Annotated in this window: 62 protein-coding genes (1 of these 62 only partly in view); 20 read left to right on the forward strand and 42 right to left on the reverse strand. The window is 59.0% G+C overall.

Going from position 1 to position 54,117, the window contains the following annotated elements:
- The 4 genes from ACXYMP_RS00005 to parC form a co-directional block, all read right to left on the reverse strand.
- Positions 1–122 (reverse strand): GTP-binding protein (locus ACXYMP_RS00005; RefSeq protein WP_246534559.1); only part of this gene is annotated, 122 nt, incomplete at its 3' end.
- A 192-nt stretch (positions 123–314) separates the two neighbouring features.
- Positions 315–1,481 carry a M48 family metallopeptidase gene (locus ACXYMP_RS00010; protein ID WP_458903547.1) on the reverse strand — a complete coding sequence of 389 codons (1,167 nt, stop codon included), beginning with the start codon at positions 1,479–1,481 and terminating at the stop codon, positions 315–317.
- On the reverse strand, positions 1,478–2,653 hold the full coding sequence (locus ACXYMP_RS00015; RefSeq protein ID WP_458903549.1) for a DUF898 family protein: 1,176 nt from the start codon (positions 2,651–2,653) through the stop codon (positions 1,478–1,480). The genes ACXYMP_RS00010 and ACXYMP_RS00015 overlap by 4 nt, the downstream gene beginning before the upstream one ends.
- Positions 2,654–2,656: 3 nt before the next feature.
- The gene (parC, locus tag ACXYMP_RS00020) at positions 2,657–4,990 is read right to left on the reverse strand and encodes a DNA topoisomerase IV subunit A (RefSeq protein WP_298570841.1); all 2,334 of its coding nucleotides are present in this window, start codon (positions 4,988–4,990) and stop codon (positions 2,657–2,659) included.
- Positions 4,991–5,110: 120 nt separating this feature from the next.
- Here parC and ACXYMP_RS00025 point away from each other — a divergent pair, with 120 nt between their 5' ends.
- From ACXYMP_RS00025 to ACXYMP_RS00040, 4 genes are all read left to right on the forward strand, one after another.
- Positions 5,111–5,698: an SH3 domain-containing protein gene (locus ACXYMP_RS00025; protein WP_298570839.1), complete on the forward strand. Its 588-nt coding sequence runs from the start codon at positions 5,111–5,113 to the stop codon at positions 5,696–5,698.
- Positions 5,699–5,833: 135 nt separating this feature from the next.
- Positions 5,834–6,670 carry an SDR family NAD(P)-dependent oxidoreductase gene (locus tag ACXYMP_RS00030; RefSeq protein WP_298570838.1) on the forward strand — a complete coding sequence of 279 codons (837 nt, stop codon included), beginning with the start codon at positions 5,834–5,836 and terminating at the stop codon, positions 6,668–6,670.
- A gap of 76 nt (positions 6,671–6,746) precedes the next feature.
- Positions 6,747–6,953, forward strand: a complete 207-nt coding sequence (locus ACXYMP_RS00035; protein WP_298570836.1) for a twin transmembrane helix small protein — start codon at positions 6,747–6,749, stop codon at positions 6,951–6,953.
- On the forward strand, positions 6,953–7,525 hold the full coding sequence (locus tag ACXYMP_RS00040) for a cob(I)yrinic acid a,c-diamide adenosyltransferase (RefSeq protein ID WP_458903553.1): 573 nt from the start codon (positions 6,953–6,955) through the stop codon (positions 7,523–7,525). The genes ACXYMP_RS00035 and ACXYMP_RS00040 overlap by 1 nt, the downstream gene beginning before the upstream one ends.
- Positions 7,526–7,541: 16 nt before the next feature.
- Here the strand turns inward: ACXYMP_RS00040 and ACXYMP_RS00045 are convergent, their stop codons facing one another.
- On the reverse strand, positions 7,542–8,015 hold the full coding sequence (locus ACXYMP_RS00045) for a GyrI-like domain-containing protein (RefSeq protein WP_298570833.1): 474 nt from the start codon (positions 8,013–8,015) through the stop codon (positions 7,542–7,544).
- A 238-nt stretch (positions 8,016–8,253) separates the two neighbouring features.
- Between ACXYMP_RS00045 and ACXYMP_RS00050 the strand changes: the two genes are divergently transcribed.
- On the forward strand, positions 8,254–9,012 hold the full coding sequence (locus tag ACXYMP_RS00050) for an electron transfer flavoprotein subunit beta/FixA family protein (RefSeq protein ID WP_298570831.1): 759 nt from the start codon (positions 8,254–8,256) through the stop codon (positions 9,010–9,012).
- Complete coding sequence (locus ACXYMP_RS00055; protein ID WP_298570829.1) at positions 9,012–9,938, forward strand: electron transfer flavoprotein subunit alpha/FixB family protein; 927 nt, start codon at positions 9,012–9,014, stop codon at positions 9,936–9,938. The genes ACXYMP_RS00050 and ACXYMP_RS00055 overlap by 1 nt, the downstream gene beginning before the upstream one ends.
- A gap of 117 nt (positions 9,939–10,055) precedes the next feature.
- On the opposite strand, the gene ACXYMP_RS00060 is transcribed toward ACXYMP_RS00055, so the two are convergent.
- On the reverse strand, positions 10,056–10,883 hold the full coding sequence (locus tag ACXYMP_RS00060) for a DUF6473 family protein (protein WP_298570827.1): 828 nt from the start codon (positions 10,881–10,883) through the stop codon (positions 10,056–10,058).
- Positions 10,884–11,044: 161 nt separating this feature from the next.
- Here ACXYMP_RS00060 and ACXYMP_RS00065 point away from each other — a divergent pair, with 161 nt between their 5' ends.
- Entirely contained in the window at positions 11,045–11,920 is an 876-nt protein-coding gene (locus tag ACXYMP_RS00065) for a 3-hydroxybutyryl-CoA dehydrogenase (RefSeq protein ID WP_298570826.1), read from the forward strand.
- Between the two features lie 59 nt (positions 11,921–11,979).
- Here the strand turns inward: ACXYMP_RS00065 and ACXYMP_RS00070 are convergent, their stop codons facing one another.
- The 7 genes from ACXYMP_RS00070 to ACXYMP_RS00100 all read right to left on the reverse strand — a co-directional run bounded on the left by ACXYMP_RS00070 (position 11,980) and on the right by ACXYMP_RS00100 (position 17,449).
- Positions 11,980–12,858, reverse strand: a complete 879-nt coding sequence (locus ACXYMP_RS00070; RefSeq protein ID WP_298570824.1) for a lysophospholipid acyltransferase family protein — start codon at positions 12,856–12,858, stop codon at positions 11,980–11,982.
- A 39-nt stretch (positions 12,859–12,897) separates the two neighbouring features.
- The gene (locus ACXYMP_RS00075; protein ID WP_298570822.1) at positions 12,898–13,170 is read right to left on the reverse strand and encodes an HPr family phosphocarrier protein; all 273 of its coding nucleotides are present in this window, start codon (positions 13,168–13,170) and stop codon (positions 12,898–12,900) included.
- 4 nt (positions 13,171–13,174) lie between these two features.
- Complete coding sequence (locus ACXYMP_RS00080) at positions 13,175–13,570, reverse strand: PTS sugar transporter subunit IIA (RefSeq protein WP_298570869.1); 396 nt, start codon at positions 13,568–13,570, stop codon at positions 13,175–13,177.
- A gap of 5 nt (positions 13,571–13,575) precedes the next feature.
- On the reverse strand, positions 13,576–14,484 hold the full coding sequence (rapZ, locus tag ACXYMP_RS00085; RefSeq protein WP_298570820.1) for an RNase adapter RapZ: 909 nt from the start codon (positions 14,482–14,484) through the stop codon (positions 13,576–13,578).
- A 9-nt stretch (positions 14,485–14,493) separates the two neighbouring features.
- Positions 14,494–14,943, reverse strand: coding sequence for an HPr kinase/phosphorylase (locus ACXYMP_RS00090; RefSeq protein ID WP_458903557.1), 450 nt, complete (start codon positions 14,941–14,943; stop codon positions 14,494–14,496).
- The gene (locus ACXYMP_RS00095; RefSeq protein ID WP_458905263.1) at positions 14,940–16,640 is read right to left on the reverse strand and encodes a sensor histidine kinase; all 1,701 of its coding nucleotides are present in this window, start codon (positions 16,638–16,640) and stop codon (positions 14,940–14,942) included. Before ACXYMP_RS00095 ends, ACXYMP_RS00090 begins: the two co-directional genes overlap by 4 nt.
- 104 nt (positions 16,641–16,744) lie before the next feature.
- The gene (locus tag ACXYMP_RS00100) at positions 16,745–17,449 is read right to left on the reverse strand and encodes a response regulator transcription factor (protein ID WP_298570814.1); all 705 of its coding nucleotides are present in this window, start codon (positions 17,447–17,449) and stop codon (positions 16,745–16,747) included.
- A 365-nt stretch (positions 17,450–17,814) separates the two neighbouring features.
- On the opposite strand from ACXYMP_RS00100, the gene ACXYMP_RS00105 reads away from it, so the two are divergent.
- Positions 17,815–19,413 (forward strand): phosphoenolpyruvate carboxykinase, encoded by a 1,599-nt coding sequence (locus tag ACXYMP_RS00105; protein ID WP_298570812.1) that lies wholly within the window; start codon positions 17,815–17,817, stop codon positions 19,411–19,413.
- 180 nt (positions 19,414–19,593) lie between these two features.
- Here the strand turns inward: ACXYMP_RS00105 and ACXYMP_RS00110 are convergent, their stop codons facing one another.
- Positions 19,594–20,361, reverse strand: coding sequence for a sulfite exporter TauE/SafE family protein (locus ACXYMP_RS00110; RefSeq protein WP_298570810.1), 768 nt, complete (start codon positions 20,359–20,361; stop codon positions 19,594–19,596).
- Positions 20,362–20,561: 200 nt separating this feature from the next.
- Here ACXYMP_RS00110 and ACXYMP_RS00115 point away from each other — a divergent pair, with 200 nt between their 5' ends.
- From ACXYMP_RS00115 to ACXYMP_RS00125, 3 genes are all read left to right on the forward strand, one after another.
- Complete coding sequence (locus tag ACXYMP_RS00115; RefSeq protein ID WP_298570808.1) at positions 20,562–22,211, forward strand: acyl-CoA dehydrogenase family protein; 1,650 nt, start codon at positions 20,562–20,564, stop codon at positions 22,209–22,211.
- 148 nt (positions 22,212–22,359) lie between these two features.
- Entirely contained in the window at positions 22,360–22,920 is a 561-nt protein-coding gene (locus tag ACXYMP_RS00120) for a TetR/AcrR family transcriptional regulator (RefSeq protein WP_458903560.1), read from the forward strand.
- A gap of 37 nt (positions 22,921–22,957) precedes the next feature.
- Positions 22,958–23,356, forward strand: coding sequence for an META domain-containing protein (locus ACXYMP_RS00125; protein ID WP_298570804.1), 399 nt, complete (start codon positions 22,958–22,960; stop codon positions 23,354–23,356).
- A 3-nt stretch (positions 23,357–23,359) separates the two neighbouring features.
- On the opposite strand, the gene recO is transcribed toward ACXYMP_RS00125, so the two are convergent.
- From recO to folK, 11 genes are all read right to left on the reverse strand, one after another.
- A complete protein-coding gene (gene recO, locus ACXYMP_RS00130; protein ID WP_298570802.1) occupies positions 23,360–24,103 on the reverse strand; it encodes a DNA repair protein RecO in 744 nt (247 codons plus the stop codon).
- 54 nt (positions 24,104–24,157) lie between these two features.
- Entirely contained in the window at positions 24,158–24,490 is a 333-nt protein-coding gene (locus ACXYMP_RS00135; protein ID WP_298570800.1) for a DUF1491 family protein, read from the reverse strand.
- Entirely contained in the window at positions 24,487–25,404 is a 918-nt protein-coding gene (gene era, locus ACXYMP_RS00140; protein ID WP_298570798.1) for a GTPase Era, read from the reverse strand. The genes ACXYMP_RS00135 and era overlap by 4 nt, the downstream gene beginning before the upstream one ends.
- Positions 25,401–26,087 (reverse strand): ribonuclease III, encoded by a 687-nt coding sequence (gene rnc / locus ACXYMP_RS00145; protein ID WP_298570796.1) that lies wholly within the window; start codon positions 26,085–26,087, stop codon positions 25,401–25,403. Before rnc ends, era begins: the two co-directional genes overlap by 4 nt.
- Positions 26,084–26,863 (reverse strand): signal peptidase I, encoded by a 780-nt coding sequence (gene lepB / locus ACXYMP_RS00150; protein WP_298570794.1) that lies wholly within the window; start codon positions 26,861–26,863, stop codon positions 26,084–26,086. The genes rnc and lepB overlap by 4 nt, the downstream gene beginning before the upstream one ends.
- A 109-nt stretch (positions 26,864–26,972) precedes the next feature.
- Complete coding sequence (gene acpS, locus ACXYMP_RS00155) at positions 26,973–27,386, reverse strand: holo-ACP synthase (protein WP_298570793.1); 414 nt, start codon at positions 27,384–27,386, stop codon at positions 26,973–26,975.
- Positions 27,387–27,417: 31 nt separating this feature from the next.
- On the reverse strand, positions 27,418–28,170 hold the full coding sequence (locus tag ACXYMP_RS00160) for a pyridoxine 5'-phosphate synthase (protein WP_458903564.1): 753 nt from the start codon (positions 28,168–28,170) through the stop codon (positions 27,418–27,420).
- Between the two features lie 44 nt (positions 28,171–28,214).
- Positions 28,215–28,862, reverse strand: coding sequence for a DUF2062 domain-containing protein (locus ACXYMP_RS00165; RefSeq protein WP_458903566.1), 648 nt, complete (start codon positions 28,860–28,862; stop codon positions 28,215–28,217).
- Between the two features lie 30 nt (positions 28,863–28,892).
- Entirely contained in the window at positions 28,893–31,031 is a 2,139-nt protein-coding gene (locus ACXYMP_RS00170) for a RelA/SpoT family protein (protein WP_458903568.1), read from the reverse strand.
- A gap of 32 nt (positions 31,032–31,063) precedes the next feature.
- Entirely contained in the window at positions 31,064–31,420 is a 357-nt protein-coding gene (gene rpoZ / locus ACXYMP_RS00175; protein WP_298570787.1) for a DNA-directed RNA polymerase subunit omega, read from the reverse strand.
- Positions 31,421–31,504: 84 nt separating this feature from the next.
- Positions 31,505–32,101, reverse strand: a complete 597-nt coding sequence (gene folK / locus ACXYMP_RS00180; RefSeq protein ID WP_458903571.1) for a 2-amino-4-hydroxy-6-hydroxymethyldihydropteridine diphosphokinase — start codon at positions 32,099–32,101, stop codon at positions 31,505–31,507.
- 101 nt (positions 32,102–32,202) lie between these two features.
- Between folK and ACXYMP_RS00185 the strand changes: the two genes are divergently transcribed.
- From ACXYMP_RS00185 to rnhA, 4 genes are all read left to right on the forward strand, one after another.
- A complete protein-coding gene (locus ACXYMP_RS00185; protein WP_298570783.1) occupies positions 32,203–32,763 on the forward strand; it encodes a LabA-like NYN domain-containing protein in 561 nt (186 codons plus the stop codon).
- Positions 32,764–32,907: 144 nt separating this feature from the next.
- Complete coding sequence (gene ispH, locus ACXYMP_RS00190) at positions 32,908–33,858, forward strand: 4-hydroxy-3-methylbut-2-enyl diphosphate reductase (RefSeq protein ID WP_298570781.1); 951 nt, start codon at positions 32,908–32,910, stop codon at positions 33,856–33,858.
- Between the two features lie 27 nt (positions 33,859–33,885).
- Complete coding sequence (locus ACXYMP_RS00195) at positions 33,886–34,515, forward strand: glutathione S-transferase family protein (protein WP_298570779.1); 630 nt, start codon at positions 33,886–33,888, stop codon at positions 34,513–34,515.
- Positions 34,508–34,960: a ribonuclease HI gene (gene rnhA / locus ACXYMP_RS00200; protein ID WP_298570777.1), complete on the forward strand. Its 453-nt coding sequence runs from the start codon at positions 34,508–34,510 to the stop codon at positions 34,958–34,960. The genes ACXYMP_RS00195 and rnhA overlap by 8 nt, the downstream gene beginning before the upstream one ends.
- An 18-nt stretch (positions 34,961–34,978) precedes the next feature.
- On the opposite strand, the gene ACXYMP_RS00205 is transcribed toward rnhA, so the two are convergent.
- From ACXYMP_RS00205 to def (ACXYMP_RS00225), 5 genes are read right to left on the reverse strand one after another with little or no spacing between them, the layout of a single operon-like run.
- Complete coding sequence (locus ACXYMP_RS00205; RefSeq protein WP_458903574.1) at positions 34,979–35,641, reverse strand: hypothetical protein; 663 nt, start codon at positions 35,639–35,641, stop codon at positions 34,979–34,981.
- 57 nt (positions 35,642–35,698) lie between these two features.
- Positions 35,699–35,938, reverse strand: a complete 240-nt coding sequence (locus ACXYMP_RS00210; protein ID WP_298570773.1) for a GlsB/YeaQ/YmgE family stress response membrane protein — start codon at positions 35,936–35,938, stop codon at positions 35,699–35,701.
- 39 nt (positions 35,939–35,977) lie between these two features.
- Entirely contained in the window at positions 35,978–36,877 is a 900-nt protein-coding gene (gene fmt / locus ACXYMP_RS00215; RefSeq protein WP_458903576.1) for a methionyl-tRNA formyltransferase, read from the reverse strand.
- Positions 36,874–37,371, reverse strand: coding sequence for a peptide deformylase (gene def, locus ACXYMP_RS00220; protein WP_458903578.1), 498 nt, complete (start codon positions 37,369–37,371; stop codon positions 36,874–36,876). Before def (ACXYMP_RS00220) ends, fmt begins: the two co-directional genes overlap by 4 nt.
- On the reverse strand, positions 37,368–37,889 hold the full coding sequence (gene def / locus ACXYMP_RS00225; RefSeq protein WP_458903580.1) for a peptide deformylase: 522 nt from the start codon (positions 37,887–37,889) through the stop codon (positions 37,368–37,370). The genes def (ACXYMP_RS00220) and def (ACXYMP_RS00225) overlap by 4 nt, the downstream gene beginning before the upstream one ends.
- A gap of 138 nt (positions 37,890–38,027) precedes the next feature.
- Here def (ACXYMP_RS00225) and ACXYMP_RS00230 point away from each other — a divergent pair, with 138 nt between their 5' ends.
- Together ACXYMP_RS00230 and ACXYMP_RS00235 are read left to right on the forward strand one after the other, a co-directional pair.
- Positions 38,028–39,200, forward strand: a complete 1,173-nt coding sequence (locus tag ACXYMP_RS00230; protein ID WP_458903582.1) for a MalY/PatB family protein — start codon at positions 38,028–38,030, stop codon at positions 39,198–39,200.
- An 86-nt stretch (positions 39,201–39,286) separates the two neighbouring features.
- Positions 39,287–39,829, forward strand: coding sequence for a L,D-transpeptidase family protein (locus ACXYMP_RS00235; RefSeq protein ID WP_458903584.1), 543 nt, complete (start codon positions 39,287–39,289; stop codon positions 39,827–39,829).
- A gap of 27 nt (positions 39,830–39,856) precedes the next feature.
- Here the strand turns inward: ACXYMP_RS00235 and ACXYMP_RS00240 are convergent, their stop codons facing one another.
- From ACXYMP_RS00240 to ACXYMP_RS00285, 10 genes are all read right to left on the reverse strand, one after another.
- Positions 39,857–40,210, reverse strand: a complete 354-nt coding sequence (locus ACXYMP_RS00240; protein ID WP_298570761.1) for a hypothetical protein — start codon at positions 40,208–40,210, stop codon at positions 39,857–39,859.
- A gap of 75 nt (positions 40,211–40,285) precedes the next feature.
- A complete protein-coding gene (locus ACXYMP_RS00245; protein WP_458903586.1) occupies positions 40,286–41,755 on the reverse strand; it encodes a cryptochrome/photolyase family protein in 1,470 nt (489 codons plus the stop codon).
- Between the two features lie 64 nt (positions 41,756–41,819).
- Positions 41,820–42,611, reverse strand: a complete 792-nt coding sequence (gene cobM / locus ACXYMP_RS00250; RefSeq protein ID WP_458903588.1) for a precorrin-4 C(11)-methyltransferase — start codon at positions 42,609–42,611, stop codon at positions 41,820–41,822.
- Positions 42,608–44,407 carry a precorrin-3B C(17)-methyltransferase gene (cobJ, locus tag ACXYMP_RS00255; RefSeq protein ID WP_458903590.1) on the reverse strand — a complete coding sequence of 600 codons (1,800 nt, stop codon included), beginning with the start codon at positions 44,405–44,407 and terminating at the stop codon, positions 42,608–42,610. Before cobJ ends, cobM begins: the two co-directional genes overlap by 4 nt.
- On the reverse strand, positions 44,398–45,099 hold the full coding sequence (gene cobI / locus ACXYMP_RS00260; protein WP_298570755.1) for a precorrin-2 C(20)-methyltransferase: 702 nt from the start codon (positions 45,097–45,099) through the stop codon (positions 44,398–44,400). Before cobI ends, cobJ begins: the two co-directional genes overlap by 10 nt.
- Positions 45,096–46,295, reverse strand: a complete 1,200-nt coding sequence (cbiE, locus tag ACXYMP_RS00265) for a precorrin-6y C5,15-methyltransferase (decarboxylating) subunit CbiE (protein WP_247038513.1) — start codon at positions 46,293–46,295, stop codon at positions 45,096–45,098. The genes cobI and cbiE overlap by 4 nt, the downstream gene beginning before the upstream one ends.
- Positions 46,292–46,984 carry a precorrin-8X methylmutase gene (locus ACXYMP_RS00270; protein WP_458903593.1) on the reverse strand — a complete coding sequence of 231 codons (693 nt, stop codon included), beginning with the start codon at positions 46,982–46,984 and terminating at the stop codon, positions 46,292–46,294. The genes cbiE and ACXYMP_RS00270 overlap by 4 nt, the downstream gene beginning before the upstream one ends.
- Complete coding sequence (locus ACXYMP_RS00275) at positions 46,981–48,198, reverse strand: sirohydrochlorin chelatase (RefSeq protein ID WP_458903595.1); 1,218 nt, start codon at positions 48,196–48,198, stop codon at positions 46,981–46,983. The genes ACXYMP_RS00270 and ACXYMP_RS00275 overlap by 4 nt, the downstream gene beginning before the upstream one ends.
- Before the next feature lie 3 nt (positions 48,199–48,201).
- Positions 48,202–48,429, reverse strand: a complete 228-nt coding sequence (locus tag ACXYMP_RS00280) for a DUF6732 family protein (RefSeq protein WP_298570747.1) — start codon at positions 48,427–48,429, stop codon at positions 48,202–48,204.
- A 233-nt stretch (positions 48,430–48,662) separates the two neighbouring features.
- Positions 48,663–49,490, reverse strand: a complete 828-nt coding sequence (locus ACXYMP_RS00285) for a protein-disulfide reductase DsbD domain-containing protein (protein ID WP_458903597.1) — start codon at positions 49,488–49,490, stop codon at positions 48,663–48,665.
- Between the two features lie 115 nt (positions 49,491–49,605).
- On the opposite strand from ACXYMP_RS00285, the gene ACXYMP_RS00290 reads away from it, so the two are divergent.
- On the forward strand, positions 49,606–50,184 hold the full coding sequence (locus ACXYMP_RS00290; protein ID WP_298570744.1) for a YqgE/AlgH family protein: 579 nt from the start codon (positions 49,606–49,608) through the stop codon (positions 50,182–50,184).
- Positions 50,185–50,191: 7 nt separating this feature from the next.
- Here ACXYMP_RS00290 and ACXYMP_RS00295 read toward each other — a convergent pair whose 3' ends face one another.
- Entirely contained in the window at positions 50,192–51,148 is a 957-nt protein-coding gene (locus ACXYMP_RS00295) for an L-threonylcarbamoyladenylate synthase (RefSeq protein ID WP_458903599.1), read from the reverse strand.
- 104 nt (positions 51,149–51,252) lie between these two features.
- Between ACXYMP_RS00295 and ACXYMP_RS00300 the strand changes: the two genes are divergently transcribed.
- Positions 51,253–52,974 (forward strand): acyl-CoA dehydrogenase, encoded by a 1,722-nt coding sequence (locus tag ACXYMP_RS00300; protein ID WP_458903601.1) that lies wholly within the window; start codon positions 51,253–51,255, stop codon positions 52,972–52,974.
- Positions 52,971–54,014, forward strand: coding sequence for an MBL fold metallo-hydrolase (locus ACXYMP_RS00305; RefSeq protein ID WP_458903603.1), 1,044 nt, complete (start codon positions 52,971–52,973; stop codon positions 54,012–54,014). Before ACXYMP_RS00300 ends, ACXYMP_RS00305 begins: the two co-directional genes overlap by 4 nt.
- Here ACXYMP_RS00305 and ACXYMP_RS00310 read toward each other — a convergent pair.
- Positions 54,011–54,117 carry the final stretch of an NAD(P)-dependent oxidoreductase gene (locus ACXYMP_RS00310; protein WP_458905265.1) on the reverse strand. The gene runs 844 nt beyond the window's last position, so only the last 107 of its 951 coding nucleotides appear in the window; its start codon lies off the right edge, out of view — the gene reads right to left on this strand; the stop codon is at positions 54,011–54,013. The two genes, ACXYMP_RS00305 and ACXYMP_RS00310, sit on opposite strands and share 4 nt — an antisense overlap.

Raw genomic sequence — 54,117 nt, forward strand, 5'->3', positions numbered from 1 at the left:
GCCTGGAAGTCACCGAAATACTTGGTGATCGCAGCGGTCAGCGTCGTTTTGCCGTGGTCAACGTGGCCAATCGTGCCAATGTTGACGTGCGGTTTGGAGCGTTCAAACTTTTCCTTAGCCATGTGCCATAAGCCTTGTGTCTGGTGGGGTTCCGCCGAACCCGGATTCATATCGCGCGCTGACTACTCGGTCGCGCAGGGAAAATCAAGACTTCCCTCACCTTTGGCGACTGGAATGCGTATTGTTTTCGCATCAACTCCAAAAGCTGGGCAAAGTTTGGGGTGTCGCCTGCGCAATCAAGCTGCGAGCGGCTTCTACGGCCAGCTTTTCTTGATCGCGTCGTCAGGCTGCGTGGCTGCACCTGTTTCAGGGGTGCAAACGGCTTGCAACGCCGCCCATTCCAACCCCGACAGGATAGAGCCATAGTCGCGTGTCGTGCTAACAGCGGCCTGCGAAGCTGCGATCCGCGCACCCATCTGCGGGTGTGACATGAAATGCGCAATGATACCTTCTGCGTCGCCATATTCGGCCCGCAAACGTTCAAACATGGTGCCCAGTGACGAAGGCGAGATATCAGCTTTGTCCAGCAAAGCATGCGCATAGGCGTCGGCGGTAGCTTCCGCGGCTTGGCTGTAGGACGCATTCACCAGTTGGTTGGCCAGAAACAGGGTAATTGTGCCCCCGGCAAAGTCGCCAAACAGTAGCCCCAAAACGCCAAGCGACCCGGCGGACCTAAGCGCATCGCGGGTTGGATCTCGGTGCACGACATGTCCGATTTCATGAGCCAGAACCGCGGCAACTTCTTCGGCAGTTTCGGCTTGATCAATCAAACCACGAAAGAACACGATGCGTCCGCCCGGTAAGGCGAAGGCATTCACCATGTCATGATCAAGCACATGGATCTGCACGCCATACGGCAGGTCAGACGCTGGGTTTAGCCGCTGATACATCGCTTGCATCGCCGCATTGCCTGCAGGGTCGTCGCAAATCGGCGTGCCGGTAAAACCTGTTTCGTCCAGCGCCGTGCGAATCTGTTCGAACGTGGCGTCGCCCAAGGCTTTTTCGCCCTCCGGCGGCAGGATCTCTGCCAGTTGGGCCGCCATCAACGGCACAAGAACGAAAATGATCGTAACGACCGAGGCGACCGCCCCGCCGGCCCAGACCAGGAGCTTTGACAGCGGAACCATGTTGTCCCGCTTCTTGAGTTGCGACGCATGTGCCTGCACCTCGGCGATCAGGGCGGCATCGCGCAAATATAGGCGCGCGAGTTTGTTGTCAGATCGGCCAAGCACCAAGTTTGAAGGGTCCGCCTGGTCGGGAAGGCGTCGCACTTCAGCCCACGGCCAAAGCAGCGCGCTGCCATCCGGCATCTCGATCATCAAACCCGCAGATTGGGGCTGAAGATGCACCCGCGACACAAACGCGCGTTCGCCATGCACGAAATCTGCAAACCCAGTTTGTTGCGCCACCCGGTCGGTCATATCGCAGCCCCGACATCCAGCGCCTCGGCAAACCCTTCAGCCTCGGCGAACTCGTCCCGGTCGCGCTGTGCAATCAGATGCAAATCGGCGGCGTTCACGATGCGGGTTGCTTCGGCGAAATGGGCAGCAAGCGGTAGCGTGATCCACGCATGCGCCATCGCGCGATATCCCAAAAACAGACCGAAATAAGCGAGCACCAGAACGGGCACACTTGTCACAAGCATGTCTTCAAGTTGATCAAGGTCCGCGCCGTCGATCCCGAAATTACCGTGCAGCAAAAACAAACCGCCCAGCAGCACCAGAAAGAACCCGCTGATCACCAAATTCATCAAAAACCAGCCCAGCGCATAGATGCCAATGATGGTCCACGGCTTTGGAGACGACTGGAAACGGATCACGCCAAGCTCTTTCGCTTCGGTCATCCGCTTGAAGCTTTCCGCCCGCCAATAGGCAAGACCGTAGATCAGCCAGGGGGTGGTCAGGACAAACAGGGCAAACCAAGCAGGGTTCTCAGAAAACGCCGCCATTGCGCCACCGACACCGGACAAAAGCACGGGGTAGTAGACGTGCTTCATCGCCCCGAACAGCAAACCGCGTCGCCCCCCCTGCACGAACCGTTGATCCCCATAGTAGGTGCGCCCAGCTTTGTATTTCTCCAACCAAAGGGTCGTCAAAGGCCAAGTCAGCCCAAGCGTCACAAGTGCAAGCAGCCAATGCACGATGGACCGCCATGAAAACCCCCAGGCGCCAGGATCAAGCCCGAACCTGATCCCGCGCCAGCGCGTGCGCGCAAGGATGTAGCGTCGCCCGCGATACTGCGCGAAAAAGATGATCGGTGCGAGCCCAACGAAGCTGAGAAAGTAGGCCGCCACACTGCCCTGCAACAGCGCGAAGCTGAAATACATCAAAAGCAGGTTCACGATGCCGATATAGAACGCCATGAACACGACAGCGACCAAAAACCCCAACAGTTTCTCAAGCGGGTCGCCAACATATTCCAAGGGGATGCCGCCGGGACGGATGGCGCTCCAGTAATATCGGCGCAGTCGTGTTTTCGCCCAGAAGCGATAAAACCCCAACGTCAGAACCGTCAAAACCCCGGTTTTCAGCGCCAGCCAAAGCATCGGCCCCTTGCCCCCGGAATAGCTGATGGTCAGGACGGCAGGGGGCATTGATCACTCGAACTTGTTGTCACGCGGAAAGCCGTGCGGAGGGGCTTTGCCAACACCTGCCCGCTTGCCCAGCCACGGCGACATATCCGCCTCGGTCCGGGTGCGGTCGCCCGTGGCGGGCCAGGACAGGCCAACCTCCCAGTCAAAGGTCTTGAGGTCTGACAACCCACCGTCCAGTTCAAGCACACCCTGCTTGCCGCGTGCGCTGTGGTATTTCTGAAGCCGCACACCCTTGCCGCGTGTCATTTCGTTAATCTCAGTCACCGGGAAAACAAGCAGCTTGCGGTTCTCGGATACGATCGCGACATGATCCCCTTCGACCGGTTTGCATATCTTGGCGCGGGCGTCGCCCACATTCAGCACCTGCTTACCATTCTTGGTCTGCGCCAGAACATCATCTTCGTTGACGATAAACCCGTTCCCTTCGGTCGAGGCAACAAGCAGTCGTCGCCCCGGCTGGTGAATGAACAGATCGACGATCTCTGCCTCGTTCGGCAGATCAACCATCAGACGCAAAGGTTCGCCCATGCCCCGCCCGCCCGGCAGGTTTGCCGCCGACAGCGTGAAGAATTTGCCGTTCGAATCGAAGACCAGCAGCTTGTCGGTGGTTTCCGCATGGAACACGAAGCGGGGGGCATCACCGTCGCGGAACTTCAACTCGCGCGTCAGGTCGATATGCCCCGACATGGCACGAATCCAACCCATTTGCGAGCAGACAACGGTGATCGGTTCCTTCTCGATCATCGCCTCCAGCGGCACATCTTCGACTTCGCCCGCTTCGGCGAATTGCGTGCGTCGTGCACCGCCCTCGTAATCCTTGCCGAAAAGCTTTTTGGTTTCCTTCAACTGCTCTGCGATCCGGGCCCATTGCAGGTCGCCACTGTCCAGAAGATCCTCAAGACCTGCACGCTCTTCCATCAACTTGTCACGCTCGCGCACCAGCTCGATTTCCTCAAGGCGCCGCAAGCTGCGCAGGCGCATGTTCAGGATCGCGTCGGCCTGAAGCTCGGACAACTCACCTTCGCCCGGCGCGGGGCTGACATAATCCGTTTCGTTCATGGCGCGGACGTGATCGCGCGCCCAATCCTCGCGCATCAAGGCCGCTTTGGGGTCATCATCATAACGGATGATGTCGATCACGCGGTCGAGGTTCAGGAAGGCGACAATGAAGCCTTCCAACACCTCAAGCCGGTGGTCGATCTTTTCCATCCGGTGGGTCGAGCGGCGCAACAGCACGTCGCGGCGGTGATCAAGGAAGGCGCGCAGCACCTCCTTCATCGAGCAAACCTTCGGCGTCACACCGTCGATCAGCACGTTCATGTTCAGACTGAACCGTGTTTCAAGGTCCGAGTTGCGGAACATCAGGTTCATCAGAAGCTCGGCATCCACATTCTTGGATTTCGGTTCCAGCACGATCCGAACGTCATCGGCGCTTTCGTCACGAATGTCGCCAAGAATCGGAACCTTCTTGGTCTGGATCACCTCGGCAATCTTCTCGATCAGCTTGGATTTCTGAACCTGATACGGGATCTCGGTCACGACGATGTGCCATTGACCGCGCCCCAGATCCTCAATCTCCCACTTACAGCGTAGCCGGAACGATCCACGCCCGGTGCGATAGGCTTGCGCGATGTTTTCGCGCGGTTCGACGATAATGCCACCGGTGGGGAAATCCGGGCCCGGCACATAGTTCAAAAGGGTGTCGTCACGGGCGTCCGGCACCTTGATCAGATGCAGACAAGCGTCAATCAGCTCTGCGATATTGTGCGGCGGAATATTGGTGGCCATGCCAACCGCAATGCCCGACGAGCCGTTGGCCAACAGGTTTGGAAACTCGGCTGGCAAAACCACCGGTTCCGTCAGGCGACCATCATAATTGTCGCGATAGTCAACGGCGTTTTCGTCAAGACCGTTCAACATGGCCTCGGCGACGAAGGTCATCCGGGCCTCGGTGTATCGGCTGGCGGCGGGGTTGTCGCCGTCGATATTTCCGAAGTTACCTTGCCCGTCGACAAGCGGATAACGCACCGCGAAATCCTGCGCCAAACGCGCCATCGCATCATAGATTGCGGCATCGCCATGAGGGTGGAAATCCCCCATCGTGTCGCCAGAAATCTTGGCCGATTTCAGGAACTTGCCGCCTGATGCCAGTTTCAACCTCGACATCGCGTAAAGGATCCGCCGGTGCACTGGCTTCAACCCGTCACGCGCGTCAGGCAAGGCCCTGTGCATGATCGTTGACAATGCATAAGTCAGATAGCGGTCGCCAATGGCGCGGCGCAGCGGTTCGGCGATGTCCGATCCCTGCCTGTCGGGGTTTTCAGTTACATTATTCATGGAAGCTGTGTATCTTTGAGGGAGACTCGCGTAAAGCGGCTGCGGGGAAACTTATATTACATTCCCCGCGATAGATAAAAAAGTTCTTGTGTAGATGTTGTTTGAGTAGGGGGGAATATTATGGGTCTTATAAAGACAACACTGTTTGCAGCAGGTGCCTTGGGCGTTGCGATGCTGCACTTTGGCCGAGACAGCGGCCTGCCTGCAGACCGAATTGGGCGCGAACCGACCATCGCGCAGGAAACGATTCAGCCCGTTTCTGCCGCAGTTCAGGATGCTGGCATGCTTGCTTCGCCCGAAACTGCCAAGGGTGAGGTGATCGCGACAGCCAATGCGGCAATCGCGGACGCCCCGCAGGCCGCCTTTGCGGCAAGCCCTGTTGCGTTGGAAAACACCGCGCCAGCGCAAACACCAGCCGAACTGGCGGAAGAGGCAGCCCGGCTCATGGCAAGTTGGGTTGGAACGCCCCAACCTGCATCGCCCGCGATCGCACCAAGCCCGTCATCCTTGCAATCCGTTTTTGTGAGCGGCAGTTCGGTGAACATGCGGTCGGGACCATCCACTCAGCACGGCGTCGTTGCACGCCTGTCACGCGGCACCGAGGTCATTGATATGGGCCCTGCAGGAAGTGGTTGGAGCCAGATCAAGGTTGTTGCAACCGGCGACCGGGGCTTCATGGCATCGAAATTTCTGAAAACTCAACTCTGAACGAGCCATAGCAATACACGACATTCAACCGAGTGCACCTGAGCGGCGCGTCCTTTTTGCGGGGCGCGTCGCTTTTACATTGACCCCTTCTTTGACTGCCGCCTAAGTGCCTCTGCGCGACAAACAGGAACAAATATGCCCAAATCTCCTCAATCAATCCTGATCACCGGTTGTTCGTCCGGCATCGGTTATGATGCGGCCCATACATTGGCCAAACGCGGATGGCGCGTGTTTGCAACCTGCCGGCAAGAGGCGGATTGCGAACGTCTGCGGTCCGAAGGGCTGGAAAGCTTCCGACTGGATCACGCCGACGAGCAAAGCATGGACGCCGCCATGGCCGAAGTGCTGAACCGCACAGGCGGCACGCTCGACGCGCTGTTCAACAATGGCGCTTTCGCCATTCCAGGCGCCGTGGAAGATCTGCCGACAGACGCGCTGCGTCACATCTTCGAGACCAACCTGTTTGGCTATCACCACCTGACACGACTTGCGCTGCCTGTCATGCGCGCCCAAGGTCACGGCCGGATCATCAACAACTCGTCCGTGCTGGGCTTCGCAGCGCTTCCATGGCGCGGCGCCTATGTCGCCACAAAATTCGCGCTAGAGGGGCTAACGGATACATTGCGGCTTGAAATGCGGGGCATGGACATCAAGGTCATCCTGATCGAACCCGGCCCGATCACCACGCGCATCCGCGAGAACGCGATCCCACAGTTTGAACGCTGGATCGACTGGGAAAACAGCGCCCGCGCTGGGCTTTACCACAAACTGCGCGAACGCCTTTACGACGACAGCGGCACACCCGACACGTTCGAATTGCCGCCATCTGCCGTAACCGACAAGCTGGTCCACGCGCTGGAAAGCCGCAACCCAAAGCCACGTTATTATGTCACGACGGCCACCCGCATCGCCGGGATTGCGCGCCGCCTTTTGTCGACCCGTATCCTCGACCGGTTTACGCCCAACGGCTAGGCGCGACGGATTACCCCTCGCAATCTTGCGGTTTCGGGGCTATCTGAAACACGAGATACTGACCCAAGGAAACAGCATGTTCGACGATCCGCTATTTGCCCTAGTCGTAGTTGCGGTTGGCAGCGTTGCCATCATTCTATTGATGGGCATCGGCACGTTCGGCATCGGCGGAGAGACGTCGCGCAAGCACTCGAACCGGTTCATGCGGTATCGGATATATGCGCAAGCCGTCGCGATCGCGCTGATCCTGCTGTTCGTTTGGATACGAGGAGGAAACGGCTGATGGTTGTCCTGAACAAGATTTACACGCGCACCGGCGACAAGGGCGAAACAGCACTGGGCGATGGGTCGCGCGTTGCGAAGCATTCGGCCCGCGTTGATGCCTATGGCACCGTGGACGAAACCAATGCCACGATCGGGCTGGCCAGACTGCATGCCGAAGGTGACATCGACGCGGCCTTGGCCCGCATCCAGAACGACCTGTTCGATCTGGGCGCTGACCTGTGCCGCCCGCATAGGGACAAGGATGACGAGGCCGAATACCCGCCGCTTCGGGTGAATGACGCTCAGGTTGACCGGCTTGAGGCGGAAATCGACGCGATGAACAAAGCGTTGGAGCCCCTGCGCAGCTTCATCCTGCCCGGCGGGTCCGCGCTGGCCGCCTATCTGCATCTAACACGCACCGTAAGCCGCCGCGCCGAACGGCTGACGACCGAGCTTGCAACCGTCGAAGACGTGAACCCCGCCGCTATCAAATACCTGAACCGCCTGTCGGACTGGTGTTTCGTGGCCGCGCGTGTCGCAAATGACGACGGCAAATCGGACGTGCTTTGGGTGCCGGGGGCGAACCGCTAAGTCAGCTTGCAGGGCGTCACTTTACGGGAACCCAGATTTCATACGCCATCGCGTCCGCGCTGTTGCGTGGATCATCCGGGTAGCGTTCAAAACACGCGCCCTCACGTGGCTGTAGCCCTTTGGCCGGCAAATCCTTGGTGAAAACAAGGTCGAAGACTTGTGGCAATTCTTTCATAGGACCAAACGCCCGACGCACGGCATATCGCCCTTCTGACAAATCAACATAGCTTAAACCGGAAGCCAATGTTGCCGACCGGTCGGACACTTCGCGACCGACAGCATAACGAAATGCGCCGGTGGCATCGGCATCGAACGAAACACCAAACATCGCACCTTCGACACCGTGTTCGAACTGAGGGCCCGCATCGTAGAACGCTTGCCATTGGGCAGGAATGGTCGCGCGCGATTGCATGTCATAGGATTTCACTGTGCCCGCTATCGTCCGCGCCGGCGCGTCTAGGACCTCTAATGGTTCCGTTGTTGTCTGCATTTCGGACCCTCCTTGCCGATTCCCGTTCAATATGCACGCTGCTCCCACGCCGAAGCAAAAGGTCTTGATTGGCGCAGGGTGGAAACATTCTCGCAATGAATCCCCTGCAAAACCAAAAAACGCGGCGTCCTTAGCGCAGAACGTGACGATTTTACGCTGTTTTCAGCGCCCACGACCCGGTAAACGGGAGAAGAACTGAGACCGCCCCATCCGGGGCTTAATTGGGAGAGACACGCCAATGAAGGTGCTTGTGCCTGTGAAGCGCGTGATCGACTACAACGTGAAGGTTCGTGTGAAAGCGGACGGATCCGGTGTCGATCTTGCAAACGTAAAAATGTCGATGAACCCCTTTGACGAGATTGCCGTCGAAGAAGCCATCCGCCTGAAAGAAGCTGGTAAGGCCGACGAGATTGTCGTCGTGTCGATCGGCGTAAAGCAAAGCCAGGAAACGCTGCGCACCGCGCTTGCGATGGGCGCGGATCGCGCCATTCTGGTGGTTGCGGCTGATGATGTTCATAACGACATCGAACCGCTGGCCGTGGCCAAGATTTTGGCGAAAGTTGTGGAAGAAGAGCAGCCGGGCCTCGTGTTGGCCGGCAAGCAAGCCATCGACAACGACATGAACGCCACCGGCCAAATGCTGTCGGCCCTGCTGGGCTGGTCGCAAGGCACGTTTGCCTCTGAACTGGACATTGACGGCGACAAAGCCGTTGTGACCCGCGAAGTGGATGGCGGTCTTCAGACCATCAAGGTTTCGATGCCGACCATCGTCACCGTTGATCTTCGTTTGAACGAGCCGCGCTATGCGTCGCTGCCCAACATCATGAAGGCCAAGAAAAAGCCGCTGGACGAAAAAACTGCCGCCGATTACGGCGTCGACGTCACACCGCGCCTTGAGATCGTTTCGACCGCTGAACCCGCTTCGCGTGCCGCAGGCATCATCGTGGGTTCGGTCGACGAACTGGTAGAGAAACTTAAAGAAGCGGGGGCTGTATAATGGCTGTTCTTCTTCTCGCAGAAGTCAACAATGGCGAACTGGCGATGGACGCCACCGCCAAGGCTGTCACCGCCGCGAAAGCACTGGGTGACGTGACGGTTCTGGCCGCTGGCGCATCTGCCGCCGCTGCTGGCGACGCTGCCGCGAAAATCGACGGTGTGTCGAAGGTGCTGATCGCCGAAGATCCTTCGCTGGGTCATCGTCTGGCAGAATCAACCGCAGCGCTGATCGTGTCGCTGGCAGGTGATTACGAGCACATTGTTGCGCCCGCCACCACCGACGCCAAGAACGTGATGCCCCGTGTGGCAGCACTTCTGGACGTTATGGTGATCTCGGACGCATCGGGTGTGGTGGACGCCAACACGTTTGAACGCCCGATCTATGCCGGTAACGCCGTGCAGACCGTCAAATCGTCAGATGCCAAGAAGGTCATCACCTTCCGCACCTCGACCTTTGATGCGGCTGGCGAAGGCGGGTCGGCTTCGGTTGAGACCGTGTCTGCCGCTGATAACCCCGGTCTATCGGAATGGGTCGAAGACAAGGTTGCCGAAAGCGACCGGCCCGAGCTGACGTCGGCTGGCGTTGTCGTGTCCGGTGGTCGTGGCGTGGGATCCGAAGACGACTTCGCGTTGATCGAGAAGCTGGCAGACAAGCTGGGCGCCGCTGTTGGCGCTTCGCGCGCGGCGGTTGACTCGGGCTACGCCCCGAACGACTGGCAGGTGGGCCAGACCGGTAAGGTCGTCGCCCCTGACCTTTACATCGCCGTTGGTATCTCGGGCGCGATCCAGCACTTGGCTGGCATGAAAGACTCCAAGATCATCGTCGCGATCAACAAAGACGAAGAAGCACCGATCTTCCAGGTTGCCGACTTCGGTCTGGTGGCCGACCTGTTCGACGCAGTGCCTGCGCTGACCGACAAGCTCTGATCAGACGGAAATCGAAAAAGCAAAGGCCCGCCTGAGTGGCGGGCCTTTCTATTTGAAATGGCCCAACGTTGGGAAAGCTCGACCGCCCTTTTCCGGTCGCACCCGCCGCGGTCACCGTCAAATCACCGTCTGAAGCACCTCTTGCAATGCGCGGTTTGCCTTTCGATGTGCAACCGTGCCCAGCATTTGATGGGTCGCGGGTTCATCCATGTCCGAATAGACAAGATCTTCACGCCCGACCGAAATCTCGCTTTCTGCCACGACGACCTCGACCAGTTCGCGCACGAAGGGCTTTACCTCGTTGATCATGTCCTGATCCACGAACAACGGGTCTGTTCCGTGAATACCGTCCCGTCCACCGTCAGCAATCGCGTGGTCCGACATCCACAACAAAACCACGTTGCCGTTCAAACGCGAGATCAGCATTTTCATCCGCGCCACCCAAGCTTCTCGCAATTCCTGCTGGATCATCGCAAACCGGTCAGCCGAAATCTCCTCCAACGTGTTCAGCAAATGACGCGTGAAATTGAATTCCGTAAAATCCACCTCGCGATAGATTGCTTTCAACAGCTTCGAGGCGCGCAGGAACCTGTCATTTCGGCGCGGATGAACCGCATAGAACCGGTTCGACATGTTGTGTGCGCCCATGATCTGCACCACTGTCATCTCTGCCTTCTTGCAAGCATCAATTAGGGTGTCATCATAGACGAAGGCGTCGACACCTGCGTTCGGACAGCCCAGATTTACCGACGTAATCCCTGCATCACGCTCGACCAGCGCCGGATAGGGGCGTTCGACAAATTTTCCATAGGTTTCAGTCCCGCCCAGCATCGCCAGATAGGGTTGCGTCAATTTCTTTTTCGGTCCTCGAAACAAAATCTTCGACGCGCCATATCGACACGGCACGTAATCAAGGGACCCTTTCCCAAGTGTCTCGTAAGCCATACCACCCACTCCAAATATATTTCACCCGAGACAGAGATTCGCACCGACCCGTTGCCAAATCGCTAATGCTCAAATGCAGGTAATTCTCTTAGCGGTCGCTTAACCCTTGCGCCTGTGCCGCAGCGCCGCATAGTCTGAGGCCAGACAAGGAAAGGGATAAGATGACCATCGAGACCGTAGGGGTTGTGGGCGCCGGCCAAATGGGCAACGGCATTGCACACGTGTTGGCATTGGCCGGGTATGAAGTGCGCCTGAACGACATCAGCCAAGACAGTCTGGACGCCGCGATTGCACGCATCGCCAAGAACATGGATCGCCAGGTGTCCCGCGATGCCATTACCCAAACCGAACGTGACACAGCGATGGGTTTGATCTCGACCACGATGAAGCTGCCAGAGCTTGGCGCGACTGATTTGATCATCGAGGCCGCCTCTGAAAACGAAGCGCTGAAGAAACAGATTTTCGATGGGCTGCTGCCGCACCTGAAGCCTGACACCATCCTGACATCCAACACCTCGTCGATCTCGATCACGCGGCTGGCCAGCGGCACCGACCGCCCGGAACGCTTCATGGGGTTCCACTTCATGAACCCCGTGCCGTTGATGCAACTGGTCGAATTGATCCGCGGCATTGCAACAGACGAACCCACATTCAACGCCTGTCTTGGCGTCGTGGAGCGGTTGGGCAAAACTGCCGCCAGCGCTGAAGACTTCCCCGCTTTCATCGTCAATCGTATCCTGATGCCGATGATCAACGAGGCCGTCTATACGCTTTACGAAGGCGTTGGGTCGGTGAAGAGCATCGACACCTCGTTGAAGTTGGGGGCCAACCACCCGATGGGGCCGCTTGAGCTGGCTGACTTCATTGGTCTTGATACCTGTCTTGCCATCATGAACGTCTTGCATGACGGGTTGGCCGATACCAAATATCGCCCCTGCCCGCTTTTAACAAAATACGTCGAAGCCGGGTGGCTGGGCCGCAAGTCGAAACGAGGGTTTTATGATTATCGTGGCGATGAGCCGGTCCCGACGCGGTAATCCAGACCAACACGCAAGATCAGGGCCTGATCGGGGGCCTTTTCGCGACAGCCTGCAACTTAGCCTTTTCCAAGCGCCAGCGTGTGATCGCGCAGCCATGTCATAAACCCACGTGGGTCTGTGTGCAGACGTTCCATCTGCTCTTCATTCAGGGGTTCGCCGACAACCGGGCTTACCGGACGATTGCAACTGTTCACGATCTCATGCAGCAAAAGCGCCTGCCGCATCGTTGCTGAAAGTCGGTTTGCAATCTGATACCAACGCGAATTTGCACCCGGGAAATAGATCGGAACGACACGGGCGCCGGAACGGCGAATAAGCTGCGCGGTGAAGACATTCCATTCGCGTTCAATTGCCGGCCCCATCAATGTCTTTGACGACGCAACCACACCTGACGGAAACAAGGTTACAAGCCCGCCAGCTTTCAGATGTGCCATGGTTGCAGCGCGCATATCGACCATCTTTTGTTGCGCGTCTGGATCGTGCGGAAAAGGCACCGGGATCATATAGGATGACGCAACAGCATCCAGACCATCCAACACGGATCGCGTCAGGATGCGATAATCATCCCGGCGTCGCCCGATGAGTTCAGCCAGCACCATCCCATCCACCAACCCATGCGGGTGATTGGCCACCACAACCACCGGCCCCGCGTTGGGGATGTTGGCCAACTGGTCATCAGGCGTTTGAACCTGAATGCCCATGACATCCAGACAAGCGGTCCAAAAGGCATGGCCCATCGGCGCGCCACGTCGTTCAAGCTTGCGCACCATTCGCAAGATAGACAGCTTGCCAGTGCCCCATTCGACCGCGCGAATGACGACAGACTGCACCGGATTGTTGAACGAATTCGCGTAGGTCAGACTGCGTCGGTCGTAGTGATCAAAGGACAGGTTGTCCCGCGCCACTTCTCCGATTTCATTGTTCGCCTTCTGCACCACGTTCCATCCTATCGCATTCACGCAAAGAAAAGGTCATTACATGCCTTCGCCGAACTTGTCAGCAACCAAAGCCTCCAGCGCCTCTAGCAATTCGGGGGCTTGTGGGCCAGCGGTTTCAACATGGATCGAAGTGCCCTGCGACGCGGCAAGCATCAACAAGCCCATGATCGAATCCCCTTCCGCATCCAAACCATCCTTGGAAACGCGCGCCGTCGCATCATGACATTCCACTGTCTCGACGAATTTGGCCGAGGCCCGCGCGTGCAGGCCCTTTACGTTGACAATTTCCAGATCACGGCTGGTGCTCATGGCCCTATACCCCCTGTATACCGTCCATACAGTCGATATATTTTCGCCCTGCTGCAAGCGCCTTTTCCGTTGCCTTGCCTATCGGCAAATGTCTGGATTTCGCAAGCTTGACCAACATCGGCAAATTGGCCCCGTAAAGGATCATCCGATCTGGCTTGCTACAGGCAGGCAGCGAAAGATTGGCTGGCGATCCGCCGAACATGTCAACGACAACGATCACGCCGTCGCCCTGGTCGACACTGTCCGCCGCGGTCGAGATTTCGTCACTCTTACTGTCGCGATCGCATTCCGCATCTGTCGAAATAGCACGCATGCCAGATTGCTTGCCGACGACGTGTTCGACAGCGGCCAAGTATTCCCTGGCAAGCCCGCCATGCGCGACGATCACGATGCCGATCACGCTCATTACCCCAACTTGTTTGACGCCAGTCCCGCTTCGGCCCGGCGTTCCAATTCCCGGTGTCTAATTGACACCTGCCAGCCCTTCTGCGCAAGCGTCTTTGCCAACCTTTCCGTCAGGGCAACCGAACGGTGTTGCCCACCTGTGCAGCCAAAGCCGATGGCCAGATGCGATTTCCCCTCTTCCCCGTAGGCGGGGATGAGGAATTCGACCAGCTCGGACACTCGCGTAAAGAATTCGTCGAATCGTTCGTCTGCCGCCACATAGTCCGCGACCGCCGCCGATCGCCCGTCCAATACGCGCAAGTCGGCTTCCCAATGCGGGTTTCGCAGGAAACGAGCATCCAGCACCATATCAAGACCGCGCGGAACGCCGCGTTTATACGAAAACGAGTGGACCGATACGGCCAGATTCTCGGCGCCCGATTCCGACAGCCATCGCATGATTTCATCTTTGAGGTCATGCGGTGACAGCTCGGAGGTGTCGATCAGCACATCTGCGCGCCCGCGCACCGGGATCAACAACTCTATCTCGCGCGTGATCCCATGGTCAGGCGTTTCGGCTGGGGCCAGAGGGTGGCGCCGCCGGGTCTCGGAATATCGGCGGATCAACACATCGCGTGAGCAGTCCAGATACAGAACCTCAACCTCATGGGTGTGGTCCTCGCGCAGGTCCTCGATCACCTGCAGCATCATCTCGGTCGAAAAATCGCGGTTGCGCACATCAACGCCCAGCGCCAGAGGACGCCCCAGCGCAGGCCCCGACAGAACCCGGCTGATCAACGACAGCGGAAGGTTGTCGATCACCTCATAGCCGATGTCTTCCAGCACGCGAATGGCGGTCGTTCGTCCAGCCCCGGAAGGTCCGGTTACCAGAACAACCTTTTGTTCGATCTTGTCGCTGTCATCCGCCATTCTGATCGCCTAGTTAGTGTCGGAAAACCTGCCATTGTTCAGCAGGTGGTATAAGGCACTCGCGAAATAGGGGGCGTCAACCCGCAAGACCCGCTCGACTGCACATCCTACAACGGTTGTGACAAGTTGTGATCTGGGGAACCGCTCAAGCTGATTTTCCGACATATCGACGACCAGATGCAACCGGGCTTCAGCCCCCCAGGGAACGTGGATCAACCCGACACCGCGCGCTTCGATGACACCGTGAAGGTGATCGGGGGCAAGCACGACAGGCGCGCCGTCGATCAGCGCGACACGGCTGATATCATCCGAAATCAGCTTGGCCCCCATCCCGATCAGCTCAAGCGCCAGCGCAGACTTGCCCGACCCGGACGGGCCAACGATCATGGCTGCGGCAGTCCCGACCGCGACGGTGGTCGCGTGGTGGTTTTCAATCAGCGTTCCGTCGGTGTCGATCACACCGGCAAACCCACGACAAAGCGCGCACCCAATGGGTCCGAGGTCACATCCGCATCCGTCGGACGAATGTTTTCGGCCCAGATCACCCCACCATGGGCTTCGACGATCTGCTTCGAGATCGCCAGCCCCAAACCAGAGTTGTTGCCAAACTGGTTTTCTGGCCGTTCGGAATAGAACCGCTTGAAAATCTTGCTGAGCGCCTGTTCGGGAATGCCAGGGCCGGTGTCTTCGATCACGACCAGAACGCGGTTTTCACGCCGCCGCGCCCAGACGCGAATTGCATCGCCTTCTTCACAGAAGCTTAGCGCGTTGGTGATGAGATTGACGAAAACCTGCGCGAGCCGCGCCTCCAGCCCGTTGATGGTGATCGGGTCGGGCGGCAAATCTGTGATAAACTCGACGCCTTTGTCGCTGCCTTCGTTGCCAAGATACTCGGCCAAGTTTCGCAGCATCTTGAGCAGGTCGAAAGATTCCTCCTCCTCCTTCACAAGTTCGCTGTCCAGCCGCGAGGCGTTGGAAATGTCGCTGACCAATCGATCAAGCCGGCGCACGTCATGATCAATGACATCAAGCAGTTTGGTGCGATGTTCGTCTTTCTTGGCAAGACGCAACGTGCCGATTGCCGACCGAAGACTGGCCAGCGGGTTCTTGATTTCATGTGCCACGTCGGCTGCGAATTGTTCGTTCGCGTCGATCCGATCATAAAGCGCGGCCACCATCCCGCGCAACGCACCCGAAAGGCGCCCGATTTCATCAGGGCGCGCCGTCAGGTCAGGGATGCGGACGCGTCCGGGTTTGACGTTCTTGCCATGTCCGTCGCCCCCCAGCTCGGCTGCGGTCGCAAGGTCGGACAAAGGGTTCGCAATGGTCGAGGCAAGCACGAGGCTTAGCCCGATAGACACGAGAATTGCGATCACGAACATCTGCAAAAGCTGTTCACGCTCGGCCCGCACAAGTTCATCCAGTTCACCTGCGGCACTGGTGATTGCCACCACACCTGCCGGCACACCGCCCTGAAGGATCGGCGTCGCCACGGTGAAAACTGTGCCACCATTCTGGTCAACACCGTTAGACACTTGGGTCGTGCCGCTCATCGCGACAGGGTATAGCGTGCGTGCCATCACTTCGGCGTCAAGCGGGACCGAGAACTCGTCGCCCTTTGCAATAAGGCCCGAGACCCCTTCCCACAGAGAGTTCAGCATGTCGGTGATGATCGTCGATCCCACCTCGCGCTGCAGCACGTCTTTGGGCGAAACTTCGTCGCGTGGCTGTCCCACAGATGAAGCGATCAGCAATTCGTCGGCATCAAAGATGAAAACCTCGAGCCCAACGGGCAAGTGAAGATCTGCTAGGGTTTCCACGAAATTCGGTTCGGCAGGTGCTACGGCCACCAGTTCGGTCTCTGCCTCGCTTTCGGACAAGAAGACATCGGGGACGTCCTCTGGATCGACGATCTGCAATTCGCCGACCTGCTCCAATTGCGCCTCGAAAACATCCGCGATCAGTTCGGCTTCGACAACAAGTCCACGCTCACGCTGGAAAAGAAGGCTGTCACGGAACGGGTTCAGATACAGAACACCCGCGACCAGCACGACAAGACCCAACAGGTTGAAGGTAATGATCTTGCGCGCCAAAGGAGACCGATTGATGGAGATCAACCCGCGTTTGGCGCGTTTGTCGCGCAGTTCATAGTCCATCTCGCCAGTCGGCGAGACCCAATCTTCACCCAGAATAAGATCCGAGCCAGATGTGGCTTTGGTGTCTCTCACCTTCGTCACCGTCATTTCCAACGCGTTGGGCGTTATTCTTCGTTGTATCTATACCCGATACCATAAAGTGTTTCGATGGCCGAAAAGTCATCGTCAGCCGTGCGCATTTTCTTCCGAAGCCGCTTGATGTGACTGTCGATCGTGCGGTCATCTACATAAACCTGATCGTCATAGGCAACATCCATCAGCTGGTCGCGGCTTTTCACAAAGCCCGGACGTTGCGCCAAAGCCTGAAGCAACAGGAACTCAGTTACCGTCAGGGACACATCGTTGCCCTTCCAGGTCACCGCGTGCCGCAGCGGGTCCATTGTCAGTTCGCCACGCACCAGCGACTTGCTTTCCTCGACATCGCCAGCATCGTCCTTGGCGATCACCTCCTGCCGCCGCAAAAGCGCACGAATGCGCTCGACCAACAACCGCTGGCTGAAGGGCTTGGTGACATAGTCGTCTGCGCCCATGCGAAGCCCTAAAACCTCGTCAATCTCGTCGTCTTTTGAGGTCAGGAAAATCACCGGCATGGTCTTGGTTTTCTGCCGCAGGCGTTGCAGCAAATCCATCCCGTCCATGCGCGGCATCTTGATATCCAGCACCGCCAGATCAGGCAAACGCTGATTGAACGCGTCCAGCGCGCTTTGTCCGTCATTGAAAGTTTCAACTTCGAAGCCTTCGGCTTCAAGCGTTATCGCGACGGATGTCAGAATGTTCCTGTCATCGTCAACCAAAGCGATCCTCGACATGAGAGGTCTCCTCGCACTGCTCAATTTCTTTTATCGTTTTGAGCCATTGTTCAGTTTTCAGTCTTTCGAATCAACAGGGATCTGCGAATCGAAGGAGCGAAGAGTATCAATCTTTCACGGTTTGTGCGAAATGTTGGCGAATATGCCTCACAATCCTGCATTCGGTTGCGAAACATGGTTGCGCAAACACGCTCTTGGTTGCGCTAACTGCGCGCTTGCGACCTGTTCCATTTGAAACTCACCATGCTATAGCGCGATTATTGGCCCTCGTTCACATGAGGGTCAGCGCGCGGGGTTCGTGCCTTGCGCTTTTATGTGAAACCAGAACACGCCGGCCGCAGACATGCCGGCGACAGGAGCACAACATGACCACTGGACGGGTAAACCCAGAACGCCGCTTGGAAGATCAAGGCATCACGGGGCTTGGCAATGTCTACTACAACCTGATGGAGCCTGCGCTGATCGAAGCTGCCCTCGACCGCGGTGAAGGGAGCCTTGGCAATGGCGGTGCATTCCTGGTCACGACCGGAAAGCACACAGGCCGTTCACCGTTGGACAAGTTCGTCGTCAAAACACCGGGCGTCGAGCCGCATATCTGGTGGGAAAACAACCCGCCGATGGACCCGGCCAAGTTCGATGTTCTTTATGACGACATGCTGAAGCACATGAAGGGCAAGGATTACTACGTGCAGGACCTGTTTGGCGGCGCTGACCCAGCTTATCGGCTGGACGTTCGCCTGGTGACTGAGCTTGCCTGGCATGGCCTGTTCATTCGTCACATGCTACGCCGCCCAGACCGTGACGAGCTGGACGAGTTCGACCCCGAATTCACCGTCATCAACTGCCCGACCTTCAAGGCAGATGCAAAACGGCATGGTTGCCGGTCTGAAACCGTCATTGCGCTGAATTTCGAACGTAAAATCATCCTGATCGGTGGCACGGAATATGCCGGCGAGAACAAGAAGTCGGTCTTTACCCTTCTGAACTACATTCTGCCGGAAAAAGGCGTGATGCCGATGCACTGCTCAGCCAACCACGCCAAAAGCAACCCGGTCGATACCGCAATTTTCTTCGGCCTGTCCGGCACCGGCAAGACGACACTTTCGGCGGATCCAGAGCGCACGCTGATTGGTGATGACGAACACGGCTGGTCGGATACCGGCACCTTCAACTTCGAAGGTGGCTGCTATGCCAAGACAATCAACCTGTCCCCCGAAGCCGAGCCCGAGATCTATGCCACGACGCAAAAGTTCGCGACCGTGATCGAAAACATGGTCTACGACGAAGAGACCAAAGAACTTGATTTCGAAGATGACAGCCTGACGGCGAATATGCGCTGCGCCTATCCGCTGCATTATATCGCCAACGCGTCGAAGTCAGCCATCGGTGGCCACCCGAAGAACATCATCATGCTAACCTGCGATGCATTTGGTGTGCTGCCTCCGATCGCGCGGCTCAGTCCCGCACAAGCGATGTATCACTTCCTTTCTGGCTTCACTTCAAAGGTCGCCGGCACTGAAAAAGGTGTGACCGAGCCCGAGCCCACATTCTCGACCTGCTTCGGTGCGCCTTTCATGCCGCGCCGCCCGGCTGAATATGGTGCGCTGCTGCGCGACAAGATCGCCAAACACGGTGCGACATGCTGGCTGGTCAACACCGGCTGGACTGGTGGTGCATACGGCACCGGGTCACGGATGCCCATCCGCGCCACCCGCGCCCTTCTGACTGCAGCCCTTGATGGATCGTTGGCCGATGTCAAATTCCGCAAGGATGAGAATTTCGGCTTCGAAGTGCCCGTCACCGTTGAGGGCGTTCCTGACCTTCTGCTGAACCCGCGCCGCACATGGCAGGATGCAGCGGCCTATGACGCGCAGGCTCAAAAGCTGGTTAAGATGTTCTCGGAGAACTTCACCCAATACGAAACCGATATCGACGACGACGTTAAATCCGTCGCAATTGGCTAAGACCTCTTGCCCAGATCGACAGAACAAACGCCCCGGTCCTGCGCCGGGGCGTTTTTTTTGCAAGCTAACGCTTCGTCACGGCGAACCTTCACATTAACGACCGGTTGACGGCGCGTTGGGGCAAGTCGGCCGAACGAGTTTTTGCTATCACACTGCCGCGCTTCGGAAACGGATCGCAGGCTAACCCATCAACCCCTTGCGGATCAGATTCAGCCCAGCCACCGTCAGAACCATCAAGGTTGCCCGTTTGAATGTTTTCTGCGGCATTCGGTCATGAAACCAGTTTCCAACCACCATACCGGCCAGTGCCGGCACCAGCATCAACGCAGAAAGCGGCGCGGTCTGCGCATTGAACACACCGGATTTCATATGCGCCATGACCAGCGCGATGGCACCCGCCCCATAGATCACGCCCTGCACGCGCATTTGTTCGGTTTTCGGCGTTTCGATTGCTGTCAGATAGGCGACCGTTGGCGGCCCCCAAACACCGGACAAACCGCCCACGAACCCCGCAAAGGCCCCGATCAGCCCCTCATCACGCAGTCTATGCTCGGGCTTCAGCACGGGCTTCCAGCCGCTCAACTGCATCAGGCAAAACGCCACGATCGGACCGCCGATCACGATGAACAGCGTGCTTTGCGGCAATTGGGTGACAAGCTGAGCGCTGAGGGCAAGGAAGATGATCATCGCGACCAGGAACACCCGAAACTTTGACACCGCAGCCAAGGCCGCCGCTGGCCCCTGACGAAGCGCTTGTTGAACATTCGTCAACACGGTTGGCAAGATCAAAGCCGCCAACGCCATTTCTGCAGGCATAACCGTCGCCAGACCGGAGATCATGATCAACGGCATGGCAAATCCGACAGCGCCTTTGACGAATCCCGCGAACAAAGTGATCGCGAAAGCCAGAAGCAACGTAACCATCGAAAGCTCGGCCAAAATACCCATCGTTTCTTCCCGTGAAGACTACCTTTTCAGCTTCTATCCGAGGCATCAAAGAAATGCAGTATGCAATTTGTCGCGTCATAAATTTACGTTTTCGGGTCGATTGTTGTATTTTAATTGCGCTGCACCTGCAAAAGGATTATTTCTCTGCAGACGCGAGATATCCAGCCGAATCCCGGCTCAGACTGTGACAGGAGACAGTGATGACAAGCCCCCTGATCGACAACCTTTTGAACCTGACGGGCGCGGCCCTGGCCCCGGTTGAAACCGTTTTCAAGGCCGCCAAATCATCCGTCCACACAATGGTTGTCGATGGCGACCGCATTTCAGGGGCCAAGCTGGAAGAACACCAAGCCGCTGCGCACGCCTTGTCGTGGCTCGCAACCTATGTCGAAAGCCTGCGTCAGATGCACGCTTGGGCGACACGGCTAAGCGAAAACGCCCGCTTGGGCGAAATGGAAAAGCTGATCCTGCAAATCGCCTTCGGGGAATATCTGTCCCAGATGAAGGGCGGTATCATGATGAGCCAGAACGAGTTCGCCCGCCTTTCGGATATGGGGATCGATGGCACCGCGCTGGACACCGATGCGATTGAGACGCTGATCGCTGCGGGCAACAGCCAAGCCGCTCGTTCGCGCCTTGTTGAATTGATGCGCGACAACGCGGGACACGCCACATTCGGCGCCTCTGGCCTGGATGAAGAGCTTGAGATGATCCGCGAAACCTTCCGCCGCTATGCCGATGACCGGGTCGTTCCCAACGCGCATGAATGGCACCTGAAGGATGACTACATCCCGATGGAAATCCTCGAGGAACTGGCCGAGATGGGTGTCTTCGGCCTGACCATTCCCGAAGAATACGGCGGCATGGGGCTGTCGAAAGCGTCGATGGTCGTCGTGTCCGAAGAACTGAGCCGCGGCTATATCGGTGTCGGCTCGCTGGGCACCCGGTCCGAGATCGCTGCCGAGTTGATCTTGGCTGGCGGCACAGACGCGCAGAAGGAACACTGGCTGCCGAAAATCTCGTCGGCCGAGATCCTGCCCACCGCCGTTTTCACCGAGCCCAACACCGGTTCCGACCTGGGGTCGCTGCGCACTCGCGCGGTCAAGACCGCAGACGGTGATTACGAAGTGACGGGCAACAAGACCTGGATCACCCACGCCGCTCGCACACACATCATGACGCTTTTGGCGCGCACCGATCCGAATTCGACCGATCATCGTGGTCTGTCGATGTTTCTGGCCGAAAAGCAACCCGGCGATGACGAAAACCCCTTCCCCACCGAGGGCATGACCGGCGGCGAGATCGAGGTGCTGGGCTATCGCGGCATGAAGGAGTTTGAGCTGGCCTTTGATGGCTTCAAGGTGAAGGGTGAAAACCTTCTGGGTGGCGAAGAAGGTCAGGGCTTCAAGCAGCTGATGAAAACCTTCGAGGCCGCCCGCATCCAAACCGCAGCCCGCGCGATCGGTGTCGCCCAGAACGCCCTGGAAATTGGCATGCAGTATGCCGAGGACCGCAAGCAGTTCGGCAAATCCCTGATCAATTTCCCACGTGTTGCCAACAAGCTGGCAATGATGGCGGTCGAGATCATGGTGGCGCGCCAGCTGACCTATTATTCCGCTTGGGAAAAAGACCATGACCAACGCTGCGACCTTGAAGCCGGTATGGCGAAGCTTCTGGGCGCGCGCGTCGCATGGGCCTGCGCTGACAACGCGCTTCAAATTCACGGCGGCAATGGTTTCGCGCTGGAATATCAGATCAGCCGTGTGCTGTGCGACGCGCGCATTTTGAATATCTTCGAAGGCGCTGCCGAGATCCAAGCCCAAGTGATCGCCCGGCGGTTGCTGGGATAGGTAACAGTCGATGCCGCCCTGCGGCATCGGCGGAACTTGGCCTCAAATGGGGGCATGCAGGCAGCTTTCAATATACACGCTTGCGCATGATTTTGGTCGCTGATAGGCCGCGCATACGTCTGCGTATGCAATGCATTGGAAAATCGTAATGACTGCGACCAAACCCCGCCTCAAATCAGAAGACTGGATAGTTGCGGGGTTTAAAGCCCTGTCAGAACATGGCCCAGAGGCGCTCAAGGCAGAACCGCTTGCACGCGTCCTAGGCACGACAAAGGGTTCTTTTTATTGGCATTTCAAGGATGTCCCTGAATATCACCTGCGGCTTCTTGCGCTGTGGGAACAGCAATTGTCGGATGCGATAGATCTTGCGCGATCCGAAGAGCAAGACCCTGTAAAACGACTGCATCGGCTTGGCGACACATTGCACCCACACAACGCGCTGCACGGACCCGCGACTGCCGAACCTGCTATTCGTGCGTGGGCTTACGGATTTTCGGACGCTGCGACCGCTGTGCAGCGTGTTGACCAAAAACGCCTGTCTTATTTGGACGAAACTTTGAAAGAACTGGGGCTCTCCAACCCAGACTTCAAACGCATCGTCTATGGAGCGTATATCGGGCTTGGGTCGCTTTCAGCCACCGACACCAGTGACGACAGAAACACCCTATCGACGCTTCTGGCCGCGATACTGGCCCTTCGTGACGCGTGAGCCTATATTGAAAGCCTGAAACCAGAGGATGAATCCCATGCAAAGAACCGCACTGACAGCCGTCGCAATTGCCGCTCTGACCGTGACGGCATGCAAAGACGAGACGATTTCAGGGTTTGCGGATCGCAAGGACAATTGGGTGCTGCAGGAACTGGATCGCGAGCCATTTGATGCAGTGGCGACGATATCCTTCCCTGAACCCGGGCGCATTTTTGGCCAAGCGCCGTGTAATCGGTATTCAAGCGAACAAAAAGCGCCCTATCCTTGGTTCGAAATCGGGCCCGTTGCCGCAACAAGAATGGCGTGCGACGCGCTGCCGCTTGAACAGGCTTTCTTTGATGCACTGGGTCAGATGCGGCAAATCGAAGTGCTGGATGACACATTGATCATGTCAAACGATGCAGGTCGGCAAATGGTGTTCCGCGTCCAGAACTAAGCACTAGCGGTTAAGCCCTTTCGCACCCAAATCACGCTTTAGTCGATCGACAAGCCGCGCGCGCGCTTCAGGAATTGGCTTGTCACCCAGCGAATGTGCAAGCCAACGGGTTAGAAAATACCCAGTGGTAACAAGCCCGTCGACCACGTTCTGCGCCGAACCATCGCCTGACCCCAAAAGCTCGGGCGGCAAGGGGAGCAGCCGTTCAGCCCAATCACCCGCAGCTTCGGCGGACACCGCGCGGCCCGTTCTGGGCGAGACATAGGCAAGGTCGTCGCACGCGCCGGACACGGCGCATGCGCTCAGGTCCAGCCCGAACCCCATATCCTCCAACAACGCGAGTTCCCATTTCAAGTAAGCCGTCGGCCACGCTTCGTTTGTGCCAAGCAGATCCAGCATGGCTTGCGTGCGGTGGTAAAGATCAGGGTGCGGTTCACGCTCTGCCAGCGCGAACCCCAAAAGCGACGTGATCGCGTTCAATCCTGCCAGGGCGGTTCGGTCAGACAAAACCATCGCCCGACTTTTCACAGGTTCGACATTGAAGCTGCCAATATGCTCTTCGAGCCGCGCGCGCCATGCAACATCAAGCTGCGCACCAGGTTGCAGGATTGGGGCTAACTTCCGGCTGATCCCACCGCGGACCACACCGGAATGACGCCCGTGCTTTTCCGTAAACACGTCGATAATGACTGAGGTTTCGCCATGCTTGCGCACAGACAAAAGCGCGCCCTGATCCCGCCAATCCATGCCTGTCACCCTCCTGCGATCAGCCTAGCCTTCGACGCGCTGTTGGCAATGGCGTTAGTCCGACAACCCAGGCTCATCCAGCAGATGGCGCCCATTGCGGTCTTCGACTTCGATCACCCAAAGGTCCGGGTCAAAGCTTTTCTGCCGGGACAGCGCCGCGTCAACATCGGCCTCGTCACCTTCTGACAGCACCACCCAGCAGCGGTCCCCGGTCATCAGATCAAAGCTGCGTTGATAGACAACGGCCTGCCCGTCCAGCGTGTTCATTTTCACCAAGACGGCCCCGGCGGTCGCGTCACCCTTTTGGGTAATAAATGCCGGGATGTCAGACAGGCGCAGCCGTGTCAGATAGGCGGCGACCCACAGATCAGCGGTCAGCCGCGTCAAGCGTTACCGTCCTTGAAATCAAGGCCCATTTCCGAATAACGCTCTTTTTCATCCAACCAGTTCGGGCGCACCTTCACCTGCAGGAACAGGTGGATTTTGCGACCCATGAACTCCTCCAACTCGGCGCGGGCGGATTGGCTGACGGCTTTGATCGTCTCGCCCTTCTTGCCCAGGATAATGCCCTTATGACCGTCGCGGGCGACATAGATGATCTGATCCACACGGGCAGAGCCGTCTTTGCGTTCTTCCCAGTTCTCGGTCTCAACGGTCAGTTGATAGGGCAATTCCTGATGCAGACGCAGGGTCAACTTTTCGCGGGTCATCTCAGCGGCGATCATGCGCATGGGCAGGTCGGCGATCTGGTCTTCCGGATACAGCCAAGGCCCTTCGGGCAAGCGTTCTGCCAACCACGTCCGCAGCGCGGCCACGCCATGGCCCTTTTCGGCTGAGATCATGAATGTCTCGGCAAAGTCATAACGCTCGTTCAAATCCTTCGCCAAGGCCAGCAACACCTCGGCCTTCACCTTGTCGATCTTGTTGATCGCCAGCGCGACGGTGCGGCCTTTGCCGATATCTTCCAGCCCCTCAAGGATGCGCTTCACGCCTTCGGTCACGCCGCGATGCGCTTCGACCAGCAAGACGGTAATGTCCGCATCCGCAGCCCCGCCCCACGCGGCGGCAACCATCGCGCGGTCCAGACGGCGACGCGGCTGGAACAGGCCTGGCGTGTCGACGAAAACAATTTGCGAACTGCCTTCGATGGCAACACCACGAATGCGCGCCCGCGTGGTTTGCACCTTATGCGTCACGATCGAGACCTTGGCCCCCACCATATAGTTCGTCAGCGTCGATTTCCCGGCATTGGGTTCACCGATCAGGGCGACGAAACCGGCGCGTTGCGGTTGATCTGTCATTTCTTGCTCTCCAGCTGCTTCAGCAGCGCGCGGGCGGCCGCTTGTTCGGCGGCGCGTTTTGAATTGGCCTTGGTTTCGGCCGACCGTCCATTGGACAGCTTGGCAGTGATTGTAAACATCGGCGCGTGGTCAGGGCCTTCGCGGCCGGTTTCGACATATTCCGGTGGCGGCATTTTGCGCGCCTGCGCCCATTCCTGCAACGCGGTCTTGGGGTCGCGCGCATCATCTTCAACCTTGTCGATGCGGTCACCCCAGAGCGACAGTATCATTCTTCGCGCCGCTTGCAGCCCGCCATCCAGATAGACCGCCGCAATGACGGCCTCCATCGCGTCGCCCAACAAGGCCAGCTTGCGCCGCCCGCCGGTCTTCATCTCGGATCGGCCCAGCTTTAGCACGTCGCCAAGATCGATCTGACGCGCGACATCGGCGCAGGCTTCTTTGCGCACCAGCGCGTTATAGCGCGGTGCAAGCGTGCCTTCGGGCGCCTCCCGATCATCGCGCAAAAGCTTTTCGGACATCACCAGCCCCAGCACCCGGTCGCCCAAAAACTCCAGCCGTTGGTTGTCAGGTCGGGTTGCAGACGAGAACGAGCCGTGGGTCAGCGCGCGGATCAGCAACTCGGGGTCTTTGAACTCATACCCGATACGGCCTTGAAAGGCTTGAAGATCGCTGGACAGCTTCACTCGATCGCCTTGAAGAACCGGTCCGAGCGCCACGTCCAGAAGAAGAACAGACGTTTGCCCGCCGCCGAAAACATGATGCGATCCGCGCGGCCCAAAAGGTATTCGGCAGGCACGAAGCCCACGCCGCCTGCATTGGGGCTGACCCGGCTGTCGGTCGAGTTATCGCGGTTGTCGCCCATGAAGAAGTATTCGCCAGCCGGAACGGTGAACACGTTGGTGTTGTCCAGTCGCGTGCTGCGCACGTTCAGCACCGAGTGGGTGACGCCGTTGGGCAGTGTTTCGATGGACTTCTCCTTCACGCAGGTTCCACCCTGTCCAACCGGACTGTTGGCACATTGGGGGAAGGTCGCGAACCGGCCCTGCGCCTGCTTGATCTCTTCAAACGTGCCGTTGGGAACCTGTGTAGCTTCGTCACCATTGATAAACAGGACGCCATTCTTGATCTGAATTTTGTCGCCGGGCAGACCAATCAGGCGCTTCACATAGTCAGTGCCAAGGCTTGGGTGGCGAAACACCACCACGTCGCCGCGTTCGGGTTCTGACCCAAACAGGCGCCCGGAAATCGGGCAGGACGAAAACGGGCAGGAATGGCGCGAATAGCCATAGGCCATTTTGTTCACGAACAGGAAGTCGCCAATCAAAAGCGTGTCTTTCATCGACCCGGTCGGGATCCAGAAGGGCTGGAAGAACAGCGTGCGGAACACACCTGCAATGATAAGCGCCCAAAAGATCGTCTTGACGGTCTCTAGAATGCCTTCTTGTTTCTTTTCAGCCATTGTTGGTTCTGCCTCTTTGGGTCGAGCCGATCCACGCCGGCCCTTTGGGGGTGTGGGCGATATGGGCGGATGCGCGCGCGGAGTCAAGTTGACCCCGCCGCCTTTGCCATCAATCCGAAGTGAATTCGACCGGTCGCGCTTCGATCACCACAAAAGCCTGCGCCCAAGGGTGGTCATCCGTCAGAGTGACGTGGATCGTCGCCGCGTGGCCGTCAGGCGTCATTTCAGCAAGCCGGTCTGCCGCCCAGCCCGTCACCGCCATGACCGGTTGACCCGTGCGCAGGTTGCTGACCGCCATGTCGCGCCAGCTGATCCCCATGGCAAGCCCGGTGCCCAACGCTTTCGAGCACGCCTCTTTCGCCGCCCAGCGTTTGGCCAAGGTGCCCGCCTCGTCTTTGCGACGCGCAGCTTTTGCCAGCTCGGTCTCGGTGAACACGCGGTGGCGGAAACGATCGCCGAACCGGTCCAACGTGCCCGCGATCCGGTCGATATTCGCAAGGTCCGTGCCGATGCCAAGGATCATTCAGGCCTCCGTTGAGGGCGATCGAGGCCCGTCATCCACGCGCCGCGTCCATCAAACGACGCATCTCGGAAAGAACGTCGGGAAGTCCGCGAAAGATTGCCTCTCCAATCAGGAAATGGCCGATGTTCAGTTCCATCACCTCGGGCATCGCGGCGATGGGGGCGACGGTGTCATAGGTTAAACCGTGGCCCGCGTGCACCTCTAGTCCCAACGAATGGGCGAGCGTCGCGCCTTCGCGCAGGCGCTCAAGCTCTGCATCGCGTTCGTCAAACCGACCTTCGGCATGCAGATCGCAATAGGCACCTGTGTGCAGTTCGATCACCGCAGCACCAATGCGGGCAGAGGCTTTGATCTGCTCTGGGTCAGCGGCAATGAACAGCGATACACGACACCCAGCGTCGCGCAGCGGGGCGATGAACTCGGCCAATTTGTTGTCCTGACGCGCAACTTCCAGCCCACCTTCGGTGGTCAGCTCTTCGCGCTTTTCGGGCACAAGACAAACCGCATGGGGTTTGTGACGCAACGCGATGGTCAGCATTTCTTCGGTCGCAGCGCATTCAAAATTCAGCGGTGTTGTCAATTCTGCGACCAGCCGTTCGATGTCATCATCCAGAATATGGCGACGATCTTCACGAAGATGGGCGGTGATGCCGTCGGCTCCGGCTTCTTCAGCCAGCTTCGCGGCGCGAACTGGGTCAGGGTATGCCGATCCGCGCGCATTGCGCACCGTTGCGACGTGGTCAATATTTATGCCCAGTCGCAATTTGGCGGTCTGATTGATCATGTCGCGTCCCTTTCGTTGCTCGCAATATGTCGACGCGCCAAGTCTTACGTTTTTTTCTGCGCTTCGCCAGCCTCGTCTCGCGCAGCCCTAAGTCGTTTTTCATATCGCTCTTTCAGCTTCTTGATACGACGACGCTGATAGGCATGGATGACAGGGTTTGACAGAGCGTAACCAATTGTCGCTGCAACAATGCCGGGAAAGAGACACCCCACCAGATAGGGAAGGAATACGCGATCATAGAGCTCGGAAAGATTGGTCCAATCCACAACCCCGCCTGTGAAGGGCGCTTTAATGTTTGACCAAAAGTCCGTCGTCGCAGCGGCGGTTTGCGAAATGATTTCAGGAAGGTGGACACTGGACGGCTGGCCCAACATCGCATTGCCCAGATTGACCGAAATCTCGGCAATCAGGGGAAATGTCAGCGGATTGCCGATAAATGTCGCCAGCAAAGAGGCCAGAACGTTGCCACGTATAGTCCAGGACAGGATAGCGGCAGTTAGAAAATGCAGCCCGTAAAACGGTGTGAACGAGGCGAATATCCCTGCCGCAATCCCGCGCGAGATACGGTGCGCCGGGTCCGGCAAGCGTCTAACACGATAGATCACATAGCGCGATGCGCGATACCACCCGCCGCGTGGATAGAAAAATTCCGCGATTATACGCAGATAGGAGCGCGGGTTTCTCTTGAACACGGGTGATCCCTTTCGGCCAATAACGGCGAACTACGGTTTGCGGGTGATATCCCTGTGCCTACGAACTTCGGCAACGTCACTATCCGCTTCAAGTGTCAGCATGATGGCGTGCAAATGTTCGATATCGCGCAATTCCACATCAACAATCAGACGGTAAAAATCCGGCTTCCGATCCAAAAACCTCAGGTCCGAGATATTGGCCTTCTGCTCGCCGATCAATGTGCAAATTCGCCCCAGCACGCCCGCATCATTCGAAATGGTCAGGCTGAAACTGACGGTGTGAATAGGCGGATGCTGTCCGGCATGCCAGTGCAGATCAACCCAACGCGAGCTGTCTTCGTGCAGCTCGGCCAGCGCTTCACAGTCGATCGTGTGCACCATCACACCCTTGCCGCGATACGAAATACCCACGATCCGTTCACCGGGAACAGGCTGGCAGCATTGCGCGCGGGCAAAGTCCTGCCCAGCCTCAAGCCCAATCACGAAGGAATCGCCGTCAATCTCGTCTTCTTCGGCAGCAATTTCCGGATAGAGCGCTTCGATCACGTTACGGGCCTGCAGCTCTGCCGAGCCAAGGCGCGCAAGAAGCTCTGACGCGTCCTTCAGGCGCATTTGCTTGGCGGCCGTGGTCAGTGCTTTGTCTGTTGCTTTGCGGCCCACATGTTCAAATGCCACGCGCGCCAGTTCCCGCCCCAACCGCACGAACCGTTCGCGATCCACGCTGCGCAGACTTTTGCGAATGGCGGCCTTGGCGCGCCCTGTGACCACAATGTCGATCCACGTGGCTTGGGGGCTTTGCCCTTCGGCTGTCATGATCTCGACCGACTGGCCGTTCTTGATGCGTGTCCACAGAGGCACCCGGATACCGTCCACTTTGGCCCCAACACAGCTGTCGCCAATTCGGGTGTGGATCGCATAGGCAAAATCCAGCGGCGTCGCACCGCGCGGCAGCTTCACAACTTCGCCTTTCGGCGTGAAACAGAACACTTGGTCTTGATACATTTCAAGCTTCACATGCTCTAGAAACTCGTCATGATCTTCTGCGGCTTCGAACCGCTCCGTCAGCGATGAAATCCACTTGGCCGGGTCAACGGCAAACGGGTTCTCTGCCCGCACACCATCCTTGTAGGACCAGTGCGCGGCGACGCCTGCCTCGGCCACGTCGTGCATTTCGCGAGTGCGAATCTGCACCTCGACCCGTTTTCCATCCCGGCCGGAAACGGTTGTATGGATCGACCGATAGCCGTTGGATTTGGGCTGACTGATATAGTCCTTGAACCGCCCCGGAATGGCACGCCAGCGTTGATGGATCACCCCCAGAACACGATAGCAATCAGCCTCGTTTTCGGTGATGACGCGAAAACCATAGGTATCCGACAGGCGCGAGAAGCTCTGGTTCTTCTCCTCCATTTTGCGCCAGATCGAATAGGGCTTTTTGGCGCGACCAAAAGCCTCTGCCTCGATGCCAGCCTTGTCCAGCTCCAGCCTGATATCGCTCGTGATCTTTTCGATCACATCGCCGCTTTCTTTCTGAAGCCGCAAGAACCGACGTATGATCGAACTGCGGCCTTCTGGGTTCAGCACGTGAAAGGCTAGGTCTTCCAGTTCTTCACGCATCCACTGCATACCCATGCGCCCGGCAAGCGGTGCGTAGATATCCATTGTCTCGCGCGATTTCTGCACCTGCTTGTCAGGTCGCATCGCGCGGATGGTGCGCATGTTGTGCAGTCGGTCGGCAAGCTTCACCAAAATCACGCGCAGGTCCTTGGACATTGCCATGAAAAGCTTGCGGAAGTTTTCGGCCTGCTTCGTTTCAGAGGAGCTAAGCTGCAGGTTTGTCAGCTTGGTGACCCCGTCCACCAGCTCTGCGACATCGCTGCCAAACAGCTTCGAGACTTCGGAATAGGTTGATCCGGTATCTTCGATCGTGTCGTGCAAAAGCGCTGTGATGATGGTCGCATCATCCAGTCGCATGTCCGCCAGTATCTCGGCGACAGCGAAAGGGTGCGTGAAATAGGGCTCGCCAGAATGGCGGGTCTGACCTTCGTGCATCCGTGCGCCATATTCATACGCCGCACGGATCAAATCAGTTTTGGATTTCGGGTTGTAGCGGTGGATCCGGTCAACCAGCCCATCGAGATCAAGGTCAAGATCTGGAAGATCGTTCATCCGGTCCGCCACCCGCGGGGTCTAAGCGCCCCTTAGCCCTGACCTTGCGCTTCCATCAGCGCACGCAGAAGCTTTTCTTCAGACATGTCATCATCAGCCGGTTTGTCAGACGCTTCTGCACCCATAAGAAGCGACATGTTGTCGTCTTCGGGTTCGTCAACTTCGATCTCGGTCTGATGGCTTTCGATCATGCGCTCGCGCAGTTCGTCAGCTGTCTGGGTTTCGTCTGCAATTTCTCGCAGGGCAACGACAGGGTTCTTGTCGTTGTCTCGATCGACCGTAAGTCCGGCGCCTGCCGAAATCTCTCGTGCGCGATGCGACGCAAGCATCACCAGTTCAAACCGGTTCGGCACTTTGTCTACGCAATCTTCAACCGTCACGCGGGCCATGACTTAACTCCATTCCTTGCAAGGGGATGTGAAACGCCTATCTAGGGCCCTTGCCGCGCATATACAAGCGAAAACAGGGCTGATTCAGGGGGACGGAATGGCGATTACGCCCTTTTTTTCCGCCTCTGGCAGGTCATGAGCCATCTCGCGCACGGTTTTGCCTGTGATGGGGTGGATCCAGTCTGGGGCGACGTCGGCTAAGGGAATCAGCACAAATGCGCGTTCGTGCATCCTTGGGTGCGGTAGAACCAATTGGTCAGGGGCAATCCTTTTTTGGTCCTCCAAAGGAAGATCCATCCATTGCCTTAGAACCTCAGCATCCGGCAGGACCTGCGATTCATAGGCCACCAGATCGATATCAAGTGTGCGCTGCGCCCAGCGCGATGGACGTTCGCGACCGAATGCGTCTTCCACCTGATGGAACAATGCCAACAGATCTTTTGCGGCCAAGTCGCTGTCCAGTCCGATTGCAACATTCACGAAATCAGGGCCCGCACCCACCGGAAAGCAAGCTGTGCTATAATAATCCCCGATATGGGTGATTCTCAGGCCCAGTGCGGCAAGATGACGAATTGCGTCTCGCACTATTTTTGCTGACTGTTCCAAAGTTGACGTGGCGTTACTTCCAAGTAAAACCAGCACTTTTGGACAGGTATCTTGCCAAATTGTTACTTGCGACACGGTGTCGAGTCCCTAGATTGCATCGGATGTTTCTTCGTTGATTGTTTTCTTCATTACCACTCACGGATTTGATCAGCGAAGAGAATTTGAAAGGATCAATTATGTTCTATCGAGACGAACGGCTTGCGCTGTTCATTGATGGTTCAAATCTCTATGCGGCCGCCAAATCGCTGGGTTTTGACATCGACTACAAACTTCTCAGGCAGGAATTCATGCGACGCGGCAAGCTTTTGCGTGCGTTCTACTACACCGCCCTGCTTGAGAATGACGAGTATTCGCCAATCCGCCCCTTGGTGGACTGGCTGCACTACAACGGCTTTTCGATGGTGACCAAGCCCGCGAAAGAATACACCGACTCGATGGGTCGGCGTAAGGTCAAGGGCAATATGGATATCGAGCTGACTGTCGATGCGCTGGAACTTGCGCCGCATATCGACCACGCTGTGATCTTCTCTGGTGACGGCGATTTCAGACCCCTGGTCGAAGCGTTGCAACGGCAGGGGGTTCGCGTTTCTGTCGTCTCAACCATCCGCAGCCAACCGCCTATGATCGCAGACGAATTGCGTCGCCAGGCGGATAATTTCATTGAGCTGGAGGAACTGAAGGACGTGATCGGTCGCCCGCCTCGGGAATTTGAACGCACCGACGCGCCGGATGCGTAACCTAAGTTAGCAGCACGCTAAAGGCCGGGGACTTCTCCGGCCTTTTTATGTGCAGGCGCCCGCGTGCCTGTGCCGCGGTCAGGTTTGCAAGGCACTAGACCTTTCGGGACAAAATGCGTAGCCATTGCTGCATCGGAGGACCCCATGACAAAGCCCGCCCTCAAACTGTTTCTTGCTGCGCCCAACGGCTTTTGCGCCGGGGTGGACCGTGCCATCAAGATCGTCGAAATGGCGATCGAAAAGTGGGGGCCGCCAATCTATGTGCGCCACGAGATCGTGCACAACAAATTCGTCGTGGATGGGTTGCGCGCAAAGGGGGCTGTCTTCGTCGAAGAGCTTGACGAATGCCCGAATGATCGGCCAGTCATTTTCTCGGCCCACGGCGTGGCCAAAGCAGTCCCTGCCGAGGCAAGCCGGCGCGAAATGGTCTATGTTGATGCGACCTGCCCGTTGGTCTCCAAAGTCCACATCGAAGCAGAACGCCACCACCAATCCGGCCTTCAGATGGTCATGATCGGACACGCGGGACATCCCGAAACCGTCGGCACGATGGGTCAGTTGCCCGAAGGCGAGGTGTTGTTGGTCGAAACCGTGGAAGATGTGGCGCATCTTGCACCCCGCGACCCGGACCAGTTGGCGTATATTACCCAGACAACCCTTTCCATCGACGACACCGCCGCTATCGTCGAGGCACTGCGGGCGCGGTTTCCCAAGATCATCGGCCCACACAAAGAAGACATTTGTTATGCCACCACCAATCGGCAAGAGGCCGTGAAAGCCGTGGCGCCCAAGGTGGATGCCCTCCTAGTGATCGGGGCGCCCAACAGCTCCAACTCGCGCCGCTTGGTCGAAGTCGCCCGCGCCAGCGGCTGCGACTATGCCATGCTTGTGCAACGTGCGACAGAGATCGACTGGCGCGCCATCGACGGCATCCGATCGGTCGGTTTGACGGCGGGCGCATCCGCCCCACAGGTTCTTGTGGACGAGGTGATCGACGCCTTTCGCGACCGGTTCGATGTCACTGTCGAACGGGTTGAAACCGCCAAGGAAGACATCGAGTTCAAAGTGCCGCGTGTCTTGCGCGAACCCGCGTAAGTCGTTGGTAAAGTTGAGATACCTGACATGTTGACCCTCTACTCCATGCCCAGCTCTGGCAATAGCTACAAGGTGCGGTTGTTGCTGGCACTGCTCGGACGACCGTACCAACACGTCGCGTGTGAAACGCAATCGGCTGCACTGGACGCAGCAAAGACTGAAGGCAAGTTGCCGCAAGGCAAGGTGCCTGCGTTGCACCTTGAAACTGGCGAAGTGCTTGGGGAATCCAATGCCATCTTGTGGTATCTGGCAAGCGGCACCGATTGGGTGCCGACCGATTCTTTGTCCCAGGCGCAGATGCTTGGCTGGATGTTCTTTGAACAAAACCGACACGAGCCGGTCATCGCCGTGCGCGCCTCGCTGTTGTGCTATCCCCACCTTGCGCGCGAGGCGACACCCGAGGTTTTGAGCGATCTGCTAAGTTCCGGTCAGCACCTTCTGGCGATTCTGGATCAAGGGCTGGAGGGCCGCAACTGGCTCTGCTGCGATCGGCCAACCATCGCGGATATCAGCCTGTATGCTTATACCCACACCGCCGAAAGCCGAGGCGGCTTTGATCTGTCACCCTTCAAGAATGTGCGCGCTTGGCTCAGCAGAATGGGGTCGCTTCCGGGGTATATCGCTTTGACAGACATGGCAGGACAACGGGATGGCTGAGTTCTTCGCCTACACAGACGGCGCTTGCTCTGGCAACCCCGGCCCCGGCGGTTGGGGTGCGCTTTTGCAGGCCCGAGAGGGCGACACCGTCGTCAAAGAACGCAACCTGAAAGGTGGCGAAGCTGAGACCACCAACAACCGCATGGAACTGATGGCGGCGATTGTCGCGCTTGAAACCTTGGGCAAACCCTGTGCCATTACGGTCATCACAGACAGTGCTTATGTGAAAAACGGGGTAACGGGTTGGATCCATGGATGGAAGCGAAACGGTTGGAAAACCGCGTCTAAAAAGCCGGTGAAAAACGTCGAGCTTTGGCAACGTCTGGATGACGCCCAGGCACGCCATCATGTGACCTGGGAATGGGTGAAAGGGCATGCAGGGCACCCGGAAAACGAACGCGCAGACGAACTGGCCCGCGCCGGAATGGCGCCTTTCAAAGACTAACGCTTGGACCCAGACAGGTCAGAATTCCAGCCACAGACCCAGGGCGACTTCGTCCTTGATTGCGCCTTCTACAGCACGGGTCCATTCAAGATGCATGTGCCTTCCGTCGCCAAACTCCCACGCGACTGATGGGATGGCATTGATCCGCACGCTATCCCCCACTGTCAGCACATCAAGCGCCATCATCGTCATGACACGCTTGTGCGGCATAAGCCCGACCAGTGCATAGGCACCAAAGTCCGAGCCCCATGTGTCGGTTGAGACCTGCGCACTAAACTCGACGTCCAACCAGCCGGGTCCCAGTGCTGTCTCGAACCCTCGACCAAGATGAAATGCTGGTGTCAGGAACTGGTTTTCTTCGTTCCCTTCGATCCCAAGGCTCAACGCTTTGCGAAGCGCGCCTTCGCTGTCCGGGAAATGCCAGCGGCCAAAGATCTGAGCAAAGGGGATATCCTTTTGAGTGACATCATAGTCCAACCCGCCACCCAAGGTGAAACGATTGGTCAGCCCATATTCACCATAACCGCTGACCAGCGTGATATCCGTGAGGCTTTCGGTTTCTGAGCTTACATGCGCAGAAACGAACCCGTCGCCCTTGGCGCGCGGCCAAGCTCCGGCCAATGCCGGGTCATTGCAAAAAAGAAGCACACCAAGCGCCAAGACCAAAATCCGAACCATCATAGGACGACTTTGGTGTCGATTGGTTAACCAATGCTTAAAGAAACGTCAGAAAGAGCGTCACGACCGACCGCTATACCGTTGCCACAGCCAGATTACGAAAACCGCACCGACCACCGCACCGACAAAGCCGAAAGCAAGACCTGTCAGCATCAGAATGAACCGCAGCAGCAAGCCGCCAATCAGCGCACCGGCCACACCGATGGCAACAGTCGTCGCCACGTCAGTTCTGAGGTCCATGATCCGAGTGGCCAGAAACCCGGCCGCCGCACCAATAATGATAAGCATGATTACAGGCATGCCGTTAATATGGCTGTGCAGGCTGCAAATTGTAAGGGGCTAACCCACCCGTTCAGGCAGATCGAAGCCACGCAAGAAATCAGCGCTGTCCATCGCGCGCTTTCCGGGCCGTTGGGCGCGCAGGATTTCGACAGCGCCTTCACCGCATGCGATGGTCAGACCGTCCAACACCTGACCCGGCGCCCCCAAGCCATCCACGACACGCGACGCGAGCAGCTTCACTTGTTCGCCCCCCATATCGCATTTCGCACCGGGAAACGGCGACAGCCCACGGATCAGCCGGTCCACCTCAACGGCCGGGCGGGTCCAATCGACCTGCGCCTCGGCCTTGTTGATCTTGTGGGCATAGGTGACACCGTCCTCAGGTTGCGGCACGGGGGTCAGGTCGGGCAAGCGGTCCAGCGCCTGAACAATCAGACGCGCACCCATTGCGGACAGGCGGTCATGTAACTGGGCGGTGGTTTCCTCAGCGCCAATCGGTGTCGCCTCGCGCAGCAGAACCGGGCCGGTGTCCAACCCCGCCTCCATCTGCATGATGCAAACGCCGGTCTCGGCGTCCCCCGCCATGATCGCCCGATGAATGGGCGCGGCCCCCCGCCAGCGGGGCAGAAGCGAGGCGTGGATATTCAGACACCCATGCTTGGGCGCATCAAGAACTGCTTGCGGCAGGATCAGGCCATAGGCCACGACCACCGCAACGTCAGCGTTCAACGCGGCAAACGCCGCCTGTTCATCGGCACCCTTCAACGACACCGGATGGCGCACCAGAAGCCCCAGTTCCGCGGCCCGGGCGTGAACCGGACCGGGCCGGTCCTTCTTGCCGCGCCCGGCGGGGCGTGGGGGCTGGCAATAGACAGCGGCGATGTCGTGCCCAGCATCCACCAGAGCCTCCAACACCGGCACCGAAAAATCGGGCGAGCCCATGAAAACCAGCCTCATCGCACCAGTTTCCTTGCTTTCTTGATCAGCATATCGCGCTTCACCTTGGACAGATTGTCGAAATACATCCGCCCATTCAAATGGTCGATCTGGTGCTGGACCGAGGTGGCCCAGATGCCGACGAAATCCTGTTCCTGCTCCGCACCGTCTTCGTTAAGAAACCGCACCGTGACCGCGCGCGGGCGGCTGATCACGGCTGACACGCCGGGCAGGTTCGGGCTGGCTTCTTCATGGTCGCGAAATTCGATCGAGCGGTGCAGGATTTCCGGGTTCGCCATCCGGACCGCCTTGCCACGTTCGTCGGACGCATCGACGACCGCCAGACGCTGCATGATCCCCAACTGAGGGGCCGCCAGACCAACGCCCGGCATGGCGTCCATCGCCTCAATCATCTCATCCCAGATGGCGCGGGTGTCGTCCGTGACCTCGACCACCGGCTCAGCCGCTGTGCGCAGGCATTTGTGCGGATATCTCAGAAACGGGCGATGGGTCACATCCGCGCCATTTCGCGTTTCAGCTTTTGCATCTTGCGGGTGATCATCTGCCGCTTCAGCGGTTTCAGATAGTCGATGAACAGCTTGCCGTTCAGGTGGTCGATCTCGTGCTGCACACAGGTCGCCCACAGCCCGTCAAAATCGCGCTCCTGCACGTTGCCGTCACGGTCGACCCAACGGACCGAGACCTCTTTCGGGCGCGTCACTTCAGCGTATTGGTCGGGGATCGACAGGCAGCCTTCCTCGTAAGTATTCAGATCGTCGGACGACAGAAAAACCTCGGGGTTGAACATGATCATCGGCTGGGGCGGCTCGCTGTCGTCACGTACACAATCCATTACGATCAGCCGCGTCAACACGCCCACCTGCGGCGCGGCCAGACCGATGCCCGGCGCGTCATACATGGTTTCCAGCATGTCGTCGGCCAACTGGCGTAGCTCGTCAGACAAATCTGGCACCGCTTCGGCAACCTTCTTGAGGCGCGGATCAGGGTGAATAAGGATCGGTTTAATACTCATGCGGTGGATTTAGGGGATGAGCGCTCGCTGCGCAATGGTTGCGTCAGAACGAAGCGGTGAAACCTCTTGTCACACATGACGCAACTCGACTTGCACCTGCCGTCCAAACCGCTACCGTGCCACCAGAAAGGAGACCCCATGAGTTTCGAAAAGATCATCGACCGCCGAGGCACCCATTCGTCCAAGTGGGACAAGATGGAGAAGCTGTTTGGCGTCTCCCCCGAAGACGGGCTGGCCATGTGGACCGCCGACAGCGACTACCCCACAGCTCCATGTGTAATTGATGCGGTAAAGCGTGCCGCAAATCACGGTGTTTTCGGTTATTCTTGGGAATATCCCGAGTATCTGAACGCCGTCGCGTGGTGGATGAAGACCCGGCACGGCTGGGATGTCGACCCGCAGTGGGTCTTGACCAGTCAGGGGCTGGGCAATGCGATTGCCCTGTGCCTGAACGTCTGGAGCGAACCGGGCGACGGTATCGTGATCTTCACACCCGTCTATCATGAATTCGCGCATAAAGTCCGGAAGAACAACCGCGAGGTGGTGGAATGTCCGCTGGCCCTAAACGGCAACCGATATGAGCTTGATCTGGACGACGCGCAATCGCGCCTGACAGGCAACGAAAAGATACTTCTGTGGTGTTCACCGCAAAACCCCTCGGGCCGGGTTTGGAGCGAAGACGAACTGCGCGCGGTGGCTGAATTCGCGGACCGCAACGATCTGTTGCTGGTGTCGGACGAAATCCACCACGATCTGGTCTATCCCGGAAACACATTCGTTCCGATGGCGGTTGCGGCACCTGACGCACGATCGCGGATGGTGACACTGACCGCTCCGTCAAAGACATTCAACATCGCCGGTCAGCGCACCGGCAACATGATCATCCCGGACAGTCGGCTGAGGGCCGAGATGCACAACCAGCTCAACAAGCTGGACTATGCACCCGGCATGTTGGCCGTGGCGATGATCACCGCAGCCTATTCGCCCGAAGGGGCGGTTTGGGTGGATGAACAGATCGCCCATCTGGCGCGCAACAAAGCCCTGTTCGACGAAGGCATCAACAGCATTCCGGGCGTGTCATCCATGCCCCTGCAGTCCACTTATCTGGCTTGGGTCAACTTTGCAGGCACCGGTATGTCGCATGAGGAAGTTGAGGCCCGCATTCGCGATGATGCCAAGATCGCTGTCAGCCCCGGCCCGGCCTTCGGCACCGGTGGCGATGGGTTCCAGCGCTTCAACCTCGCCACCCAAGGCGCGCGGGTCGAAGACGCCGTGGCGCGCATGAAGCGGGCATTCAGCGACCTTCAATAGTGCCGTTGACGGCAGGGAATCGCCCAGAGAGATTCACATTGTTATTCGGGCTTGAACAAGTGGCGCGCATGTAACAAATGCGCGCCATGAACAGATTGGCCCGCTTCTTCTCTCGCCTGTCCCTATTGGCTTCGATTGGGTTGGTCAGCGTGATCCTCTGGGACCGGTATACGCCACCTGCCCCACCGGCGACATTAGAACCGATCAACGGGCAGATCGACCGCATCCTGATCGACAAGTCAGAGCGTAAGATGACGGTCTTTCAAGACGACACGATCGTTCGCACATACGAAATCGCACTGGGCTTCACGCCCGAGGGCGACAAGATGCTCAAAGGTGATGGCAAAACACCAGAAGGCATTTTCAAGATTGACCGGCGAAATGATCAAAGCGCGTTCCATTTGTCTTTGGGGCTCAATTACCCCTTGGCGGAAGACCGGGCACGTGCCGCTGCCGATGGTGTCAGCCCCGGTGGCGATATCTTCATTCACGGCCAGCCCAACGGACGACAACGTTTCGAACCGATATTGCACGATTGGACAGATGGGTGCATCGCGCTCTCTGACGCTGAGATCGAGGAGTTATGGGGCGTAACATCCATCGGCACCGAAGTCGAAATCACCCCGTGACCACTGGCGAAATCCGGCACGCTTTGACTAGCGTTTCTCTTCAATCAGGGCGACAGGCGCGCTCTCTTCCGGCGCGAAATCAAGGGGCGCGTGGTCATGCGCTTCGGCCTTGCGCTTGAAGTCGTATTTCATTTGCCCCTCTTCTTCTTCGGACGCGATGATCAAACACTGATATAAGTGTCGCGACCCGTCATAGAGGTCTACAAGCCCGCGCAGATGGGGCGCGCGTTCGGCGTCCAGGGAAAACCCTGTTTCCCAGAATTTCAGCACTGGAAAGACCTCTTCGTTCACACGAATCCGAAGCCTGCTTTTCTTCTTGAGGTCTTTCTTGCGTGCGGCTTCCAGCCCTTCACGCACCTCTTTTGGCAAAAATTCCAGCATGTTCCACCTCCAAACCCAGCCCATGATGGCATGGAAAGTGTAACGGTCAAGTGAAGGATTGGATTTGATGGTCGTTCAGTCGGGGTCCGTTGGTGGATTCGACAGGGACTTAAACGTCTCCAGCGCTGCGTTCCGCGCGGTCGCGTGATCCACCATAGGCTGGGGATACGTTGTGCCAAGAACAATGTCCGCGTCGGCAAGCACATCCGCCGGGGCCGTCCATGGTGCCGCCAGATATTTGTCCGGCAGGCTTGCGATTTTGGGCACGTATTGGCGGATATAGGCCCCGTCCGGGTCAAACTTTTCGGCTTGTGTCATCGGGTTGAACACGCGGAAATACGGCGCGGCATCGGCGCCGCAACCCGCCACCCACTGCCAACTGGCCGCGTTCGAGGCCAGATCACCATCCACAAGCGTATCCCAGAACCAATCGCGCCCCGCACGCCAGTCGATCCGCAGATGTTTCACCAGAAAGGACGCAACCACCATGCGCACACGGTTATGCATGTATCCGGTTTGCCAAAGCTCGCGCATGCCTGCATCGACGATGGGATATCCGGTCTGGCCTTTTTGCCATGCGGTCAGGTCATCCGTGTCATAGCGCCATGGGAAGTCGCGAAATTTAGGCTGAAACTCGGTGTCCTCGAAATCGCGGTTGTGAAACAGCAGATAGGCCGCGAAATCGCGCCAGCCCAGTTCTGCGCGAAACTTCTCGGCATCACGGCCCGCCATCTGGCCCAGATGCTCGGCACGGTCCAGCGCCGCCCAGATCTGGCGCGGGCTTATGTTGCCGGACTGCAAGAAGGGCGACAGGCGCGAGGTGTGCGGTTCCGCCGGGAAGTCACGCCCCTTGGCGTAACCTTGCGCGCCCTCTTCCAGAAACGCGTCCAGCCGGTCCAGCGCGCCCTCTTCTCCGGGCTGCCACAGCGGTGTGAACCCTTCGGCCCAATTGGGCGCTTTGGGCAACAGGTCGAATTCATCAAGCGAGACGGAAGCGACTTCATCGGCGAACGTGATGTCCTTCGGCACCGGCAACGGGTCACCAAGGCCCGCGGTGCGGATTTCTTCGCGGCAGGCGCGCCAGAAGGGCGAAAACACCTTAAACGGTGTGCCGGATTTGGTCGTGACCCGCCATGGCTCCAGCAGGTATCGGCCGGGATGGCTGTGCACAGTGCAGCCTTGTGCGGTCAGATCGGCCTTTAACGCGGTGTCGGCGGCGACCTCGTCGGGCGTGTAGCGTCGGCTCCAATAGATATGGGTCGCGTCTGTCTCCTTGCGCAGATCAGCCAATACATCGGCCGTCGCACCTGTGCGCAACACCAGTTGCCCACCGAGGTCAGCCAACTGCTTTGCCAGCGCGTCCAACGCATGGTGAAGCCACCAGCGCCGCGCACCACCGGGCGCGTAAGGCGCATCCGGGTCCAGAATGAACGCACAGGTCAGGCACTGGCCCGACTGCGCCGCAGCGGTCAGCGCGGGGTGATCCAACAGCCGCAGGTCGTCGCGAAACAGTAAAATCGCATTGGACTGATCAGGCGTGCTCATCCTCTGTCCTTATGTTGGGCCGCTTTACCAGAAATATACGCGCAACTGCCGGGTTTGGATCAACTTAGGTGTTGTGATCTTCGACCAGATCGACACCAACCACAGGGCGCAGCACATGCGGTTTGGCCGGATCATACAGCGCCGAATCCTTAAAATCGCGTCCACGGTCCAGCGCAGGACCGACAAGGATCAGCGCGGTGCGAGTGATCTTTTCGGCGCGCACTTTCTTACGAATATCCGCGACGGTGCCGCGAATGAACATCTCGTCCGGCCAGCCGACCCGATAGGCCACGACCACGGGGCAATCCGCGCCGTAGTAGGGGGTCAACACACGCTCAATCTCGCGCATGTTGCGCACGGCAAGGTGGATGGCGAGCGTCGCGCCGGTCTTGGCAAAATTCTCAAGCGTTTCGCCTTCGGGCATCGAGGTGGATTGCATCGACATCCGCGTCAGCACGATGGATTGAGCGATCTCAGGGATGGTCAATTCCTGCCCCAGAGCGGCGGCGGCGGCGGCATAGGCAGGGACGCCGGGGATGACCTGATAGTCGATGCCGTCGGCCTTCAAGCGGCGGATTTGTTCGGCAATCGCGCCATACAGTGAGGGATCGCCGGAATGCACGCGCGCCACGTCCTGCCCACGCGCGTGCGCCGCTTTGATTTCAGCGTGGGTGTCGTCCAGCGTCATCGCCGCCGTGTCCATCACCTTGGCCCCTTCGGGCGCGCAGGCGACAACCTGCGGCGGCACCAGAGAACCTGCATAAAGGCAGACCGGGCATTCACCAATGATGCGCTGCGCTTTCAGGGTCAAAAGCTCGGGATCGCCGGGACCGGCACCGATAAAATAGACGGTCATGACAGATCTCCATCAATGCGGCGGGCATAGCCGCGCGGGGTGAACATGCGGGGGCCTTCGCCCAACTGCGCAAGGCGAGAGTTGGACGATCCGACCAGAACCACGGTCAGCATATCGACCTCGTCCACTTCAAGCTCGGACAGTTTGCGATAGCGAATGTGTTCCGTGGGACGACCCAGATTGGATGCCAGCATCACCGGCGTATCTGCCGGGCGGTGTTTCAACAGAATATCGCGCGCCTCGGCCAGAAGCGTGCGGCGTTTCTTGGACACAGGGTTGTAGAACGCGATGACGAAATCCCCTTCGGCGGCGGCGTGCAGGCGTTTCACGATGTCTTCGCGGTGGGTCAGAAGATCGGACAGCGAAATGGCGCAGAAGTCATGGCCCAAAGGCGCGCCAGCCCGCGCGGCGGCGCCTTGCAGCGCGGACACACCGGGGGTGGACACGACCTCGACCCGGCGCGCGGCGTCGCTGACGCCTTTCTCGTCCGGGCCACGATCCAGCAGTTCATAGACCAACGCCCCCATCGCATAGATGCCTGCATCACCCGAACAGACCAGCGCGACATTTTTGCCCTTGCCCGCCTGCTCCAACGCATAACGGCAGCGGTCTTCTTCGCCACCCAGCGGGAAGTCTGATCGGGTTTTACCTGCGGCCAGCGGGCCGATCAGGTCGATATAGAGACCGTATCCCACAAGCTCCTCGGCCTCTTGCAGAAGGCGGCTGGCCTCGGGCGTGCGCCATGTGTGCTGACCGGGGCCGATCGAAACGATGGACAGCTTGCCGCGCGACCGGCCGCGCATTTCGGTGATCGGTGCAGACGCGCGCGCAATGGCGCAGGTGGTGTTGGCAGTTTTGACTTTGGGGACGACCAGTTTGGCGTCCGGTCCAGCCGCCGCCAAAGCCGCCCCTTCGGACACGCCGTGGCAGCCGACCTCAGCAAACACCACGTCGGACGGGTTCGCCAGACGCGGGGTTTCGGCTTCAAGTTCGGCAGCGGTGAAGACGCGGAAAGGCACCCCCAGTCGCGCGGCCAGAGCGTTCATCGCAGGTTCGTCCGCCTTCAGGTCCAGCGAGGTTACACAGGCAATAGCCCCCGGTGCGATTTTGGCTGCGGCCAGTTGCGCCGACACATTTTCCCAAAGCTCATCGGGGTTCGCACTCCGCGCGCACCCCACGCCCAGCGCGAAGCGTTGCGGGTGATAGGCCAGACGGGTCGGACCGGTGTCGACCGGGGCCTCGGTCACGGCGAGTTCGACCGCACCGCCGGTTTCCTCGATATCAAAGATGTTCTCGCCTGTGATCGCGACGCCCGCGCCTGACAGCAGTTCCGCCATTGCCTCTTTCGCGTCTTCGGGGTTGGCAAGACGATAGCCCAAGGGCGGTTCGTCCAGCGCGACACCCAGCGATACATCGCCCGCCGTGGTGACAGCAGCGGTCGCGCCGATTTCTTCCGCAATCCGGCTGGCCAAACGGTTCGCGCCGCGATGCCCACCCAGAAGCGGCACCACGACCGATCCGTCATCGGCCACCGAGACTACGGGTGGCTCGGTCGTCTTGTCAGCCAGAAGGGGGGCAACGGCACGGATCAGGATACCGGCTGCGCAGACGCCGACAACGGGCGTGCCCGCAGCAAACAGCATCCGCACGTGATCCAGCGCATTGGGGAAGAACGCATCCGCCTTTTTAACGCGACCTTCGCGCCCATGCACCTGAGCCCCCAAGAGGGTTGCGACCCGATGGGCCAGTTTTTCACCTGATTTGTTCAGGCAAATTACAACAGGCGTCACAGCCATGGATCATTTCCTTTCGCAAGAAGGATCATCGAGAAATAGGGGGCTTTGTCGGGGGCATCTGCGAGCGGCAGCACGACCTCTTCGGGCAGGGAAGCACGCTCGATATAGGTGGCTTTGTCCACAAGGCCCAGCGCTTCGATCACGCCGCGTATTTTGGGCAGGTGGCGGCCAACTTTCATGATCGCCACGCTTTCAGCCCCTTCGATACGGGCGCGCAGCTCGTCTTCGGGCAGCGGGCCGGGCAGAACGGTCAGGCGTTCGTTACGGGCGACAAGCGGGCTACGGGCCCGTGCGGCACAAGCGGTGACAGACGTGACGCCCGGCACGATCTCGGTTTGGAACCGATCGGCCAGCCGCGCAAACAAATACATGAAGGATCCATAGAAAAACGGGTCGCCTTCGCACAGGACGACCACGTCATCTCCGGCCTCAAGTCGCGCAGCGATCTTGGCAGCGCCCACGTCATAGGCTTTTTGTGCAGGGGCACGCTCGACGGTCATCGGGATGTCCATCGCGATTTCATCCGCATCCTTGGCGATCAGATGTGCAGCGATGGAACGGGCAAAACTGTCGCCACCCTCCAGCGTCGGATAGGCGACCACTTTGGCAAGTTCAATCAGCCGCGCGGCCCTGAGCGTCATCAGGTCGGGATCACCCGGTCCAAGGCCCACACCGTAAAGCGTTCCGCTCATCTTTTGATCAGGCTCCACTGTGTGACGGGACGCAGGGGTTTCCAACCGGAATGAGGCCCGAGTGGCTCGGCGCGTTCAACGGACAGCTTCACCAGTTGACCCCCATGTTTTTGGTGCAGGGCGGTAAGACACATCTCGCTTTCGATGGTGACAGCGTTCGCGACCAGTCGCCCCAAGGGTTTCAACTCGGCCCAAGCGGCATCGAATACCTGTTCCGACAATCCGCCACCAATGAAGATCGCATCGGGCGCTTCCAAACCGTCCAGCGCGGCGGGAACTTCGCCTTCGACCAAATCCAGCTTCGGCACGCCCAGCGCCAAGGCGTTTGCGGCAGCCATGGCCCGGCGATCCGCGCGCGGTTCGATCCCGATGGCACGGGCATAGCGCGCGCCGCGCATCCATTCGATGGCAATCGACCCGCATCCAGTGCCGATGTCCCACAAAAGCGCCCCGCGCATCGGCATGAGCTTTGCCAGTGTAATCGCGCGGACCTCTTGCTTGGTCATGGTGCCGTCGCTTTGAAACAGCTTGTCAGCCAAGCCCGGCACACGCGGCAGAAGGGCGGCGTCCGGCGCGGCGACGCATTCAACGGCCAGCGTGTTGAACTCTGGCACGGCGTGGTTCCAGCTTTCGGCAATGCCATCAAAGCGCGCTTCGTCCTTGCCGCCCATATGGGCCAGCACGGTCATGCGCGATTTTCCGAAGCCACGTTCGGTTAGGAAGCGGGCGATCTGGCCCGGCGTTTCCGAGCCGGTGGTCAGAACAAGAAGCCGGATGTCGGGCTGGATGAAAGCGATCATCTGCTCAACCGGGCGGCCATGCACGGTCAGCGTCTCCAAGTCCGCCATCGACCAGCCCATGCGCGCGGCGGCCAGTTGGAATGCGCCCACTTGCGGGTGGTAAACGATCTGCGCCGGGTCGATATGACGGCCAATTTTTGCGCCAACCGAATACCAAAGCGGGTCGCCGGTTGCCAAGACAACGACACGCTTGCCGTTGCGCTTCGTCAACTCGTCTATCAGGCTGTCAAACGGCGAGGGCCAGGCCAGTCGCTCGGCATCGCCTTCGATCAGGTCGTGGTGGCGCGCGCCGCCGACGATCACCTCGGCGGCGTCAACAACCGCGCGGGTGGCGGGGGTCAGCCCGGCAATGCCATCTTCGCCGATCCCGACGATGTGAAGCCACGGGGTTGTCATGCGCGCTCCTCCGGCAGTCCGGCGGCCAACGCGTTGACGGCAGCAGAGGCAATGGCAGACCCACCACGCCGCCCACGCAGGGCGACAAATTCGCAGCCGCGCGGGTTGTTTGCCAGTTCCGCCTTGCTTTCCGCAGCGCCCACAAACCCGACCGGAAAGCCAAGGATCACGGCAGGTTTGGGTGCACCTGCGTCGATCAGCTCAAGCAGGTGGAACAGGGCTGTTGGCGCGTTCCCCACAGCGACCACCGCACCTTCCAGACGGTCCAACCACAGCTCGACCGCGGCGGCGGAGCGCGTGTTGCCGATGGACTTCGCCAGTTCCGGCACAGACGGATCGTTCAACGTGACAATCACATCGTTTTCCGATGGCAGATAGCGGCGAATGATGCCCGCCCCGACCATCTCGCAATCGCAAAACACAGGCGCACCGGCCCTAAGAGCAGCGTGACCTGTTTCATAGGCGTTCGCAGAAAAGGCCAGTCGATCCGCAACTTCGACCATGCCGCAGGCGTGGATTACACGGGTCGCAAGGGCCGCCATGCCGCCGGGAAAGCGGTCCAACCGCGCCTCTTTGCGCAGGGTCGCGAAGGACTGCGCATAGATGGCGGACGGGTCGCGCTCATACCTGAGCGCCGGGCGCGAAGGAGCGGCCCCGTTGGGGCCCGAAGAGCGGCCGCCTTCGCTCATTTCGAACGGGCCGATTCAGGCCCATGCGGATGTTTTGCATGGGGATATTCGGCATGCACGTGATCATGGTGATGATCGTGATGATGATGGTCGTGACCGTGATCATGATCATGACTGTGGTCATGATGATGGTGATGCCCCATATGCAGTCGGCATTCGCCGGTGCAGAAGGTGTCGCAGAACGAACAATCGGCCACGTTCGACCCCGGTGCAGACGCCCCCTGCCCTTCGACATGGTGATGGTGGCTTTCCTGAATGGCGCCGACTTCGGCTTCAAACCCCAGCACCTCGACCCGGTATTTGCACATCACGCAGGTGGGCGGCGGCACGTCGGCATAGGCCGGGTGCTTGGCGCGATCTTCCACCGGAATGGTGCGGTCTTCGCCCTCGTCCAGCGCCAGAACCTGGGTGCGATAGCCACAAGTGCCGCAGTTGGGCGGCGGAACGGTGCCAAGCTGTTCAGTGATCCGCTCGGCGAACGTCTCAAGCACCTTGGGGTGGTCGTTCAGATACCCGGCCTTCACGAATTCGATCTCGGGATGGGCGGCGGCGACCTTGTCGGTGAAACCATAGATCCGGTCGATCAGGATGCCCGAGAACAGGAAATAGGGGAACACGACAACGCGTTTGTAGCCCAGCTTGACCACGTGGTTCAGGCAGGGTTCGACCAGCGGGAAGGTGACGCCGGAATAGCCGACTTCCAGCCACCCAAAGCCCAAACCTTCTTGCAGCAGCCGTGCCACCTTGGCGACGTTGCCGTTGGCATCAGGGTCTGACGCGCCCCGCCCGATGACGACAAGGCAGGTGTCTTCCAGCGGCACTTCGCCATGTTCTTTGTTTGCGGCATCGACAGCCTGACGCACGCGATCTCCGGCGGCAGCGATCATCTTCGGGTCCACGCCCAACTCGCGGCCATAGGTCACGTCGATCCCATGCTTCTTGGCATAGGTGTTCAGGACGGTCGGAATGTCATTTTTCGTGTGCATTGCGGCAAACAGCATCCCCGGCACGGCCAGGATACGGTCGCAACCCGCTTCGCGCAGACGGTCCAACCCGTCGCGGATCACCGGGTTGGCAAATTCCAGATACCCATAGTCGGTCATCCAGTCCTTGGGCAACAAAGCGGGCAGCTTTTCGGCCAGCACCGCGAACTGATCCACCGCGTCCTGACTGCGCGAGCCATGCCCGCAGATCATCACACCAATCTTGGTCATGGCTTATGCCTCCTGCGGTTCGTTTGCGTCAGCGTCATCGCTGTCGTCTTCACGCTGGGCCTTTGCCTCTTTCGAGCCCTTGAGCGCCGCCCAAAGCCCGATGGCAGCCGCCAGTCCGATCAGGATCATGCCGCCAACATGACCATGTCCGGCCAGCTCTCCGATATGACCGGGATGGGCGATGGCAGGGCCAGCCAACAGGCCAAGAGCAAGAAGTATCAGACGGGTCATGCGGTCATCCTTTCACGCAAAATCTGGGTGCAAAGAGGCCGCGCCTTGTTGTCAACGACGCTGCGTCTGATCCCCGTTACGGGTCGATCGTCGACAGCCAACCTCTCTGGCCCAATGGGCTTCGTCGCCCATCCGTATAGGCAGAGCGTAGGGGAGTCGCAACGGGAAAGGCGGCAGAATAGCGCGCAGCGGCGACCAATTGACGCAAACTTGCGCAAATGCTGCTGGTTGGATCAGCTGCCTGTGCAGCCGCGGATATCGACGCCGCGCCCATCCGCCAGAACCGTCATGCGCAGATCGGATCGGTTTAACAGGAAAGGCTTGCCTGAACTGGGCACAAGTTCTGCAATGGTGGTCAGTGCGCCTGCAACGCGCGATGTGGAAACCTCGGACACCCAGACCGACGGATCGGCCGTTTCAACAACCACGACCTCGTCCCCACCGACGCGCGGCATGTCGATCTTCACAATCACGCGAAGCCCATCAGAGATGGGTTCGACATCGCACACCGCCCGACGCAGGCCTGCTTCAGAGGCGGTGTCGGGACGCTGGCGCAATGCGCGTTTGATAGGCCCTTTCGGCCCGACATCGCGCGACGGCAACACAACCGAGATCGTGGCGTCCATGGGCATGCAAACCTCCTGGCAAACTCCAAGAGCAAGCTCGCCTTCAAGGCTGATCGGATCGCCATGCGTCTTCGGCGTCAGTGTCATAGGAAGGACCAGCTCATGCGAATACCCGATGGTGCGCATGCCGCTTGAATAAAAAACCTCAGGCACTGGCCAATGAAAGGTTACCCCCGCCAGATTGTCAGAACCGCGCCAGTTCAAGCTGGGCGGAATGCCGGCTTGTCCCGGTGCCCGCCAATAGGTCTTCCATCCATCGGCCAATTGGATACGCAAGGCCGCGACGTGCTGCCCATCGGGGCCACGCCAACCGGGCAGAACGTCGATTTTGACGACATCTTCAGGGGCGGGCGGGTTATTGCTCCCCGCCAAAGCGGGTGCAGAAAACACAGCAAGCCCCAAAAAGGCTGCGCGGAGGGCAAGTCGAAGGTTCATGCAACGATACATAAAGCGCAAGCCTGCAATGTGAAATCACATTTCAGGGATGGATCGTTACCATCGATCGGCATTCAGACTTGCCTTTCCAACTCTGCGGCGCTTTTCTGGAGGTATGAGCGCAACCGACAACACACCAATGGACTTGAGCGGCAAACTTCTGATCGCGATGCCGGGCATGGGCGATCCGCGGTTCGACCACTCGGTCGTGTTCATGTGCGCCCATTCGCCAGAAGGGGCGATGGGATTGATCATCAACAAGCCAGCACCCGATGTGTCGCTGGGTGATATCCTTGCCCAACTTGATATCGACGCAGGCATGGGCACCAAGACAACAAACGTGTTTTTCGGCGGTCCCGTCGAAGGCGCGCGTGGGTTCGTGTTGCATTCGGGCGAATATGACAACGACGCCTCGACCCTGAAGGTCGACGACGCGTTTTCCATGACCGCCACGCGCGATATTCTTGAAGCGATGGCGAATGGCGTCGGCCCCGCAAACACGCTGGCGGCCCTTGGCTATGCCGGCTGGTCCCCCGGCCAGCTTGAAAGCGAAATCCAGCAAAATGCCTGGCTGACCTGTGACGCGGAAGAAGCCATCGTCTTTTCCGATGACAGTGACGGGAAATGGACAGCGGCGTTGGCGAAACTTGGCGTTGATCCGCTGCTTTTGTCTGCAGAAGGCGGGCACGCGTGACCGCTGACTAATCGCGCGGGGCTGCCGCCCGGCGCAAACGATCATTGATTGCCCGGCCCATCCCGTGATCGGGGATCGGAGATACGGCGATCGGGGCGTCGCCTTCGTCGTCCAACTGGTGCAAATACCGAAACAGGTTGGCCGCCGCCTCGACCAGATCGCCGGACGGGGACAGGTTCAGATCGGCCTCGACATGCCCGAACCCCAGCAGACGTTCACCCGGTTTCGCTTCAACGGCGTTCAGACGCATTTGCGCGTTTGGCGCATAATGCGAGGACAATTGACCTGGCGCTGTGATCGCAGCACTGGTTTGTCGGACGGCAATCGTGCCGTCCAGTGCGGCTTCGAGGGCTTCGACCGGCAGGCCGCCGGGGCGCAACAGGACCGGGGCGGGGTCGAACCCGACGATCGTGCTTTCCAACCCGACCTCGCAGGGGCCACCGTCCAGCACCGCCGCGATCCGACCGGACAGACTGTCCAGAACGTGCTGCGCAGTGGACGGGCTGATGCGTCCCGACGGATTGGCAGACGGGGCAGCGACGGGAAGACATGCGGCTTCCAGCAGTTTCTGTGCCAACGGGTGGGCGGGCACGCGGACGGCCACAGTCGGCAGACCCGCAGACACAAGGGCAGACAGCGGGCTGTTGGGTTTTAGCGGCAACACCAAAGTGAGCGGTCCCGGCCAGAACGCCTGCGCCAAATCTAGGGCACGCCCATCCAGCACTGCAATCTTTGATGCCGCCTCCAGCGACGGCACATGGACGATCAGCGGGTTGAAATGGGGGCGCCCTTTGGCGTTGAATATCCGCGCAACAGCGTGGTCATTCGTGGCGTCAGCGCCAAGGCCATACACCGTCTCAGTCGGGAAGGACACAAGCGCGCCTTCCCGCAAAAGCTCTGCGGCCCGCGCGACACCGGCTATGTCCGCCGATAGAATTTCCGTATCCAAGCCGTCCGCACTCATGACGCTGCGTTTTCCTTTGCCACCCCTCTGACCTTCGGTAAGGGGAATAAAGGCCCAGTTAATGGCCTATCGCCCAGATGCCAAGAGATTTGCCGAGGACTCCCATGACCTACCGCGCGACAACCGACGATTTCCAGTTCCTGTTCGACCATGTCATCGGCTATGATCAGCTGCCCGAAACCGAGCGGTTTGCCGACGCCACCCCGGATGTTGCGATGGCTGTTCTGACCGAGGCAGGCAAGATGTGCGAAGACATCCTTGCCCCCCTGAACCGCAACGGCGACCTGACCCCGGCTGTGCTTGAAAATGGCGTTGTGCGCACGTCACCCGGCTTTGCGGACGGGTATAAGGCAATCGCGCAAGGTGGATGGATCGGCATGGCGGCGGACCCAGAATATGGCGGCATGGGCCTGCCGCTGACTCTGCAAACCGCCGTGAACGACATGATGTCGGCAAGCTGTCTGTCGCTTCAATTGTGCCCCTTGATGACGCAGGGCCAGATTGAGGCGTTGGAACACCACGCCTCGGACACGCTGAAAGACCTGTATCTGCCCAAACTGATCAGCGGTGAATGGGCGGGCACGATGAACCTGACCGAACCGCAGGCCGGGTCGGATGTGGGCGCGCTGTCGTCGAAAGCCGAAGACAATGGCGACGGGACCTATTCGGTCACCGGTCAGAAGATCTTTATTTCATGGGGTGACAACGACATCACCGGGAACGTCTGTCACCTTGTGCTGGCGCGGCTGCCGGACGGTGCGCCCGGCACCAAGGGTATCAGCCTCTTTATGGTTCCAAAACTGATCCCCGATGCTGACGGCAATCCGGGCGAGCCAAACAGCCTGCGCGTCGTCAGCCTTGAACACAAAATGGGCCTGCACGGCAGCCCTACCGCCGTGATGTCCTTCGAAGGGGCCAAAGGCTGGATGGTCGGCGAGCCGCACAAGGGCATGGCCGCCATGTTCACCATGATGAACAACGCCCGCATGGGTGTGGGTGTGCAAGGCTATGGCGTGGGCGAGCGCGCCTATCAGGAAGCGCTGGCCTATGCGATGGACCGCAAACAGGGCCGCACACCTTTGGGTGACGCGGGCACCGGCGCAATCATCGACTTTGCCGATGTGCGCCGGATGCTGACCCAGATGCGCACTGAACTTTTTGCCGCCCGGTCCATGGCGATGTCGTTGGCGCTTGCGATAGATATGGCGCATGCGACGGGCGACGAGGAATGGAAGGCGCGTGCCGCCCTTCTGACGCCAATCGTCAAGGCCTACGGCACCGAGGTTGGGATGCTTGTCAGCCATCTTGGCGTTCAGGTGCATGGCGGCATGGGGTTCATCGAAGAAACCGGCGCCGCCCAACATTCCCGCGATGTGCGTGTCACCGCGATTTACGAGGGCACAAACGGCATTCAGGCAATGGACCTTGTCGGTCGCAAGATGATGGACGGGGGCGAGGCCGCCTTCCGCCTGCTGGATGAGATCGAGACACAGGCCGAAGCTGCCCGCGCCGATTTCCCCAACATGTCCGAAGCTGTTTGGTCGGCCGCAGAAGACCTGCGCGAAACCACCGAATGGATGGTCGAACAATCCAACATGCAAGACCGTTTCGCCGGTGCCGTCCCGTTCCTGATGGGCTTTGCACGTGTTCTTGGCGCGCATTACCACTTGCGCGCCGCGATTGCCGAGGGTGGCAAGGGGCCGCGTTCAGAGCTTGCCCGTTTCCACATCAACCGGCTGTTGCCCGAGCACACCGCACACTTCGCGCAGGCGCGCACCGGGGCTGCGGGGCTCTATGCCCTTAGCCCGGAAGATTTGGCATCGTGACCACCAAACCGAGCGCGCCACTGGCTTTTCCCTTCCCGGACATTCCCGGCGAGGGCGAAGCGGTTGAGGTCGCTAAGGGCGTCCTTTGGATGCGCCTACCGCTCCCGATGGCGCTGGATCACGTCAACATCTTTGCCTTTGACGATCCCGCCGGCTGGACCATCGTGGACACCGGTTTTGACACCGGCAAGACGCACCGCATCTGGGAAAAGCTGTTGGCGGGACCGTTGGGGGGCAAGCCCATCGCGCGGGTGATCGTGACCCATCATCACCCCGATCACGTCGGGCTGGCCGGGTGGTTGCAACGCGACCACGGGGCCGAGCTTGTGACCACGCGCACCGCATGGCTGTTTGCCCGGATGTTGCTGCTGGACGAGCAGATGGTGCCAGTGGACGAAACGCTCGCCTTCTGGCGCGCGGCGGGTATGGCGCCTGAAATCTATGAAAAACGGCTGAACGAGCGTCCGTTCAACTATGCCGACATCGTCGCCGACATGCCGCTGGGCTTCAAACGGATCAAGGAAGGCAGCCGCATTCACTTCGGCGGGCGGGATTGGGACGTGCGCATCGGCAACGGCCATGCGCCGGAACATGCAACCCTGTGGTCCACCGATGGCACGCTGGTGATTGGCGGCGATCAGCTTCTGGCCACGATCAGCCCCAATCTTGGCGTCTATGCCACTGAACCCGAGGCCGACCCGGTTGGCGACTGGCTTGAGGCCTGCGAACGCTTGTCACACCACGCGACCCCCGATCAACTGGTTCTGCCGGGTCACAAACTGCCCTTCACCGGCCTGCCCACGCGGATGCGGCAATTGATCAACAACCATCACAACGCGCTTGACCGGCTTGAGGCATTTCTTGAAACGCCGCATGTCGCGGGTGACTGTTTCCCCCCGCTGTTCAAGCGCGAGATTTCGGGTGGCGAATATGGGCTGGCCTTGGTCGAGGCCGTCGGCCACCTGAACCACCTTCTGCACGAAGGGCGTGCCACACGCACCCGGCGCGAGGATGGCGCGTGGCTGTGGCAGAAGGCCTAGCTGCGCCCGCGCGGCAGCACTTCGTATCCCGGCTCCTCTGGCTCATCATCCACCATCTCGGCGGGAAAGCCGGGGGCGGTGATGTCCAGCCCGGTCGCCTCTT

The sequence above is a fragment of the Aliiroseovarius sp. CAU 1755 genome, assembly GCF_054482655.1.

What these genes read in the sequence shown, in the direction of transcription:
- ACXYMP_RS00235 (WP_458903584.1), top strand. Translation starts at nt 39,287, where the DNA reads ATGAACAGATTGGCCCGCTTCTTCTCTCGCCTGTCCCTATTGGCTTCG.
- ACXYMP_RS00095 (WP_458905263.1), bottom strand. Translation starts at nt 16,640, where the DNA reads ATGGACTATGAACTGCGCGACAAACGCGCCAAACGCGGGTTGATCTCC.
- ACXYMP_RS00285 (WP_458903597.1), bottom strand. Translation starts at nt 49,490, where the DNA reads ATGAACCTTCGACTTGCCCTCCGCGCAGCCTTTTTGGGGCTTGCTGTG.
- ACXYMP_RS00010 (WP_458903547.1), bottom strand. Translation starts at nt 1,481, where the DNA reads ATGACCGACCGGGTGGCGCAACAAACTGGGTTTGCAGATTTCGTGCAT.
- ACXYMP_RS00270 (WP_458903593.1), bottom strand. Translation starts at nt 46,984, where the DNA reads ATGAGCGAAGGCGGCCGCTCTTCGGGCCCCAACGGGGCCGCTCCTTCG.
- ACXYMP_RS00185 (WP_298570783.1), top strand. Translation starts at nt 32,203, where the DNA reads ATGTTCTATCGAGACGAACGGCTTGCGCTGTTCATTGATGGTTCAAAT.
- ACXYMP_RS00245 (WP_458903586.1), bottom strand. Translation starts at nt 41,755, where the DNA reads ATGAGCACGCCTGATCAGTCCAATGCGATTTTACTGTTTCGCGACGAC.
- era (WP_298570798.1), bottom strand. Translation starts at nt 25,404, where the DNA reads ATGACAGATCAACCGCAACGCGCCGGTTTCGTCGCCCTGATCGGTGAA.
- ACXYMP_RS00290 (WP_298570744.1), top strand. Translation starts at nt 49,606, where the DNA reads ATGAGCGCAACCGACAACACACCAATGGACTTGAGCGGCAAACTTCTG.
- ACXYMP_RS00065 (WP_298570826.1), top strand. Translation starts at nt 11,045, where the DNA reads ATGACCATCGAGACCGTAGGGGTTGTGGGCGCCGGCCAAATGGGCAAC.
- ACXYMP_RS00230 (WP_458903582.1), top strand. Translation starts at nt 38,028, where the DNA reads ATGAGTTTCGAAAAGATCATCGACCGCCGAGGCACCCATTCGTCCAAG.
- ACXYMP_RS00045 (WP_298570833.1), bottom strand. Translation starts at nt 8,015, where the DNA reads ATGCAGACAACAACGGAACCATTAGAGGTCCTAGACGCGCCGGCGCGG.
- ACXYMP_RS00035 (WP_298570836.1), top strand. Translation starts at nt 6,747, where the DNA reads ATGTTCGACGATCCGCTATTTGCCCTAGTCGTAGTTGCGGTTGGCAGC.
- ACXYMP_RS00120 (WP_458903560.1), top strand. Translation starts at nt 22,360, where the DNA reads ATGACTGCGACCAAACCCCGCCTCAAATCAGAAGACTGGATAGTTGCG.
- ACXYMP_RS00280 (WP_298570747.1), bottom strand. Translation starts at nt 48,429, where the DNA reads ATGACCCGTCTGATACTTCTTGCTCTTGGCCTGTTGGCTGGCCCTGCC.
- recO (WP_298570802.1), bottom strand. Translation starts at nt 24,103, where the DNA reads ATGGATTGGCGGGATCAGGGCGCGCTTTTGTCTGTGCGCAAGCATGGC.
- cobJ (WP_458903590.1), bottom strand. Translation starts at nt 44,407, where the DNA reads ATGGCTGTGACGCCTGTTGTAATTTGCCTGAACAAATCAGGTGAAAAA.
- rpoZ (WP_298570787.1), bottom strand. Translation starts at nt 31,420, where the DNA reads ATGGCCCGCGTGACGGTTGAAGATTGCGTAGACAAAGTGCCGAACCGG.
- ACXYMP_RS00015 (WP_458903549.1), bottom strand. Translation starts at nt 2,653, where the DNA reads ATGCCCCCTGCCGTCCTGACCATCAGCTATTCCGGGGGCAAGGGGCCG.
- ACXYMP_RS00160 (WP_458903564.1), bottom strand. Translation starts at nt 28,170, where the DNA reads ATGATCAATCAGACCGCCAAATTGCGACTGGGCATAAATATTGACCAC.
- ispH (WP_298570781.1), top strand. Translation starts at nt 32,908, where the DNA reads ATGACAAAGCCCGCCCTCAAACTGTTTCTTGCTGCGCCCAACGGCTTT.
- ACXYMP_RS00105 (WP_298570812.1), top strand. Translation starts at nt 17,815, where the DNA reads ATGACCACTGGACGGGTAAACCCAGAACGCCGCTTGGAAGATCAAGGC.
- ACXYMP_RS00275 (WP_458903595.1), bottom strand. Translation starts at nt 48,198, where the DNA reads ATGACCAAGATTGGTGTGATGATCTGCGGGCATGGCTCGCGCAGTCAG.
- ACXYMP_RS00060 (WP_298570827.1), bottom strand. Translation starts at nt 10,883, where the DNA reads ATGGCTTACGAGACACTTGGGAAAGGGTCCCTTGATTACGTGCCGTGT.
- rapZ (WP_298570820.1), bottom strand. Translation starts at nt 14,484, where the DNA reads ATGGCGGATGACAGCGACAAGATCGAACAAAAGGTTGTTCTGGTAACC.
- fmt (WP_458903576.1), bottom strand. Translation starts at nt 36,877, where the DNA reads ATGAGGCTGGTTTTCATGGGCTCGCCCGATTTTTCGGTGCCGGTGTTG.
- ACXYMP_RS00205 (WP_458903574.1), bottom strand. Translation starts at nt 35,641, where the DNA reads ATGATGGTTCGGATTTTGGTCTTGGCGCTTGGTGTGCTTCTTTTTTGC.
- acpS (WP_298570793.1), bottom strand. Translation starts at nt 27,386, where the DNA reads ATGATCCTTGGCATCGGCACGGACCTTGCGAATATCGACCGGATCGCG.
- ACXYMP_RS00210 (WP_298570773.1), bottom strand. Translation starts at nt 35,938, where the DNA reads ATGCCTGTAATCATGCTTATCATTATTGGTGCGGCGGCCGGGTTTCTG.
- ACXYMP_RS00295 (WP_458903599.1), bottom strand. Translation starts at nt 51,148, where the DNA reads ATGAGTGCGGACGGCTTGGATACGGAAATTCTATCGGCGGACATAGCC.
- ACXYMP_RS00125 (WP_298570804.1), top strand. Translation starts at nt 22,958, where the DNA reads ATGCAAAGAACCGCACTGACAGCCGTCGCAATTGCCGCTCTGACCGTG.
- def (WP_458903580.1), bottom strand. Translation starts at nt 37,889, where the DNA reads ATGAGTATTAAACCGATCCTTATTCACCCTGATCCGCGCCTCAAGAAG.
- cobI (WP_298570755.1), bottom strand. Translation starts at nt 45,099, where the DNA reads ATGAGCGGAACGCTTTACGGTGTGGGCCTTGGACCGGGTGATCCCGAC.
- ACXYMP_RS00040 (WP_458903553.1), top strand. Translation starts at nt 6,953, where the DNA reads ATGGTTGTCCTGAACAAGATTTACACGCGCACCGGCGACAAGGGCGAA.
- ACXYMP_RS00025 (WP_298570839.1), top strand. Translation starts at nt 5,111, where the DNA reads ATGGGTCTTATAAAGACAACACTGTTTGCAGCAGGTGCCTTGGGCGTT.
- ACXYMP_RS00050 (WP_298570831.1), top strand. Translation starts at nt 8,254, where the DNA reads ATGAAGGTGCTTGTGCCTGTGAAGCGCGTGATCGACTACAACGTGAAG.
- ACXYMP_RS00100 (WP_298570814.1), bottom strand. Translation starts at nt 17,449, where the DNA reads ATGTCGAGGATCGCTTTGGTTGACGATGACAGGAACATTCTGACATCC.
- ACXYMP_RS00170 (WP_458903568.1), bottom strand. Translation starts at nt 31,031, where the DNA reads ATGAACGATCTTCCAGATCTTGACCTTGATCTCGATGGGCTGGTTGAC.
- lepB (WP_298570794.1), bottom strand. Translation starts at nt 26,863, where the DNA reads ATGGCTGAAAAGAAACAAGAAGGCATTCTAGAGACCGTCAAGACGATC.
- ACXYMP_RS00030 (WP_298570838.1), top strand. Translation starts at nt 5,834, where the DNA reads ATGCCCAAATCTCCTCAATCAATCCTGATCACCGGTTGTTCGTCCGGC.
- ACXYMP_RS00240 (WP_298570761.1), bottom strand. Translation starts at nt 40,210, where the DNA reads ATGCTGGAATTTTTGCCAAAAGAGGTGCGTGAAGGGCTGGAAGCCGCA.
- ACXYMP_RS00195 (WP_298570779.1), top strand. Translation starts at nt 33,886, where the DNA reads ATGTTGACCCTCTACTCCATGCCCAGCTCTGGCAATAGCTACAAGGTG.
- cobM (WP_458903588.1), bottom strand. Translation starts at nt 42,611, where the DNA reads ATGACCGTCTATTTTATCGGTGCCGGTCCCGGCGATCCCGAGCTTTTG.
- ACXYMP_RS00300 (WP_458903601.1), top strand. Translation starts at nt 51,253, where the DNA reads ATGACCTACCGCGCGACAACCGACGATTTCCAGTTCCTGTTCGACCAT.
- ACXYMP_RS00075 (WP_298570822.1), bottom strand. Translation starts at nt 13,170, where the DNA reads ATGAGCACCAGCCGTGATCTGGAAATTGTCAACGTAAAGGGCCTGCAC.
- rnhA (WP_298570777.1), top strand. Translation starts at nt 34,508, where the DNA reads ATGGCTGAGTTCTTCGCCTACACAGACGGCGCTTGCTCTGGCAACCCC.
- cbiE (WP_247038513.1), bottom strand. Translation starts at nt 46,295, where the DNA reads ATGACAACCCCGTGGCTTCACATCGTCGGGATCGGCGAAGATGGCATT.
- parC (WP_298570841.1), bottom strand. Translation starts at nt 4,990, where the DNA reads ATGAATAATGTAACTGAAAACCCCGACAGGCAGGGATCGGACATCGCC.
- ACXYMP_RS00115 (WP_298570808.1), top strand. Translation starts at nt 20,562, where the DNA reads ATGACAAGCCCCCTGATCGACAACCTTTTGAACCTGACGGGCGCGGCC.
- ACXYMP_RS00055 (WP_298570829.1), top strand. Translation starts at nt 9,012, where the DNA reads ATGGCTGTTCTTCTTCTCGCAGAAGTCAACAATGGCGAACTGGCGATG.
- ACXYMP_RS00110 (WP_298570810.1), bottom strand. Translation starts at nt 20,361, where the DNA reads ATGGGTATTTTGGCCGAGCTTTCGATGGTTACGTTGCTTCTGGCTTTC.